The 43946-nt window shown below is 37.5% G+C and carries 36 protein-coding genes and 1 pseudogene (1 of these 37 cut by a window edge); 12 read left to right on the top strand and 25 right to left on the bottom strand.

Going from position 1 to position 43946, the window contains the following annotated elements; genetic code table 11:
• The 5 genes from ligA to CDA10_RS02425 all read right to left on the bottom strand — a co-directional run.
• A protein-coding gene (gene ligA, locus CDA10_RS02405) for an NAD-dependent DNA ligase LigA (RefSeq protein ID WP_089603917.1) crosses the window boundary here: on the bottom strand, positions 1 to 1211 show its 5' portion. It extends 820 nt beyond the left edge of the window; the window shows 1211 of its 2031 coding nt (coding positions 1–1211); it begins with the start codon at positions 1209 to 1211; its stop codon lies off the left edge, out of view.
• Positions 1212 to 1585: 374 nt separating this feature from the next.
• The gene (locus CDA10_RS02410; protein ID WP_089603918.1) at positions 1586 to 2632 is read right to left on the bottom strand and encodes a cell division protein ZipA C-terminal FtsZ-binding domain-containing protein; all 1047 of its coding nucleotides are present in this window, start codon (positions 2630 to 2632) and stop codon (positions 1586 to 1588) included.
• A 1-nt stretch (position 2633) separates the two neighbouring features.
• Complete coding sequence (gene smc, locus CDA10_RS02415; protein WP_089603919.1) at positions 2634 to 6086, bottom strand: chromosome segregation protein SMC; 3453 nt, start codon at positions 6084 to 6086, stop codon at positions 2634 to 2636.
• Between the two features lie 27 nt (positions 6087 to 6113).
• Positions 6114 to 6809, bottom strand: coding sequence for a GntR family transcriptional regulator (locus tag CDA10_RS02420; RefSeq protein WP_089603920.1), 696 nt, complete (start codon positions 6807 to 6809; stop codon positions 6114 to 6116).
• Between the two features lie 158 nt (positions 6810 to 6967).
• The gene (locus CDA10_RS02425) at positions 6968 to 7771 is read right to left on the bottom strand and encodes a sulfite exporter TauE/SafE family protein (protein ID WP_089603921.1); all 804 of its coding nucleotides are present in this window, start codon (positions 7769 to 7771) and stop codon (positions 6968 to 6970) included.
• A 30-nt stretch (positions 7772 to 7801) separates the two neighbouring features.
• On the opposite strand from CDA10_RS02425, the gene CDA10_RS02430 reads away from it, so the two are divergent.
• Together CDA10_RS02430 and CDA10_RS02435 are read left to right on the top strand one after the other, a co-directional pair.
• Complete coding sequence (locus CDA10_RS02430; RefSeq protein WP_089603922.1) at positions 7802 to 8557, top strand: biotin--[acetyl-CoA-carboxylase] ligase; 756 nt, start codon at positions 7802 to 7804, stop codon at positions 8555 to 8557.
• A 433-nt stretch (positions 8558 to 8990) separates the two neighbouring features.
• Positions 8991 to 9728, top strand: coding sequence for a type III pantothenate kinase (locus CDA10_RS02435; protein ID WP_089603923.1), 738 nt, complete (start codon positions 8991 to 8993; stop codon positions 9726 to 9728).
• A gap of 46 nt (positions 9729 to 9774) precedes the next feature.
• Here CDA10_RS02435 and CDA10_RS02440 read toward each other — a convergent pair whose 3' ends face one another.
• Together CDA10_RS02440 and ffh are read right to left on the bottom strand one after the other, a co-directional pair.
• Positions 9775 to 10374 carry an alpha/beta hydrolase gene (locus tag CDA10_RS02440; RefSeq protein ID WP_157909338.1) on the bottom strand — a complete coding sequence of 200 codons (600 nt, stop codon included), beginning with the start codon at positions 10372 to 10374 and terminating at the stop codon, positions 9775 to 9777.
• Positions 10375 to 10593: 219 nt separating this feature from the next.
• Complete coding sequence (gene ffh / locus CDA10_RS02445) at positions 10594 to 12000, bottom strand: signal recognition particle protein (protein ID WP_089603925.1); 1407 nt, start codon at positions 11998 to 12000, stop codon at positions 10594 to 10596.
• Positions 12001 to 12144: 144 nt separating this feature from the next.
• Here ffh and CDA10_RS02450 point away from each other — a divergent pair, with 144 nt between their 5' ends.
• Both CDA10_RS02450 and CDA10_RS02455 read left to right on the top strand, forming a co-directional pair.
• The gene (locus CDA10_RS02450) at positions 12145 to 12954 is read left to right on the top strand and encodes a cytochrome C assembly family protein (RefSeq protein WP_089603926.1); all 810 of its coding nucleotides are present in this window, start codon (positions 12145 to 12147) and stop codon (positions 12952 to 12954) included.
• Positions 12955 to 13376: 422 nt separating this feature from the next.
• A complete protein-coding gene (locus CDA10_RS02455; protein ID WP_089603927.1) occupies positions 13377 to 14831 on the top strand; it encodes an aldehyde dehydrogenase family protein in 1455 nt (484 codons plus the stop codon).
• A 244-nt stretch (positions 14832 to 15075) separates the two neighbouring features.
• Here the strand turns inward: CDA10_RS02455 and CDA10_RS02460 are convergent, their stop codons facing one another.
• Both CDA10_RS02460 and CDA10_RS02465 read right to left on the bottom strand, forming a co-directional pair.
• Positions 15076 to 15276, bottom strand: a complete 201-nt coding sequence (locus CDA10_RS02460) for a hypothetical protein (protein ID WP_089603928.1) — start codon at positions 15274 to 15276, stop codon at positions 15076 to 15078.
• 1 nt (position 15277) lies between these two features.
• The gene (locus CDA10_RS02465; RefSeq protein ID WP_089603929.1) at positions 15278 to 15979 is read right to left on the bottom strand and encodes a hypothetical protein; all 702 of its coding nucleotides are present in this window, start codon (positions 15977 to 15979) and stop codon (positions 15278 to 15280) included.
• Between the two features lie 292 nt (positions 15980 to 16271).
• Here CDA10_RS02465 and CDA10_RS02470 point away from each other — a divergent pair, with 292 nt between their 5' ends.
• On the top strand, positions 16272 to 17198 hold the full coding sequence (locus tag CDA10_RS02470; protein ID WP_213062843.1) for a tRNA dihydrouridine synthase: 927 nt from the start codon (positions 16272 to 16274) through the stop codon (positions 17196 to 17198).
• A gap of 8 nt (positions 17199 to 17206) precedes the next feature.
• On the opposite strand, the gene CDA10_RS02475 is transcribed toward CDA10_RS02470, so the two are convergent.
• The 5 genes and pseudogenes from CDA10_RS02475 to CDA10_RS02495 all read right to left on the bottom strand — a co-directional run bounded on the left by CDA10_RS02475 (position 17207) and on the right by CDA10_RS02495 (position 21104).
• Entirely contained in the window at positions 17207 to 17572 is a 366-nt protein-coding gene (locus tag CDA10_RS02475; protein WP_089603931.1) for an SseB family protein, read from the bottom strand.
• A gap of 190 nt (positions 17573 to 17762) precedes the next feature.
• Positions 17763 to 18419: pseudogene (locus tag CDA10_RS02480) on the bottom strand (HAD family hydrolase).
• 77 nt (positions 18420 to 18496) lie between these two features.
• A complete protein-coding gene (locus tag CDA10_RS02485; RefSeq protein WP_089603932.1) occupies positions 18497 to 19405 on the bottom strand; it encodes a pyridoxal-phosphate dependent enzyme in 909 nt (302 codons plus the stop codon).
• Positions 19406 to 19440: 35 nt separating this feature from the next.
• Entirely contained in the window at positions 19441 to 19863 is a 423-nt protein-coding gene (locus CDA10_RS02490) for a GNAT family N-acetyltransferase (RefSeq protein ID WP_089603960.1), read from the bottom strand.
• 11 nt (positions 19864 to 19874) lie between these two features.
• A complete protein-coding gene (locus CDA10_RS02495; protein ID WP_089603933.1) occupies positions 19875 to 21104 on the bottom strand; it encodes a class I SAM-dependent methyltransferase in 1230 nt (409 codons plus the stop codon).
• Between the two features lie 100 nt (positions 21105 to 21204).
• Here CDA10_RS02495 and trhA point away from each other — a divergent pair, with 100 nt between their 5' ends.
• Both trhA and CDA10_RS02505 read left to right on the top strand, forming a co-directional pair.
• Positions 21205 to 21849: a PAQR family membrane homeostasis protein TrhA gene (trhA, locus tag CDA10_RS02500; protein WP_089603934.1), complete on the top strand. Its 645-nt coding sequence runs from the start codon at positions 21205 to 21207 to the stop codon at positions 21847 to 21849.
• Positions 21850 to 21986: 137 nt separating this feature from the next.
• Entirely contained in the window at positions 21987 to 23300 is a 1314-nt protein-coding gene (locus CDA10_RS02505) for an MFS transporter (RefSeq protein ID WP_089603935.1), read from the top strand.
• An 87-nt stretch (positions 23301 to 23387) separates the two neighbouring features.
• Here the strand turns inward: CDA10_RS02505 and CDA10_RS02510 are convergent, their stop codons facing one another.
• The 8 genes from CDA10_RS02510 to CDA10_RS02545 form a co-directional block, all read right to left on the bottom strand.
• Complete coding sequence (locus CDA10_RS02510) at positions 23388 to 24053, bottom strand: RluA family pseudouridine synthase (RefSeq protein ID WP_089603936.1); 666 nt, start codon at positions 24051 to 24053, stop codon at positions 23388 to 23390.
• A gap of 143 nt (positions 24054 to 24196) precedes the next feature.
• On the bottom strand, positions 24197 to 24979 hold the full coding sequence (locus CDA10_RS02515) for an HAD-IIA family hydrolase (RefSeq protein WP_089603937.1): 783 nt from the start codon (positions 24977 to 24979) through the stop codon (positions 24197 to 24199).
• 190 nt (positions 24980 to 25169) lie between these two features.
• Positions 25170 to 27110 carry an acetyl/propionyl/methylcrotonyl-CoA carboxylase subunit alpha gene (locus tag CDA10_RS02520; RefSeq protein ID WP_089603938.1) on the bottom strand — a complete coding sequence of 647 codons (1941 nt, stop codon included), beginning with the start codon at positions 27108 to 27110 and terminating at the stop codon, positions 25170 to 25172.
• A gap of 78 nt (positions 27111 to 27188) precedes the next feature.
• Entirely contained in the window at positions 27189 to 28019 is an 831-nt protein-coding gene (locus tag CDA10_RS02525; RefSeq protein WP_089603939.1) for an enoyl-CoA hydratase/isomerase family protein, read from the bottom strand.
• Between the two features lie 13 nt (positions 28020 to 28032).
• A complete protein-coding gene (locus tag CDA10_RS02530) occupies positions 28033 to 29190 on the bottom strand; it encodes an acyl-CoA dehydrogenase family protein (protein WP_089603940.1) in 1158 nt (385 codons plus the stop codon).
• 121 nt (positions 29191 to 29311) lie between these two features.
• The gene (locus tag CDA10_RS02535) at positions 29312 to 30925 is read right to left on the bottom strand and encodes an acyl-CoA carboxylase subunit beta (protein ID WP_089603941.1); all 1614 of its coding nucleotides are present in this window, start codon (positions 30923 to 30925) and stop codon (positions 29312 to 29314) included.
• Positions 30922 to 31833, bottom strand: coding sequence for an SDR family oxidoreductase (locus CDA10_RS02540; protein WP_089603961.1), 912 nt, complete (start codon positions 31831 to 31833; stop codon positions 30922 to 30924). Before CDA10_RS02540 ends, CDA10_RS02535 begins: the two co-directional genes overlap by 4 nt.
• 135 nt (positions 31834 to 31968) lie before the next feature.
• The gene (locus tag CDA10_RS02545; RefSeq protein WP_089603942.1) at positions 31969 to 33756 is read right to left on the bottom strand and encodes an acyclic terpene utilization AtuA family protein; all 1788 of its coding nucleotides are present in this window, start codon (positions 33754 to 33756) and stop codon (positions 31969 to 31971) included.
• A 165-nt stretch (positions 33757 to 33921) separates the two neighbouring features.
• On the opposite strand from CDA10_RS02545, the gene CDA10_RS02550 reads away from it, so the two are divergent.
• The 4 genes from CDA10_RS02550 to CDA10_RS02565 all read left to right on the top strand — a co-directional run bounded on the left by CDA10_RS02550 (position 33922) and on the right by CDA10_RS02565 (position 36638).
• Complete coding sequence (locus CDA10_RS02550) at positions 33922 to 34521, top strand: TetR/AcrR family transcriptional regulator (RefSeq protein ID WP_089603943.1); 600 nt, start codon at positions 33922 to 33924, stop codon at positions 34519 to 34521.
• Positions 34518 to 35009 carry a GNAT family N-acetyltransferase gene (locus CDA10_RS02555; protein ID WP_089603962.1) on the top strand — a complete coding sequence of 164 codons (492 nt, stop codon included), beginning with the start codon at positions 34518 to 34520 and terminating at the stop codon, positions 35007 to 35009. Before CDA10_RS02550 ends, CDA10_RS02555 begins: the two co-directional genes overlap by 4 nt.
• Before the next feature lie 258 nt (positions 35010 to 35267).
• Entirely contained in the window at positions 35268 to 35885 is a 618-nt protein-coding gene (locus tag CDA10_RS02560) for a DUF6915 family protein (RefSeq protein ID WP_089603944.1), read from the top strand.
• Between the two features lie 15 nt (positions 35886 to 35900).
• The gene (locus CDA10_RS02565; RefSeq protein ID WP_089603945.1) at positions 35901 to 36638 is read left to right on the top strand and encodes a hypothetical protein; all 738 of its coding nucleotides are present in this window, start codon (positions 35901 to 35903) and stop codon (positions 36636 to 36638) included.
• 58 nt (positions 36639 to 36696) lie between these two features.
• Here the strand turns inward: CDA10_RS02565 and CDA10_RS02570 are convergent, their stop codons facing one another.
• Both CDA10_RS02570 and CDA10_RS02575 read right to left on the bottom strand, forming a co-directional pair.
• Positions 36697 to 37866 (bottom strand): acyl-CoA dehydrogenase family protein, encoded by a 1170-nt coding sequence (locus CDA10_RS02570; RefSeq protein ID WP_089603946.1) that lies wholly within the window; start codon positions 37864 to 37866, stop codon positions 36697 to 36699.
• A 79-nt stretch (positions 37867 to 37945) separates the two neighbouring features.
• Positions 37946 to 39109 carry an acyl-CoA dehydrogenase family protein gene (locus CDA10_RS02575; RefSeq protein ID WP_089603947.1) on the bottom strand — a complete coding sequence of 388 codons (1164 nt, stop codon included), beginning with the start codon at positions 39107 to 39109 and terminating at the stop codon, positions 37946 to 37948.
• A 194-nt stretch (positions 39110 to 39303) separates the two neighbouring features.
• On the opposite strand from CDA10_RS02575, the gene CDA10_RS02580 reads away from it, so the two are divergent.
• Positions 39304 to 42714: a DEAD/DEAH box helicase gene (locus CDA10_RS02580; RefSeq protein WP_089603948.1), complete on the top strand. Its 3411-nt coding sequence runs from the start codon at positions 39304 to 39306 to the stop codon at positions 42712 to 42714.
• 73 nt (positions 42715 to 42787) lie between these two features.
• Here the strand turns inward: CDA10_RS02580 and CDA10_RS02585 are convergent, their stop codons facing one another.
• A complete protein-coding gene (locus tag CDA10_RS02585) occupies positions 42788 to 43738 on the bottom strand; it encodes a GGDEF domain-containing protein (protein ID WP_089603949.1) in 951 nt (316 codons plus the stop codon).
• Positions 43739 to 43946 lie beyond the last annotated feature (208 nt).

The following is a 43946-nucleotide window of genomic DNA, read 5'->3' on the forward strand; positions in this document are numbered from 1 at the left end:
TCAACAACATCTGTTGGACGGAATTCTAGCCAAACCTTTTCGACCTTTGGAATCACGTCGCCACTACGATAGACACTCACTGTATCGCCAATACGGACGTCTAAACGGTGAATTTCCCCAATATTGTGTAAAGTCACATTCGAAACAGTTACGCCACCAACAGCCACTGGATTTAAACGTGCTACTGGGGTTAAGGTTCCTGTGCGTCCAACTTGCCAATCGATATTTTCTACAGTCGTTAATGCTGCAACTGCTGGAAATTTATAAGCGGTTGCCCAACGTGGTTCACGACTTAGAAAGCCTAACTTTTGTTGTTGTTGTAGATCATCAACTTTAACCACCATGCCATCAATTTCAACAGCTAAGTCAGGACGTTCTTGATTGATTTGCTCATATTTTTCTTGAACATCTTGAATACTGTCGCAAATAAAATGACGCTCACCTACAGCAAAACCAAAATTGGTTAGCCACTCTAAACTTGCTGACATCGAAGTAATGCCATGATTTGGCTCACACTGCGCTATGCCGTAAGCATAGAACGCTAAAGGGCGTGAAGCTGCAATACTTGGGTCTAGTTGTCGTAAGCTACCTGCTGCGGCATTACGTGGATTTGCAAAGGTTTTTTCGCCTTTGGCTTCATTTTCAATGTTTAATTTTTCAAAGCCTGCTTTCGGCATCAACACTTCACCACGAACTTCCAATAAACGTGGTACTTGAATTTTGTCTGAAGATAAAACCTTGGGTAGGTTACGAATTGTCTTCACATTTTGAGTAATCACCTCACCTGTTTCACCATCACCACGGGTTACTCCACGAATCAATTCACCATTTTCATACCACAGTGAAATTGCTAAGCCATCAAATTTGAGCTCAACATCATATTCAATTTTTTGATTGGGTAAACGTTCTTCAATACGTCGTGCAAAAGCAAACAATTCCTCTTGATTGAATACATTACCTAAAGACAACATCGGCACAGTATGAGTAATGGTTTCAAATTTTGATAATGCTTTTCCACCGACTTTATTGGTTGGGCTATCGGCTTGTACTGAATCCGGATATTGTTGCTCTAAAGCTTTGAGTTGATGAAATAACTGATCATATTCACTGTCTTCAATCGTAGGCTGATCCATCACATAATAGGCATGATTGTGCTTTGCAATGAGTTGAATCAATTGACGCATTTGTGCCACGACAGCATTATTTTCCATAAATCATTTCACCATATAAAAGGGCGGAAATCCGCCCAAAATTCATCATCACAATTATAGTGCTTTCAGAAAATTTGTATCATCACTAAAAATAAAAAAATAGATAGCTTTCATTGAAGTCTTACATCTAAAATTTAGGGTTTAGCCTTCGGCTCGACCTACTTTTTTTCGGAAAAAGTAGGCAAAACCATTGTCATCCGCAAAACTCGACAACTACCAAATCTTAAACCATTTAATCGCAGAAACATTAATTCTCATAATGTAGTCTGTCTCAAACACGTTGCGGATGACGTTTCCGCGTATCCATTTACAAATCAAAACGAATACGCTTTTAATAATTGAAATTATAAGGCAAATACGCTTTGAGCTTAATGCTAAGCTTCTTGCCCTGAGCGATAATCAATCGCTGTATGACGCCAATGTTCTTTTAACTGTGGTGTAAATTCAAGATTATTTTCATCATAAACCGTACCATCAATTTCACGTGCAATAAGACCTGCGATACTCACCATCGTATCGAAACCTTTTTGCACATTTGGATGTGGTAAAGCCAAGAAGAACGCTAAACCTTGTACTTGTTCTGTCGATAATAATTCTAAATCAAAACCTTCTGGGCCATTATCTGTGACACGTAAGACTGAAAATAAAAGTGGACTTTCTTCTTCAGGATTTTCATAACGATGAAAACACATCAGCTCACCAAAACGTAATCCGTATTTTAAAAGCACTTTTAAAGTTTTATCACCAGATAAAGCTTTACGTGGATTTGGATAAACATTCAGTGCAATGATACTTTCTGCATTTGATAAAACACATTCATCATCATGCCGTTGTTGTTGATTTAAATGTACATCTAAAATACTACTTTCTTCATCAAATTCTTTGATTTCAGCAGTTTCTACATGTTCATTTAATTGAAATGCTTCAACTTTCTCAACTGGTTTACTTTCCTCAGCAACAACCGATGATTGCTCATTTTCAGAAGATTGAGTGTCAGAGTCCGTTAATAAATCCGTTGATAAAATAGTTGCATCCTGAATATTCTCAGTCGAAGTCTCTGCTGAGTCAGTTTGTACTTCTGCTTTGACTGGATTGGTTGAAGGTGAATGCTCAACCTCAAGTTTCACTTCTTCTTTATCTACAGCTTGAGCAGAAAGCTGTTGTGATTTTTCTTCCACCACTTCAACAGAATCAAGCGCATCTAAACTCGGTTCAACACGTGCTTTGTCTTCGGTCAATCGATCAGCCTGCAATTGATCACGTACATGACGTGGAATTACAGGTTGATTACATTCTTCATTGATATGTAATTCAGATTCTAACGATGGTGCAGCATCATTTGGTTTTCGTAGCACCATTCTTAAACCCACTAAGATGATGATTACTGCAACAACAATTCCAATAATTGTGGTGACTTCCATTCTACGACTCCGCGGCTAAACCGTATTCTCTTGCCTCTTCCAAATTCACAGTGACGAGTTTTGATGTTCCAGGTTCTGGCATCGTCACGCCCAGCAAATCGGTTGCCATCGTCATTGCAACTTTATTATGTGTAATGTAAATGAATTGAACCTGATCAGAAAGCTCTTTTACCAAATTACAAAACCGACCGACGTTTGCATCGTCTAAAGGTGCGTCAACTTCATCCAAAACGCAGAATGGTGCAGGATTTAAACGGAAGATTGCAAAAACCAATGCCAAAGCGGTCAGTGCTTTTTCACCACCTGACAATAACGCCAATGAGCTATTTTTCTTTCCTGGTGGGCGAGCCATCAGTTTAACACCAGACTGCCAATCATCTTCGAGGCTTAAACTTGCTTCACCACCATCAAAAACTTTAGGAAATAAGACTTTAAGCTCATTATTAACCCGATCAAAAGTTCCCATAAAGAGCTTTTTAGTTTCTTGGTCAATACTCTTCATGGCATCTTTGAGCTGCTCAACCGTATTTTCCAAATCCTGCATCTGATGGGTTAATTCATCAAAACGTTTAGACACTTCTTCATATTCTTCCGAAGCCGCCAAATTCACAGCACCTAGTTTTTCAAATTGGCGTTGTGCTTTTTCAAACTTTTCTTGATGTACAGGTAAATCAATAAGTACACCTTGCTTAATCGTCGCATTCATCTCTTTGAGTTGATCTGAATAATGTTGCAAATCAGATTTTGCTGATTGCCATGAAAGACGTTTTTCTTCTAACTTAGTCCGTAATTGCTCATCATTTTGCTGATGCAAATGACGCATTTCGGTCAGTTTTTGCTGCTTAGATTGAATATTATTCAATTCAACTTGCCATTCTTGCCAAGTTTTTTGCAACTTTTCAGTTTGCAGCGCTTGCTCAGAATATTGTGACTCTAAGCTTGGCAATTCCAATTGGATTGGATCTACAAATCTTTTAGCTTGTTCCATTTGCGCTAATATTTGTTGATATTGCGCTTTTGTAAATGTGACATCTTTTTCAAGCAATTCAATTTGTTGTTTATTTTGTTCAGCTAAACGACGTGTTGTTTCAAAATCTTGCTGTTTAAGTTGCAACTGTTGTTGTTGCTCTTCAACCTGCTCATTCAACTCATCCAATTTATATTGCAATGTTTTAAATTCTGGCAGATTTTGTTCAAGCTTGAGAATGACAGAATGCATGTCGATTTCGAGATCATCTTTTTGCATCGCATCTTCTTCAAGCTGCTCGTCTAACTGTTGTAACTGACTATTTAATTGAACTTTTTGGACTTCAAATGCCTGAGCAGCACTTTGTTGTTTGGCAATTTGCACATCAAACTGCTGTAACAATTTTTGCTGATTTTTTAAAGCCTCTTGATCTATTTGAATCTGTTTTTGTAAATCACTGATTTGCTGATTGAAACTTGGTAATAAAGCATCTGCTTCAATCACTTTGGGTTGTAAAACAGCAAGTTGTTGTTGAATTTCTTCTAAACGAATCCGATGACTGAGTGCGCCTTGTGCAGCTTGGCTAGATTCATCAAAGAACAGACCAATCACCCAATCTTGACCAAGATGATAGCCATCAAGTGTCAGAATACTTTGCCCATTGTTTAACTGATTTTGTAAAGTTAATGCATGACTCAGCGTTTCGGCGATCGCAACTTGATTCCACAATGAATATTGTGGTGAATCAATCCAGTCTGCCAAACATGGCAATTGATTGAATTGAATTTTATCCAAAGAAGAAGATACTTTAAGCTGACGTGCAATACTTTCCGTAAAGTCTGCATGCTCATCGATAAGTTGAGCAGAGAGCCATTTGGCTAAAAACTTTTCAACTAAATGTGCATGTGTTTTGCCAAACTCATTCAGTTTGAGTACTTGCATCAATTGAGTCGCATTATGATCTGTTTTTACAGCACTTTTCGCGACCAATTGATTTAAGTTTTTCTGCTCAGACTGCAATACTTGTAACTCAGATTTTAAATTTGAAATCTGAGTTTTTTGTAGATTCATCTGTTCTTGAACTTGTTCCAGTTCGGATTTTGATTCAATCAGTTTTTGTTCTAACTGAGCGATCACTTCTTGAGCTGAAGCTTTATTTTGCTCCAATTGCGTTAAATCTTCAGTTTGGAACTGATTTTGAATCTGTGTTGTCTGGGTCTTTAAGGTATCTTTTTGCTGTTCGATTCGTGCAACATTTTTTGCTAGTTGTTCAATCTGCGCTTGCATCTGTGCTTTTTGTTGCTGCTGCTTTTCAACTTGCACTTTAACTTGTTCATACTGTTGTTGTGCTTGGAGTTGTTGTGCTTTTAAATCGCTAAAAGCATGACCACGTTGTTGAGTATCTGCTTCTGAACGTTGTAGATTTTCAGACTGCTGTTCCAATTGTGTTTGCAATGTTTCCAATTGCAATTCCATCAATTGAATTTTCTCTTTATTCTGAATTTTTTGCTGTTCTAATTGTCCTAAAGCTTCTGAATTTTGTTGGAATAAAGTCTGCTTTTGTTCCAAAGTCATTTTTAATTCAGAAAGCTTTTTTTCAGCTTGTTGCCATTCATTTTGTAAAGGCGTCGATTGCTGAATCAAACGCTGAAACAATTCATTGGTCGATGTTAAGTCATGTTCCAATGTACTCATGTCTGAACGCACTAACTTGAAATGTTCTCCAAGTTGATCCATTTCAACCGTATATTCTTCTTGTAAACGGCTACTACGTTCACATTGGAAAGAGAGAATTTCAATTTTTAAAGTACGAATTTCAGTTTCTAAGGTTTTATATTGAACTGCTGTTTCAGACTGACGTTTTAAAGTTTTAAGCTGTGATTTTAATTCAGAAGCAATATCTTCAAGACGATCTAAATTTTGAGTCGTATGTTCGAGATATTGTAAGGTTTCACGACGACGCGCTTGGTAGCGTGATACACCCGCGGCTTCTTCAATAAATACACGCATTTCTTCAGGCTTTGCGTCAACCAAACGGTTAATCATCCCCTGTTCAATAATCGCGTATGAACGTGGCCCTAAACCTGTCCCAAGAAAAATGTCGGTAATATCTCGACGGCGACACTTGGTTCCATTCAGAAAGTATTCAGACTTTCCATCACGGTTGACCTGACGACGTACTGCGAGTTCAGCATAGGCGTTGTATGCTCCTCCCAATTTGCCATAGGTATTTTCAAAACGTAGTTCTACACTTGCCATTCCCACAGGTTTACGCTTTGCCGTTCCTGTAAAAATAACATCCTGCATACTGCCACCGCGTAACTGGCGAGCACTCGACTCTCCCATTACCCAACGAATGGCATCAATCACATTGGATTTACCACAACCATTCGGGCCAACGACAGCAGTGCGGTTATCTTTGAATTGTAATGTCGTACTATCGGCAAAAGATTTAAAGCCAGAAAGTTTTAAGCTGCTTAAACGCATAATGTCCTAGTTACTTATCAACGCCACTTAGCGACGCGATCTCCGCGCCCAAGCAAGTTCGATTTGTTTCATCCGTGTCAGAGATTCCAACACTAAGTTACGTAAGTGTCGACAAAAATCTTCCATAAATAAAGTAGCTTGTTGTGATTTTCGGATTAAAATTGCATCAATCACTAACTTTAACAATTCTAAAGCTTCTTGAAGCTCACGTCTTGAAGTATTTAAGGTTAAAAAATAACTTCTGCGTAATGATGGAAGCAGCTCTTTATAAAATTTCATCAAGTATGGATTGCCCACCATCGCTTGTTGTTCAGACAAAAATTGAAAGACACCATCATAAAATTTTTCAGTGTTACCTTGCTTCACCTGTTCAACCAAATGATTGAGTAACTGTTGAATCGCTTCAGCCTCATGGTTACGCCAAGTTTCACTCATACGCTGTACGATTTGTCCCAATAACAATGCACTGGTATCAAACAAAGCACGAACTTGTTGTGCCGACATTTCAGAAACAATTGCACCACGGCGAGGGAAAATTTCGATTAAATGGGTTCTTTCTAAAAGCAATAGTGCTTCGCGTACCGAGCCTCGACTGACATCCAGTTCTTTGGCGATACGTAGCTCTTGTATTCTTTCTCCTTCAACCAACTCACCGCTAATGATTTGTTCACTAATATGCTTCGCGATTTGTTCTGAAAGGCTTTCTACTTCTTCCAAAGGCATAGGATTCCTGTATTGGCTTTATTATTTTTTGGACAATGTCATTTGTCATTGTTTTCATTTTTAACTGATTTTCAAAGTTAAACTCTATGACATTGTCCGACAATTTTAACGTATTTTAAGTCAACTCAAGTTTAAGAAATAGTACCGTTGATCGGATACTATTTTGTAATTCCCTGATAAATAAAATAAAGGCCTACAACTGTAAGTAAACATGCAAAGCATTTTTTCAACATCGCTGGTGATAATGCATGTGCAACCTTTGCACCCACTTTGGCAGTGATAAAACTCATAATACTGATGCCAATAAATGCATAAATATGAACATAACCCACCGCATTTTTAATTTCAGTCTGTTCTTGTAAACCAAAAAACATAAAACCTAAAGCGCCCGCAATGGCGATGGGTAAACCGCAAGCAGCCGATGTCGCAACTGCTTTCTGCATCACCACCCCATTTTTATTTAAATAAGGCACGGTCAAACTTCCGCCGCCGATGCCAAAGATTGCTGAAGCAACCCCGATTCCGCCGCCTGCAAGCATTTGCTTAGATGCCGATGGTAATTGTTTAGACTGATCAACTTGTACATTGGCGCCTTTAAACATCTTAAATGCGACCCAAATTGCAAAAGCACCAATGATCAACTGTAAGTGCTGTCCTGATAAAATATCTGCAATACCCGCACCTAAAAATGAACCAATCACTAAACCTGGTGCTAAATTTTTAAATACATTCCAAAGCACTGCACCTTTTTTATGATGCGCTGACACTGAACTAATGGAAGTCACGATAATGGTCGCCAATGAGGTTCCCAATGCCATATGCATAATGACAGATGGGTCATAACCCATTTTTGTAAATACAACATATAAAATTGGTACAATTATTAACCCACCACCCACACCAAATAGGCCTGCGGTAAATCCTGCGATTGCACCAATACCTAAATATATGATTAACTCCATAAATGTTCCTCCATTTTTCTCAGATTCAACATGGATTTAGAGACTCGTCATATTAGACAGCTTCTTACACAAGCAAATCAGCTCCCTGAAGTGCTGCTTTTGAAACAGACTACAGCATCGACCAATGATGATGTGCGAGAAATTGCGCTCAGCGGAATAAAGACAGTTTTGGTCTGTAGTGAAACACAGACTCAAGGACGAGGTCAGCATCAAAGGGAATGGGTATCCCCTAGCGGTAACATTTATTTAAGCACATTGCTTGAGACACGAACACCCTTAGATGGTCGTTTAGCGCTTGAAATTGCTCTAAATATCTTACAAATGCCAACTTTTAAAAACTTAGCCAATTTGCAAATTAAATGGCCGAATGATTTATACAGCAATCAAGGCAAGTGGGGAGGAATCTTAGTTGAGCCTATTTCCTCAAATCAAGCCATTATTGGTGTTGGAATTAATCTTCTACCTATTCCAAAAGAACAAATTAGCCAACAAGCAACTTCCGTAGTTCAGCTTGGTGTTGAATATCCCAATCGGATTCAAATGATCAGCGAATTATATTTGGCCATTCAACAAGCGGGTCAATGGTTCAATCATGGTTGTTATAATCTTGCAGCACGCTTTAATCATTATGCAGCCTTTATGGATCAAAACGTTCATTTTGAGCAAATCAATGATTCGGTTGAAGGTATTTTCAAAGGCATACATGATGATGGTTCTGTGAAATTATTTACACCCCAAGGCTTTATAAATGTCTATCAAGGGCGTTTACGTTTAGTAGTTGAGTAACTAATATTGCACAATGATAGTTCAAGAAATATTTTTCAGTTTGCTTTACAACAATTCATCGATACGCGGAAAAGTCATTCGCTATTGTTTGAGGCAGAACAATATTTGAATGAGAACATTTCTGCGATGAATACGATAAATAGAAAGTATTAAACGAGTTCAGCGATGAGGAGTAATGCTCCGTAAGGTGGTTTTCTTGCAAAGCTTCGCTTTTCATTTTCCCGAAAGAAAAGTAGGTCGAGCCGAAGGCCAAACCCTAAATCTAAACTTTACATGTAAGACTCTGCTGAGTACTTNAAACCCTAAATCTAAACTTTACATGTAAGACTCTGCTGAGTACTTTATTGTTGTAAACATTTAGGCCATGCACAACATTTTAAATACGTAACATTAGTAAATAAATGAGACAGCACAAATAAAATTAGGCAAGACAATGAAAGCACTTTGGTTAGATATTGGAAATACTCGTCTTAAATATTGGATCACTCAAGATGATCAAATCATCGAACAAGCGGCAGAGTTACATCTGCAATCCCCTTCCGATCTTTTACTCGGCTTAATCCAACACTTTCGTGGTTTAGGATTGAATAAAGTTGGGATTTCATCTGTTCAAGATAAAACCAATAATGAACGCATTGTTAAAATACTTAAAATGCTTGATGTTCCAGTGAGTTTTGCCAAAGTTCATGCTGAATATGCAGGTTTACGCTGTGGTTATGACCACATTGAACAATTGGGAATAGACCGTTGGTTACAAGTTTTAGCTGTTGCAAACGCAGAACAAGACTTGTGTGTAGTGAGTTGCGGTACAGCACTCACGATTGATTTAACTCAGGGTTTACAACATCTTGGTGGTTATATTCTACCAAATTTGTACCTACAACGTGACTCACTCATTCAAAAAACCAAAGGCATTAAAATTCCTGATGCCGCATTTTCAGAATTAACACCCGGACGAAATACCATTGACGCTGTACATCATGGCATTCTACTTGGATTACTCAGTACCATCCGTCAAGTGATGCAACAATCCCCTCGGAAATTAATGCTAACAGGTGGTGATGCACCATTATTCGCGCAATTTCTTGAGGAATTTGATCCTATTATTTGTCCTGATTTACTTTTACAAGGGTTACAAATTTATTTAGATCAAGAAAAAGCATCATCATGAATTGATCAATAATGAATGCATTACCAATAGCCTCATCTAGGAATCATTAAAATAAAGAAGAAGCCTGCACAAATTTCGCCCGTGTAGGCTTTAACAAAACTTTTACTTTTTCCCATAATTGTGGAAACTCGTTAAATCCATCTTGTCCTCGAAATTGCCCCGCTTGTTTGACCTCAAACATTTGCGCATTCAATAAATGCCCCAATTGAATACTGACTGGTGCTGGAATATCCGAATCATTACTGGATAAAAACAAAAATCGTTGCTCAATATTACTCCTTATAATTTCATCAACAATATCAATTTGTTGAATAAATTGATGGTACTCAGGTTTAGCATTTAACATTTTATTAAAAGCAGAAATAACAAAAAGAGCTTTAACTTGCTGCCCTTGTTGTAAATGTGTTGAAAGTAGATCAAGTGTTGATAAAACACCGAACTCATGTGCAATGAAAATACTGTCTTGATTATATTGGATTTGATGATCCATCAAAGTTTGTTTGCATTGCAGATAATCAGGATTTTCAGGATTGGGTAAAGGAACGTGAATACATTCAAATCCATTGCTCATGATTTGATCTGCTAACCACGTATACCAATGACTTTGGGATGACGATGATTTTCCATAAATGATGTAAACTTTCATTATTTTCTTCTTATCAATATAAATATAAAAAATTAGATTCATCAGTTAATGATGTTTATTAAGTTAGATTAAATACATATAACCAATATTTGCAAATAAATTAACATTTATTGAACAATATATCCTAAAAATCACAATTTTTTATTCTATTTACCAATTAAAACTACACAAAAAAAAGATGCCGAAGCATCTTTTTTATTTATAAATCATACTGATCTATTATTTTTTATCATTGTTTCCAAATAATGGTCCCATACCGCCACCACCACCGAATTGTTTTTGCATGCCGCCCAATGAACGCATCATTTTCGCCATACCTGATGGATTCGCAAACTTCTTCATCATTTTCGCCATTTGCGCATGTTGTTTGATGAGCTTATTCACTTCTACAACATCCATACCACAACCCGCTGCAATACGTTTTTTACGGCTTGGATTCATCAAGTCTGGGTTACGGCGTTCTTTAATGGTCATCGATTGGATAATCGCTTCCATTTTTTTCACTTGCTTTTCAGGATTCGCTTGTGCAATTGCATCTTGAATACCTGAATTACTCATGCCAGGCAACTTATCCAAGAAGCCCATCATACCGCCCATCTTATTCATTTGTTCAAATTGCATCAGCATGTCTTCAAAGTTGAAGCTTCCGCCTTTTTGCAATTTTTTCGCCATTTTTTCGGCTTTTTCTTTGTCGATCTTACGTTCAACTTCTTCGACTAAAGAAAGTACGTCACCCATACCCAAAATACGTTGTGCAACACGCTCAGGATGGAATGGCTCTAAGGCATCGAGCTTTTCGCCCATACCTAAGAATTTGATTGGTTTACCTGTGATTGCACGTACAGAAAGTGCCGCACCACCACGTGCATCACCATCAGTTTTGGTGAGAATCACACCTGTCAGCGGCAATGCATCATTGAATGCTTTTGCAGTATTTGCAGCATCCTGACCTGTCATCGCATCGACAACAAATAAAGTTTCTGTCGGATTAATCGCAGCATGTAATGCTTTGATTTCGTCCATCATGTCATCATCGACATGCAAACGACCTGCTGTATCGACAATCAAGACATCATTGAAGTTGATTTTCGCTTGACCAATCGCACGTTGTGCAATTTTGATCGGGTCTTCTGACGCATCAGATTCAATAAAATCAACACCAACTTCTGCTGCAACTGTTTGTAGCTGTTTGATCGCTGCTGGACGATAAACGTCGGCAGAAACCATAGCGACTTTTTTCTTTTGACGCTCTTTTAAAAAGCGAGCAAGTTTTGCAGCAGTTGTGGTTTTACCCGCACCTTGCAAACCTGCTAAAAGGATAACAACTGGAGGTTTTGCAGCCAAATCAAGACTTTCATTCGCCGCACCCATCATCTTTGTGAGTTCGTCATAGACGATTTTCACGAAAGCCTGACCAGGTGATAGCTGTGTCATCACTTCTTGACCTAATGCCTCTTCCTTAACTTTCGCAATAAACTCACGAGTTACAGGTAAGGCAACATCTGCTTCAAGAAGTGCCATACGTACTTCACGTAACGTATCTTTAATATTGTCTTCTGTTAGCTGTCCTGAGCCAGTAACGTTTCTTAAACTCTGCGTGAGTCGTTCTGTTAAGGTATCAAACATTGCAAAATCCGCTTAAAATAGCTAGTAGCAAAAAAATCTTTCTTAAAATAGAAAATTTATGCCCAAGATGCTATAGGATACTGTAGTTCACATGGAATTTATATCTTATAACATGAATATTCATCATCCTGAAAAAGGTTTGACATGATTAGCCTACCCTTGGTTTATACGATTTTAGCATTAATTGCCTATACCTCTTCATTTTGGTATCTGTTTATGCACTTAATGTCAAAACGTCCTGCAAATCCATGGTTTATTGGTGTCATGTCAGGTTTAGGACTGATCTTACATGCAAGTGTACTGTATAACGATGTGGTTACACCACAAGGGATTAATTATGACGTTTTTAATTTGATGTCATTTACTGCTGGTTTAATGTTACTCCTCAGTATGCTGTACAGCACTTATCGCCCTGTATTGTCTCTAAATTTAATTGGAATTCCTGTCGCTGCATTTGGTCTGATTTTAGGTTTTTGTTTTAGTAAACCAAATCAATTTATGGAGCAGCATTCTTTTGGTTTAGATATTCATATCATTTTATCACTGTCAGCCTATGCCGTTTTACTCATGGCAACCATACAAGCAGTATTGATATGGTTTCAAAACCGTGAACTGAAAAAGAAACAAAAAAAACGTATTTGGGTCAATTTCTTACCTGCTTATCAAGCCATGGAATCATTATTGTTTGATATGTTAATTACTGGTTTTTTACTACTTACTGTCGCTTTAAGTTTTGGTTTCTTCACGATTGATAACTTCTTTGCACAACACTTAGCACATAAAACAGCATTCAGTATCGTATCTTGGTTTGTGTATGGTGCTCTGCTGATTGGTCATTATAAATTTGGTTGGCGTGGTCAAAAAGCCATTCGCTTTACCATTATTGGATTCTTCTTATTAGCAATTGGATTTATTGGTTCTAAATTTGTATTGGAAATGATACTGCATCGCTAATACTCAAACAGTGCTTAGCTTTTAAGCCAATTAAAGCAATCTATTCAATGAATTAATGTATCGGAAAAACATTGCAGGTAAATGCATCACAAAAGATGTGAATCATTCAATAGCCTGAATTAATTTTAATACTGCCTTAGAAGAGAATTCTTTAAGGCATCAAATACTCTCCCAAACAAATAATCTATATTCTGATTTTTCTTGAACTCAACACAGAGAATAATCTCTATCCTATTCATAAACAAAATAAAATTCACTTATCAATATTTAAAATCGATTTCATCCTATAAGAAATTGCTTCTATTTTTCTAATGATTTTAAATTTGAATAAAATCACACCATTTTATAGTTTTGCAAATTTTCGCTTGAAAAAATTCATTTAGAGTATATTTTAGAGCAATTACTCTAAAACTGAAAATTCTATGAACGAACAACAATCACTTCAAACAAAGTCCTTTGATAATCAATATTTTGCTGAGTTATTTGCGCAACAATTACCTGTTTCTTTGGCTTTAAGGCAGAGTAATGTTCAACAACGTATTGAAAAATTAAAGAAATTTCAAAAAGAATTATTAAAACGTAGATCACAATTTTATAACGCATTTCAATCTGACTTTCATAAACCCAATATCGAGGTAGAGCTAACTGAACTTTTAACTGTGATTGATGAAATTCGTCATGCGATCCAACATTTAAATGAATGGGTGGCACCAGTCAAAGTTGCGACTACGATTTCCACTTTAGGTTCATCCAGTCATGTGCAGTATCAACCCAAAGGCCGTTGTCTCATTTTAGGACCTTGGAACTATCCATTAAATACCGTATTGTGTCCGCTTGTTTCTGCTGTAGCAGCAGGAAATACCGTCATCATTAAACCGTCGGAATTTGTACCAGCAGTCAATAAAGTCATGATTGATCTGATTGAAGCTGTCTTCAATCCAAATGAAGTTGCTGTTGTAACCGGCGATCAACACGTTGCAACAACTTTACTTGCTTTACCTTTTAATCATATCTTTTTTACAGGTTCACCGACGATTGGCAAAGTTGTCATGCGTGCTGCGGCTGAGAACCTAAGTTCTATAACACTTGAGCTTGGAGGAAAGTCTCCAGTAATCATTGATGAAAGTGCCAATATTTCAGATGCGGCTTCTACGATTTGGTGGGGTAAGTTGATCAATGCGGGACAATCCTGTATTGCTCCAGACTATTGTTTTGTGCATAAAAATGTCTATTCATCTTTTATCGAAAAAAGTAAAGAGATCATTACCAAACGTTTTGGAGAGCAACCTGAAAGTCGTAGAACCAGCCAAGACTTGGCACGTATTATTTCAGAGCGACACTTTAATCGTATTGAAGACCTGATTAATGATGCTGTAGATAAAGGTGCTAAAACAGTGATCGGGGGAACAGGTGATCGTGCAGAGCATTTTATTGATCCGACAATTCTAAGCGACCTCCCTATAGACGCCACCATTCTCAAAGAGGAAATTTTTGGACCTGTTTTACCTGTATTGGTTTATGAACATATTGATGAAGTCATTCACTACATCAATCAACGTGACAAACCTTTAGCAATGTATGTATGGAGTCGCCAACAGTCGCAGATTGAACATATTTTGTTGAATACAAGCTCGGGCAGTGTTTGTGTGAATGATTGTATGACGCAATATGCGCAAAACAATTTACCTTTTGGAGGAGTCAATAACTCTGGTCTTGGTAATTCGCATGGCTTTTTCGGTTTTAAGGCTTTTTCACATGAACGTGCTGTGCTTACAGGGCAGATTCAGTTGAAACGTCCTTTTGTTGTCCCGCCTTATAACTTCGTAAAACTTAAAGCAGCACAGCTATTATCCACTAGCTTAGCAAAAACAAGCTAATACACTGAAATTAAATATTTTATATAGGATAAATATAGTTTTAACTCATATATTTATCCTTTTTCATTTTGTATGAAAATTAGCAATAAGGCAGATAGCATCAAAGAAGCCTCTACAGATTCCTTTGACTTACTATTTAGATTAAAAACTACATGTAATAAATATTAATAATACTTCAATCTATTAAATACCAACATATAAAATAAACCTTACTTTCTTAAATTAAAAAAGTAAGGTTTTATAGTTATGGAACCATTATTTTAACATCATCACGATTTTCAGTAAAAATTATTCCTTCTTCTGTTTTCAAAGTAACCTCAGCAGTATCCCACTCCTCTAAAACTGCAACAACTAAATAGGTATCCTTAATACGCCAATATAAAAATGTTTTAGGTGGTGTATTTAAATATACTAGATCGTCGTCAAATAATTCTTTTGCTTTCATTTTATTCACCCTCAGTTTTTTGATTAATTTTTTGTTTCAAATTGACTCTACACGCGACTGCCTTCTCCTTATTACTACCAGCATTTGTTAAACACTCATGATATGTCGTGGCTAACCCATATATATACATACCTGATAGTGCTGTTTGGTTATTCTGAATAATTTCAGGTCTTAAAATTAGAGCCTGTGCAGCAAGCTGATTCGTTTCTGCTACCTTTTGCTCTTTTTCTGCAACCACCGTAACAATCCCAAAGATTTTTTCAAATAGAGGAGCTTGGGTTTCATATGTTCCATTTGCTGTACTCAAACACATTTGGTACATCAAATCACGAGCCAATAATACAGCTGAAGAACGACCATTAAGTTGTAAAACACTGGTAGCTGAATTTACGCCACCTTCCAACTTAGATTCTTCTTTTAATACGCCATTTTGATCTAACGTAAACCCTGCTTTACCACTTGACCCGAAAATATCCGCTCTTGCAACATCAGGCATAGGTTGATCACAAATATATATTTTTCCATTTCCTCCTTTAATATTATGTGACAACCGTAAATCTATCGGAATGCTTGTTTTTTTATCATTCAAACTATTTGGATCATTAACTACTAAAGCTCTTTTTTGAGTAACCAAATTAGTTGTACAAGCACTTAAAAACAAAATACAACAAGTACAAATAAAATTTTTTATTATCTTTCTCATTTAAAACTCCTTTTTAAAATATTATTAAAATAAATTATTCTCCTTATAAGTTATCTAATTTTTATTTTAATCCTAAATTTTAATTAAAAAATATTTCAATTCTTAGGTTTTATTTACAAAATGTTTCTAAATAATTTCACTATTATAATATTTTCTTATTCATTTAAATTTTAAAAAAATAATTATTAGAAAATTTTACAACAACTTAAAATTAAGTGCTTTTATGGATTTACTAGACATATAACTAAAAAAAACGTATAACACCGTTTTTCAATTTGACTGGTAACACACATTGAAACTCATCCTTGCACCCATGGAAGGCTTAACCGATCCCATCATGCGTGATGTACTCACGTCTGTAGGAAGCTTTGACTGGTGTGTGACTGAGTTTATTCGTGTGACCGATTCAGTCTTGCCCGATCATGTCTATCACAACTATTGCCCCGAATTAAATACCGATGGCAAAACTGCTGCGGGAACGCCAGTGCATGTGCAGTTTTTGGGAAATAATCCTGACATGCTTGCTGCCAATGCTGTTCGAGCTGTCGAACTTGGTGCCCCTGCAATTGATATGAACTTTGGTTGTCCTGCAAAAACGGTCAATCGTCATCGTGGCGGTTCAGTGCTTTTAGATGAACCCGAAGTTGTTTATGAATTGGTGAAGGCTGTCCGTGATGCTGTGCCTACGCATATTCCTGTTTCAGCCAAAATGCGCTTAGGCTATATGGATCGAAACTTCACCATGGAAAATGCACTTGCGATTGAAGATGCAGGCGCAGCTTGGGTCACTGTACATGCACGTACCAAAGCAGATGGTTATACGCCTCCTGCTTTTTGGGATACCTTACAACCGATTCGAGAAAGGTTGAAAATCAATGTGATCGCCAATGGTGAAATCTGGACCAATGCTGATGCAAAACAATGCCAATTGGAATCGGGTTGCGAAGATTTGATGATTGGTCGTGGTGCAGTCACTACACCCGATTTAACCCAATGCATTCGACAAAATACCGACCAAGCACTCATCACTTGGAGTGAGTTATTAGGCTTACAAATCCGTTTCCTCAACGGGACTTATAAAAAAGAAATGAATATGGTCGGGCGTTATAAGCAATGGCTTGGAATGATGTCAAAACATTATCCTGAAGCTAAAGCTTTATGGGATGAAGTCAAACGTCTTAAAAAAATTGATGAAGTGCTTGAAAAATTAAAAGCATAAAATCATCTTTAATTCGATTCCTCTGAAGCGATTTCAAGAATTGCTTTAATTTCTTCAGATTGAAACTCTTTAGACAATTCAGAAGTTGGATTCAACACGAGCGTTGCTCCTTGGGTCATTTCAAAGAATTGTCTAGTGTTTACAATCAAATATTCTGCATCTTCACCAATATCATTTCGAATGGATTCTCGTGATAAAAAGAAAGGAATTGCTTGATCACCCTCAGGTGTTTCTAAAACTCTAAATTGAAATTTATGATCAGCACTTTGCGTACCTAAACAATAAACATCTGATATTAAAAGCTGCTCTATAAATTTTGGTATAAATTCATAATTTTCTTGGGTTTGAGTAAATAGTTGTTGCAAATTAGTCATATTATTATCTTCTATTGATTGTTAAATTTGTACAGCGAGATTATATCTTTAGATATGTGTTACTTAAATAGATACTTTAATTTAAATAATGATTGTTATTAACCATGCATATCAATGATCGCAATTAAACACCGTGTTTAACAAAAATGAAATTTCTAATTAAAATTTTAAAATATTATTATTCAAAACATTACCTTTCAATTATAGCCAAAATATCCTCAAAATTCTGCACTCGATGATCAGCTTGAGTAGAACGCATTTTTTGATCAGGATCAAAAAGTATCGTTTGCATACCAATATTCTTTGCACCTTGAATATCCGCAATTTCATTATCCCCAACCATCACACATTGCTCAGGTCGTACATTCATTTGCTGACATGCCAATTGAAAAATTTCAGCTTGAGGTTTCCGTAGCCCAACAGCTTCTGAAATAATCACACTCGAAAAATATTGGTTTAATCCTAAAGCTTGGAAATTATGTTCCTAAAAAGGTGTTTTACCATTCGAAATCAGCCCAAGTGAATAGCCTGCTTTAAATAACTTTTGAATGACAGTATCTACCCCCCTAAAAGCGACACAAAATTGATGAAAATCTTGAATATAACTGGTTAATAATTGCTGCTCAGTAAATTCTGAAATTTTAAATTTTTGAATAAGTTGGCGATAAACCACATCTTTCCACACTGTACCATTGGCATCGAGTTCAATAAAACTTTCAATAAACGACTGTTTTTCTGAATTCTCAACCAATGGCAGAGCATTCACCTGCCAACTTAGAAAACGTTTTAAGGACGCTGTTCGATCCAAAAGTGTTTGATCAAGATCGAATAACACAGCTTGAATCATGCCACTATCCTCTCAATTGAAAAATGCGTTCTCATCGTTCAATGCATCATGAAACTTTATTAAACACCCAGTCTATTTTATTGATTGAATGCTTGTAACGCTTCTAAAGTAATCCCAGCACCACCACAAACAATCACCAAGACCTGATCAGAGGGTTTAAATTGGACTTGTTGGTCATAAAGTACGGACAAAGTTGCACCACATGCTGGCTCAACTAAAACACGATGATCATCTACAAACTTCAAACATGCATTTACAGTATCTTGATCTGAAACGACGATGCTATTCAGCTGAAATTGTTGACTAATTTCAAACGCATTTTGGCAGACTTTTTTTGCAGCGAGTGTTGTCGCTATCCCACTCACTTGATCTAGTTCAACATGCTGTTTGGCAATAATCGAGGCATGTAAAGAAGCTGTCCCTTGAGTTTCAACGGCATAAATTGGAATGTGAGCTAAATCGTACTTCTTTAATCCTGCTGCGATGCCTGAAAGTAAGCTCCCTCCTCCAACAGATAAAACCACAGCATTTGGGATAACACCTTCTGCAATAACTTCATCAATCATCGGGATAATGCCTTCCCACAACAATGCATGATCAAAAGGATGAATAAATACATCATGATGTGTTAATAATGACTGCGCTAAAGCATTGGCTTCAGTCCAAGAAGCACCATGAACAATAACTTCTGCACCTTGCTGAGCGATCAATTCTCTCGCACGTTGTGCTGTTGTTTCAGGAACAACGACTGTCACAGGAACATTAAGTTGTCGTCCTGTGTAAGCGACAGCTAAACCAGCATTTCCACCAGATGAACTGATAAAACGTTGTGCACCTTGCTCAAAATGTTTTTGACAAGCATGACTAATGCTTCTTTGTTTAAATGATGCAGAGGGTTGTAAGGCTTCCATTTTCAACCACACCTGACACTGGTTCAGTTGACTTAAAACTAAAGATTGAATTAACGGCGTTTTTATACTGAGCATTGGCAAATCTATTCTCTTGATGTATTTCAATAATTTTATAAACTCAACCACATATCTATATGTGGAATGCCACAATCTAGATATTCCTCTCCTTTAACCTCAAATCCTAAATTTTCATAAAAACCAATCACATAAGATTGTGCAGAAAGTTTTAAATATTCACGTTTTTGTTCAGAAGCAACTTGAATAATGTGTTGCATCAATAATTGACCGATACTTTTACCACGATATTGTTTAAGTACAGCGACCCGACCAATACTATGGTTTTCCAATAATCGGGCTGTCGCAATCGCTTGATTCTGATCATAAACCACGAAATGCAGAGAAATCGCATCCTGATCATCCCATTCATCATTTTCAGAGATATTTTGTTCTTGAACAAAAACACTACGGCGAATGAGTTGAGCATCATGTTGTAATTCGTGCCAATTCCCTGATTGAATTTGAAAATCTAACATTTGCTTTTCCATTAACATTTAGAACCAATATCTTGTTGATCCCATTGATTATTTAATAATAATTCTAAAGATTGCTTTTGAATACCATACATTTCTTTTAAAGCTTTAATTTGATCCAAAACAACTTGATCAGGCTGATCAAAATCTTTGCGTTTTGTTGCCAAAATCATTTTATTTTTGCTGGTATGTTCTAAAGCTACAAACTCGAATACCTTGGTTTCATAACCATAGGCTTTGAGCAATAAAGCACGAAGTGTGTCTGTCAGCATTTCTGCTTGTTGCCCTGCATGAATACCGAATTGCAACATTGGTTGTAATACTTGAGGGCTTTGCATTTGTGGACGTAATTCTTTATGACAACACGGCGCGCACATGATCATTTGCGCATTTAGACGAATCCCCGTATGAATCGCAAAATCAGTCGCAACATCACAAGCATGCAATGCAATCATGACATCTAAATGATCAGGATGGTAAGTTCTGACGTCACCTTGAAAAAAATCCAATTGACTAAACTCAGAACGTGCAGCAACATCTTGGCAAAACTTCACCATATTTTCATTGAGCTCTACCCCAGTAACATCAGGCGTTTGCAAATGCTTTGCTACATAATCATACAATGCAAAAGTGAGATAGCCTTTGCCCGAGCCAAAATCAACCACTTTTAAAGCATGATTTTTGTCTTGTTGTTGAATATGCGTTAAAGCACCTGAAAATATTTCAATAAATTTATTAATCTGCTTCCACTTGCGTGCCATGCTTGGAATTATTTTTGCATTTGCATCGGTAATGCCAAGCGCTTGTAAAAAATAACTTTCTTGATCTACAAAACGATGCTTAGTTCGATCATGTCCGTTTTGCTCATTTTTCTGAGTTTTGACATTCATCTTATTTTTACTCATCGTCAATATGGCTTTCTTTTTATTTTTCTTGAGCTGAGTTTCAGCTTCATCTGTAAATAAATTAGCTTGTTTACAGTGTTCAGCTTGTTCCTGAATTGTTGATAATGCTTCATTTAAGGGATAATTTTTCGTTACATCCTTGGTTTTATAATGATATAAACAGCTCAAAACAGTTTCGTTTTGTAGTTGAATGACTCTAAAGGTCATCTTCTCTAAATCTGCTAATTCACCTTTATATTGACTTAAAATCAGACGATCTAAGTTTTGATTATCAATAGCTTGCTGTACACTATCGAAAAATTGTTGTTCCTGCTCAGTTAAGGAAACTACTGCTAACATAATCAAAACTCATATTCATTAAGTTGCCTAGTTTAAAACGTCTTACTTTAAAGGTAAAACTGCATTACTATACAAATGTATTTTTAAGAAGTTGAAGCCAATGTCAACCAATCAATTGATTCATGTTTACCCGCCACTGGAAGAACGAATTAATGCATTAAGTCATGCATTTGGTGCTATTTTGGCTGCAATTGCAACTATTTTCATGCTGATCAAAGGCAGTTATCTCAATGACTGGCAATTTTTTGGACTCGCCATTTACGGCCTAAGCATGATTTTATTATTTGCAAGTTCAGCGGTTTATCACTTTTCAGTCGATGAAAAAAAACGTCAATGGTATAAAAAACTCGATCATACTGCTATTTACTATCTAATCGCTGGCACATATACCCCTTTTTTAGCGATTGCGATTCCAACGACAAAAGCACACTACTTGCTTATTGCCCTTTGGATCATTGCAGCAATTGGAACGCTATTCAAGTTAATATTCATTCATCGTTTTGAAAAAATATCGCTCATTGCATATTTGGTTATGGGATGGCTTGCTGTCCTTGTGATGGATGATATGCAACGCTTTTTACAGCCAGACGCTTTAAAATTATTGATCATTGGTGGTTTGGCTTATACGATTGGCGCATTGTTTTATGCATTAAAAAGAGTAAGATACACGCATGCAATTTGGCATATTTTTGTTTTGATAGGGGCAGGATCACATTTCCTTGCAATTTATCTTTACGTCATTTAATCCATTGATACTCGAATTTCGGTGACCCTGAATGAGTGAATTTGGATTGATCTCGTTGTTTTTTTAAGAAATTACGCCTTTTTTAAAAAGATTACGCTTTAGAGATTCGTTTTACTTTTAAAAGTGTAAGGTTCATTATGGCGTCATCATCTACTACAGCTACATCCGAAGTTCAGACAAACTCTAAGACTCGTGTACTTTTTGCGAGCCTTGTCGGAACAACAATCGAATTTTTTGATTTTTATATCTACGCGACAGCTGCTGTTCTTATTTTTCCACATTTGTTCTTTCCTGCAAGTACAGATCCAACTACAGCAATTATCCAGTCTTTAGCAACATTTGCGATTGCCTTTATTGCACGTCCAATTGGTGCAGCAATCTTTGGTCACTTAGGTGATCGTATCGGACGGAAAGCAACCCTCGTTGCTGCATTGTTAACCATGGGTGTTTCAACAGTCTGTATTGGTTTTCTTCCAACATATGCACAAATTGGTATCGTAGCACCATTGCTTCTAGCACTTTGTCGTTTAGGGCAAGGTTTAGGACTTGGCGGTGAATGGTCTGGTGCAGTATTACTTGCTACAGAAAACGCACCTGAAGGTAAGCGTGCTTGGTATGGTATGTTCCCTCAACTGGGTGCGCCGATTGGCTTTATTTTAGCAACAGGTTCATTTTTAACACTTGGCGCATTTATGTCTGAACAAGACTTTATGCAATGGGGTTGGCGTATTCCATTCCTAGCAAGTGCGGCATTAGTGATTGTGGGTCTATGGATTCGTTTAAAACTCCATGAAACACCAGCATTCCAAAAAGTTTTAGATAAACAAAAAGAAGTGAATTTTCCTTTTAAAGAAGTGGTAACTAAACACTATAAAATGTTGTTTTTAGGCACAATTGCAGCGGTATGTACATTCGTAGTGTTCTATCTGACCACCGTATTTGCACTCAATTGGGGTACGACTAAACTCGGTTATAGTCGTGCAGAATTCCTTGAAATGCAGCTTGTCGCTACACTTTGTTTTGCTGCTTTTATTCCGCTTTCTGCTGTATTAGCAGAGAAATTTGGACGCAGAACAACATCAATTGGTGTATGTATTGCATCTGCACTTTTCGGTCTAGTCTTTGCAAGTATGCTTGAATCAGGTAGCACAATCATTGTCTTCTTATTTTTGTGTTTAGGTTTGGGCCTAATGGGAATGACTTATGGGCCAATTGGCACGGTATTGTCTGAAATATTCCCAACATCTGTGCGTTATACAGGCTCAGCATTGACCTTTAACTTGGCTGGTATTTTAGGCGCATCATTTGCACCATTGATTGCAACTAAACTTGCAACAGCTTATGGCCTACAAGCTGTCGGTTATTATCTAACAGCGGCATCTATTCTTTCACTGCTTGCTTTTTTAGCCATTCGTGAAACAAAAAATGATGATGTAAATAACCAAGTTTAATCCTCTACCTCACCCTAAAGTAGATGATCGAAAGCCTGCAAGATTGCAGGCTTTTTATATGCTTCAATCTATTTCAAAACTAAAAATTTAAAATGTAGGCTCACTGACAATTTCAATCAGTTGATTGCTAAAAGGCTGTGTAAAAGATAAATAACTCGCATGCAATGCCATCCGCGTTAAATCAGTTTTAAACGGTTCAGGGTGGTAAAGCTTATCTCGGAGAATGGGATGCCCAATATATTGCATGTGTACACGTAGTTGATGTGACCGCCCTGTTATTGGCGTGAGTAAAACTCGGCTCATATCCTTTGTTGCATCATAACTTAAGCATTCAAATAAAGTCTGAGCTGGCTTACCCAAATCAAAATGTACAATCTGTCGTGGGCGATTTTCCCAATCAGTAATTAATGGAACATCGACCTGACCATTGACTGCAATCTGACCTTGTACCAAAGCAATATAATTTTTCTTAATCGTACGTGCCTGAAACATTTTACTCGCAGCGACTTCAGCTTCACGATGTTTTGCGAATAATAAAATACCTGACGTCGCCATATCCAAACGATGGGTAATCTTGGCATTTGGATAAAGTGCCAATACACGAAAATAAGCACTGTCATGGTGTTCAGCTAAACGCCCCGGAACTGAAAGCAAACCCGCAGGTTTATTGATAGCAATAAAATCATCATCTTCAAAAATAATATCTAAGGGTTCTAAAGGTGGCTGATATACAAAACCATCATCTATCGGCATATGAGTCGTGCTATGAGAAGAATTGCCGAAAAATAACAACTGACTGAAATGCTGTCAAGCTGATAGATAATATTAATTTTAAAATCAGTTACTTAATAAGACACACCTCTACTAAAAGTAGTGATCTAATCTTTTATTCAGGTTCAGAGACCACAAATATTCACAATATTTTCTATGCTTTTAATATGCTGCCCCTTCTTAATTTGATATGCATCCAAGTGTTCAGGTTTAAATTTCCCTGTTTCTACCAAGTACCAGTCTAAACTTGCATTCTTTGCACCTTGAATATCACTTGTTACATCATCACCGACGACAATCACTTCATTCCTATTCAAACCCATTGAAGCAACAGCACTCTCAAACATTTCAGGCGCTGGCTTTCCAGTTACTATAGCTTTCTGCCCACTCGCATATTCTAAAGCGATCGTAAATGCACCACTGTCTAGCCAAGTTTGTCTATCTCTAAAGAAATATGGATTACGATGAAAAGTAATTAACTGAGCACCACCCTTTATATAATTAAAAACTCGATTCAATACCTCATAATCAAATTCTTCATCTAAATCACCTAAGACAACAAAAGCTGGATTAACTCGCGTCTGTTTTACCTCTAAAAACTGAGACTGTAGATTATAAGGAATCGCTAAAAAGCCAGCATGATCATGGTAAGTTTGTTGAATAAAACGCAAACATGCTGTTACCGAGGTAATAATCTCATGGCTTTTTATATCAAAACCTAATTCATTGAGTTTAGAGCTAAGTTGCTCGGAAGTTCTTCCCGTCGTATTGGTCACAAAACGCAATACAACACCTGCATTACGTAAAATAGAAATTGTGTTAACTGCTCCTGAAATTGCTTGATCATTGAGAATCAATGTTCCATCAATATCAAAAATGATGCCTTTTATCTTACTATTTCCATTCATAGAGCAAAGCTCCTATTGATAAATATAAATGCCATGTAAATACTTCTTTAAATTCATTTCATGCACTATAAGTTGATAATTATCAATACAAATATTTATTGTTATTTAAAAATACTAAGAAATTAAAAACTCCAATCCCCTAAAGCATTGAAGTTTTTATACTTGATTAATTTGATTTTTAATCAAATAGCTAAGCCTGAATATTCAGTACCAATTGACGCTTTTTCACCTGCTGTCCCACTTGCCCAATGATCTCATCAACTACACCATCCACATCCGACTTAATTTGTTGTTGAATCTTCATTGCTTCTAGAATCAGTAAAGTTTGCCCCTTAGTCACTGTATCACCTGCATTGACAAGAATATTGATAATCGCACCATCCATCGGTGCGCGAATCTTCCCATCACCTGCAACATCAGCAGTTTCAGGTGCTGCATAGGTTGTATTTTCAATGCTTAGATTACCATTCATCGCATCCAAATATAGACGATTACCATCCAACGCATAATGAATAGAACGGCGTATTCCATTCATTTCATAAACCAATTGGTCTGCCGTATTTTGCAAAATAGTGAGCTGTTGAGCCTGCCCACAAACTTCAACAGTAACAATTTGCTCAGCTCGTTTAGCCGCAATTTGAATGTGTTGATCATCTATTTTTAGTTTTAAAGGTAATGATAATGCGATACCTGTATTCCAACTACTATTACTCGATGCATTGGTGAATAAAGCTGCTGCAACCGCAAGATATTCTAAACTGGCGGCTTGTTTATGCAGACTCGGATCTGTTTGAAAATGCTCTTGAATAAATGCAGTATTGGTATCCCCTGCAACGATAATTGGATGCTTGAGTAAATTCACCAAGAATTGCTTATTACTATTTAGTCCCAATAAAACACAATCATCTACAGCACGAGCCAATAGACGAATTGCATCCTGACGAGTCTTGCCGTAGGCAATCACTTTAGCCACCATAGGGTCGTAAAAAGGACTAATTTCATCCTGTGCTAATAAACCATGATCTATACGAACATGCTCTAGCTCAACAGCTTGCCATTGTAAAACCTTACCTGTTTGTGGCAAAAAGTCTTGACGAGGATCTTCTGCATACAAACGCACTTCTATTGCATGACCATTCAAAGTGAGTTCCGATTGTTTTAAGGGTAATACTTCACCATTGGCAACTCTTAACTGCCATTCAACCAGATCTAATCCAGTAATTAACTCGGTTACAGGGTGTTCAACTTGCAAACGAGTATTCATTTCCAAGAAATAAAACTCACCTGATTGGTCTAATAAGAATTCAACTGTTCCTGCCCCGACATAGGCACAAGATTTTGCTGCAGCAACTGCAGCTTCACCCATCTGTTGACGTAGACTTTCCGTCATCACAGGACACGGTGCTTCTTCAACGACTTTTTGATGACGGCGTTGAATCGAACAATCACGCTCAAATAGATAAACGTAATTGCCATGCGTATCGCCAAAAACTTGGATTTCGACATGACGTGGTGCAATCACCGCTTTTTCTAAAATCAGTTCACCTGAACCAAATGCATTTTCAGCTTCAGAACGTGCTGTTTTTAATGACTCAACAATTTCAGTAGCTTGATGAACTAGACGCATACCGCGTCCACCGCCACCTGCGGAAGCTTTCACCATTAAGGGATAACCAATTTTATCCGCTTGCTGTGCCAAGTAATCTATGTCTTGTTGCTCACCTTCATAACCGGGTATGCAAGGCACACCTGCCTGAATCATGGCAATTTTAGATAAGCGCTTACTGCCCATTAACTCGATGGCTAATGCAGGTGGGCCAATAAAGGTTATGGCATTTTCAGCACAAGCTGCTGCAAAATCGGTATTTTCAGAAAGGAAGCCATAACCGGGATGGACAGCATCCGCCCCTGTTTTTTTACATGCTTCAATAATATTCTGAATCGATAAATAAGACTCCGATACTTTTGAAGCTCCGATATATACTGCTTCATCTGCAACTTGCACATGACGTGCATGACGGTCTGCATCTGAATAAACAGCAACTGTTTGGTAGCCCATTGCTTTTGCTGTTTTCATCACACGAACAGCAATTTCACCACGGTTTGCAACTAAAACTTTTGAGAATTTCATGTTTTTCCCTATTTTAAAATTCCCTTAAATCCCCTTTGTTATGGGGGCATTTCTTCTTTCAGTGAAGGATTTAGGGGATTAATTATTCCAACTTGGTAAACGTTTCTGAATAAAGGCTGTTGTCCCTTCTACGCCTTCCTCACTACCGACTGCATTGGCAAACTGCTGTGCTGCATCATCCAAAAGGCTATTTAAAGGTTCATTTAAAGTTCTGTGTAATAAGGCTTTTGTGACACGCGAAGCATGCGGTGCAGCTCGTTTGATCTGTTGAATGGTATCTTCCAATAACGTATTCAGCGCGTCTTGATCATCAACAACTTCATGTACTACACCCATTTTAAGTGCGGTCTCTCCTTCAAAACGACTTCCCAATAGTGCCAAACGACGAGCTTGAGTCAAACCAATACGTTTCACGACAAAGGGGGCAATTTGCGCAGGAATCACACCTAAGCCCGTTTCAGGTAAACCAAATTTTGCATCTGCACGACTTATTGCAATATCCGATACACAAGCCAAGCCAAAACCACCACCCAATACAGCACCTTCAAGAATGGCAACCACAGTTTGAGGTGCTTGATCGACTTGTTCAATCATGTAGCCAAACTGACGATTAAAATCAACATAGGGTTGATTTGTGCCAACACTCAATGCCTCACCACGCAACTGCGCCATGTCTTTGATATCCCCACCTGCACAGAAATGCCCACCTTTGCCACGTAGGATCACCCCACGAATCGACATGTCATTTTCAATACTTTTGAATACCTGCCGAATCGCTTTGACCATATTCAAACTCATCGCATTTCGGCTTTCAGGTCGATTCAACCAAAGCGTTAAAATGCTACCTTGCTGTTCAAGCTCAATACTGTCGTCAAATTGTTGAGTCGTCAGTGATTGTGAAAGTGTCATATTCAAACTCCACTTAATTGCGCTTTGATGGAAGGATATCCATCAACTTGCAAATAATGCCCAACATGATTTCGTCAGCACCACCACCAATTGAGCCTAAACGACCATCACGATAAAGCTGAGAAGCAGGGTTATCCCACATAAAACCATTACCGCCCCAATACTGAAGACAACTGTCTGCAACTTCACGGGTTAAACGCCCTGCTTTGAGTTTTGCCATTGAAGCGAGTTCAGTCGCATTACCACCTTCAAGATGAATTTCACATGCGCTATAAGTCAAAGCACGTAAAGCTTCTACTTCTGTCATCAACTCAGCAAAGCGGAAATGTACATATTGATTATTGATGAGCGGTTGCCCAAAAGTTGTCCGCTCTTTAGTGTATTGAATAGTTTTTTGAATCACATTTTCCAAACCACCAATAGCATTGGCTGCAGCCCACATACGTTCTTCTTGGAATTGCATCATTTGCATCATAAAACCCATGCCTTCTGCACCAACCAAATTACGCTGTGGCACACGAACATTATCAAAATAAACCTCAGCCGTGATCGTCGAACGCATACCTAACTTATTTAAAGGTTCTGAAAATGAAATACCTTTGGTTTTTGCAGGAACAATAATCATGGATTTATTGACATGTGGCTTATCATCAGAAGTATTTGCCAATAAGCAAAAAAAGTCAGCTTGTAATGAATTGGTGATCCACATCTTACTACCGTTAATCACATAATCATCGCCATCTTTTTTAGCTGTGGTTTTGATTGCAGCAACATCTGAACCTGCATGAACTTCTGAAACAGCAATTGACGCTACATATTCCCCTGCAATTGCAGGTGTTAAAAACTCATCACGTAATTCTTTACTACCAAAACGAGCCAATGCAGGGGTTGCCATATCCGTTTGCACACCAATTGCCAAAGGCACACCACCACATGCAGCACGTCCTAACTCTTCTGCAACCACAAGATTGTAGGAATAATCTAAAGCCAAACCGCCATTTTCTTCAGGTTTACAAATGCCGAGCAATCCTAAATCTGCCATCTTTTTAAATACTTCATGGATCGGAAATCGTCCTGCTGCTTCCCATTCAGGAATAAAAGGATCTAATTCTGTTGTAACAAACTGGCGAGTGGTGCGGCGTAATGCTTCATGTTCTGATGTAAATTTCATTGTTTTTTCCTTAAAATTTTAATTGATCCCCCCTCACCCATCCCTCTCCCCAAGGAGAGGGTATTTCTTCTACCTTTTCAAAGACTGGGTGAACTGTGGCTAACAGTGCAAGGGAGTTTTCTTAAAGCCTCGACACCCCAAATCGAATTGGATTAAGCTCACGATGTTCTGCTTCATAAATTGTTTCTAGCAAGAAAATCAGAACTTTACGTGTATCACGTGGATCTATAATTCCATCATCATGTAACATCGCCGTATTAAATAAAGCTGTAGAATGTTGCTCTAATTTTGCAGTGGTGCTTTGTTCTAAGAAATCAAGCATCTGCTCATTCGGTTCCATACCCGAAGCTTTTTGTTTTCCTTCAGCAACGATACGTAAAACTTTACCTGCCTGAGCTGAGCCCATTACTGCCACATGCGAATTTGGCCATGCAAAAATAAACTGTGGTGATAATGGACGCCCACACATGGCGTAGTTGCCTGCACCATAAGAACCTGCGACTACAATCGATATTTTAGGAACGGTGGTATTGGCAACGGCTTGAATGAGTTTTGAACCATGTTTGATAATGCCGTTTTGTTCAGCATCTGTTCCAACCATAAAACCTGTGGTGTTATGTAGGAATAATAAAGGACGCTGAGTCTGCTCACACAGATGAATAAACTGTGCAGCTTTGGTCGCACCTTGCGGTGTGATCGGCCCATTGTTGGTAATAATTCCAATATGTAAGCCACCAATCTTTGCCCAACCACACACGGTTAATGCATCATATTCTTGCTTGACTTCAAAAAAATCAGAATCATCCACTATACGTGCAATGACTTCTTTCATATCAAAAGGTTGCTTAGGGCTTTCAGGAATAACACCTAATAACTCTTCGGCAGAATAACGTGGTTCTTTATAGGTTAAATTTGATTGCTGAGTCTGTTCTTTCCAATTCAGATGCTCAAAAACGTCACGTGCGATACGAATACCATCTGCATCATTTTCCGCTAAAAATTCTGCTGTGCCCGCAACTTGAGCATGCATTTCTGCACCACCTAACTCTTCTGCAGTCGCCACTTCACCTGTTGCCGCTAAAAGTAAAGGTGGCCCTGCCAGCAACATTTCTGTTTGCTTACGCACAGCAATCACATAATCCGATAAACCCGGTTGATATGCCCCACCCGCTGTTGCATTACCATGGACCACAGACACTTGAGGTAATCCTGTTGCTGACATTCGTGCCTGATTGGCGAAGGTCATACCGCCATAAGTAAACACTTCAGCAGCATAATTTAAATTTGCCCCACCACTTTCAGTGAGCGTCAGCATAGGTAATTTTTGTTCAAAAGCAATTTTTTGTAAGCGTAAAGTTTTCTGTACGCCCATCGGTGACATCGTTCCACCTTTGATAGCACTATTACTTGCCGAAACTATGCAGCGCACACCACTGACAAAACCCATTCCAGCGATGATTCCACCGCCTGCATCTGAGCCATCTTTATCGTCATGCATCGCATAACCGACTAAACCGCAAAGCTCGACAAAAGGTGAATCGGCATCTAAAGCCAAACGTACGCGTTCATGCGGTAAAATTTTGCCTTTCTTGTCAAATTTAGGTTTCGCTGCATAAGACTTTTCAATATTTTTATTTTGAACTGCTCTCACTTCTGCAATTTGTGCCAGTAAAGCATCGCGATTCTGTTGATATTGCTCACTTCCTACTGCAATTTCGGACTGGAGAATAGTCATGCGTTTTCTCCTGCATTTTGGTTATTCATTTGATTGTTCAATTGTTGTTTGAGTACATCTGGAATAAAAGCTCGGTGGAATCCATTAAATGACTCGCTATTATTTGCATCAGCCAATGGATACATACGTGTCCCTAGAGAGGCTGCGCCATCAATACGAATGGTCATTCCTGAAATAAATCCTGCTGCTTCGGACAGTAAATAACAAATCGCTGATGAAATTTCAGACTCCGTTCCCATACGCTTTAGTGGCACATTCCCTGCCAAGCTCGGAATGATGAATTTTGCAAAATCACCTGTGTAATTATCCATACCCGATGAAATTACCCATCCCGGCGCAACACAATTTACTCGAACACCTGAACGCCCCCATTCCACCGCAGCTGTTTTGGTTAAATTATCCACACCTGAACGTGCCGCACCTGAATGTCCCATACCCGGCATTCCTCCCCACATGTCAGCAGCCATATTGACAATACTGCCACCATGTTTTGCCATCCATTGGTTATAAGCCTCTTTCATCAAATAGAAAGTAGAATGCAAGTTATTTCGCACCACTGCATCAAAGCCGTTGGCAGAAATTCCTTCTAAATTAGATGGAAATTGCCCGCCAGCATTGTTAACCAAACCATCCAAACGACCAAACTTTGTAATGACTTCAGCAATCATGTCTTGAACTTGTTGTTCTTCACGGTTATCACAGACAATGAAATGAACTTTGCCATGATCTTCTGTAATTTCTCTGCTGACATTTTCTAATTTTTCAATTTTACGTCCTGTAATCACCACTTGTGCGCCCAACGCTGCCAGCTCATGAGCGGTACAACGTCCGATCCCTGAGCCTCCACCTGTCACGATGATGACTTTATCTTTAAAAGCATCTGGTCTAAATATTGAGTGATATTGCATTTTTATTTCCAAATTGTTTTCTTTAATTTCCATAGTTCCCTCTCCTTCAAGGAGAGGGTTAAGGGAGGTTCATTTCATAAATACTTTTAATAAATTCCCTCATCCCCCACCCTTTCCCAAAGGAAGAAAATGCCTTTATTTCACCAAACCCGTTGGTACTTTCACAGGCATATCCAACAGTTGCTGTGCAAAAGCTTTACCCTGTGGATCAATTCGTAAACTGGCAATACCACCTCCCCCTAACGCATTTTCCAACAAGAAATTCAACGCATTAAAACCTTCTATTTCATATCGAATTACTTGGCTGGTTTCAGGGTTCAAGAGATGTTGCATATATTTTGCGACATTTTGCTCTGTCAAATTGGCACGAATCCACGGTAAATATTCAGCTTTACGTGCAATCACACCGATATTGCTATGGTTGCCTTTATCACCGCTTCGAGCATGGGCTATTTCAATCAATGGAACTTCGATTTCTTGACCTGTAAATTGAGCAACCTCACCTGTCGTATGTTGATGCAAGGATTGATCTGAAGAACCTTGCGGAATTGCAACTTTTCGACGTTGACCGTTAATGTCTATTTCCACATCAAGTTTTGATTTATCAACCAAGAAAGAGAACAATTTAACGACTGGCGAAGCTTTAGGACGGCCTCCAACTATACCTGCCAACGCAGGTGCCATGCCTGTTGAAGCTTGTGCAATTTCAGAAGCAAAAAACATACATGCTTCTTTAAGCACATGCTTTACGGCAATTTTGACTACAACTTCACGACTTTGTGTATGAATTGCATTTGCACCATAAGTACTTTCAATACCGAGAATTTCTACAGATTTTTCTGAAAATGCTGGAACTGATCGTAATGCTAAAACACGTTCACATTTGGTTAAAATCGCATCGGCAATCACTTGTCCTTTTTCAGGTGCTTCACGTCCAGCAATTAAAAAACTGACTAGAACACGATAACCATCTGGATAAGTGGCGCTGACTTTGTATTGCTGTGTCGGTGCACGCCCTTTTGCACCTGTCACGAGAACTCGATCTTCTGTAATCTGTTGTAGTTTGACTTGACTAAAATCAGCGGTCACATCGGGCAATAGATACGTTTGAGGATCACCAATTTCATATACGATCTGCTCTGCAATCGTAGCTGTAGATACCAGACCTCCCGTAGCTTGTGGTTTTGTGACAATAAATGAAGCATCTGCTTTCACTTCTACAATCGGGAAGCCCATATTGTCAAAGCCTTGAACCAATCTCCAATCGGTAAAATTTCCACCCGTACATTGCGCACCACATTCAATGATATGTCCTGCTAAAGAACCTTGAGCCAATTTATCGTAGTCATCAATAGCCCATTGATATTCATGCAGTAATGGTGCAAGTACTACAGCTGAATCAACCACACGACCTGTAATCACAATATCTGCCCCTTGGTCTAAGGCATCACGAATCGGAATCGCACCAAGATAGGCATTGCAACTGGCTAGATGTGTTGGAAAATCTTCACCACTAAACATTTCTTTGATGTTTTGCTTTTGTAATTCAGCTTGTTGGGTTAATAAATCGTCGCCCAAGACCACCGCGATTTTTAAATCTAAACCTTGTGCCTCAATGACTTTTTGTAATGCATCACGGCATGCCAATGGATTTACCCCACCTGCATTACTAATCACTTTAATTTTTTTATCACTGATCTTTTTGAGTAATGGCGTCATCACACGACTGACAAAATCCAAGGCATAACCATGATTTGGATCAGTCATCATGGCTTTGGCCATAATCGACATGGTGATTTCTGAAAGATAATCAAAAACTAAATAGTCAATATCAGATAAATGTACCAACTGAAATGCGGCCGTATTGGTGTCCCCCCAAAAACCCGAGGCACATCCAATTTTAACTATTCGCTGATCTTCCATTTTCGCACCTATCTTCTTTTCATTGTTCTGAATAAAATTTATACTTTAATCTACCAAGCAAGCGCTTGGTTTGTAAAGTGCAAAATGTTATGCTGAATTGGCAAATGTGTTAAATCTAATTTCAAACAAAAAATAAATGATGAGTTTTATGGAAAACCCTACGCTATGATTGCTCGTTCAATTGATGATATCCAAGCCATTGCCTGTTTCGATGACAGCCCGAAAGGACGTTTGTTATTGGGTGCGGCTTATCTGTTTCATAAGCAAGGTTATGCCAAAACCACCGTCCGTGAATTAGCAAATTTTATTGGAATTCAATCAGGTAGCCTATTTCATCATTTTAAAAGTAAAGATGACATTCTCGCCAATGTCATGGAACAAACTATTATTTATAACCATGCTCGCCTACTCGATGCGATTCAAAAGTCAGATGATCCTGAACAACAGTTAAAACATTTAATCAAAGCTGAATTGATTTCAATTAGTGGTGATACAGGTTCTGCCATGGCTGTTTTAGTCCATGAATGGTTTGCACTTTCCACAGAAAAACAAGAAGAGCTGTTAAAGCTGCGCAATGATTATGAAAACATTTGGTTGGCTGTGATTCAAAAGTTGTGTGATGTTAAAAAGATTCAGCATGATGCTTTTATCTGGCGACGTTTATTGGGTGGTTCAATTTCATGGACAGTCACATGGTATAAACCCAATGGCAAAGTCAGTGTTGATGAACTTACCGATATGATATGGGAAATGGCTTTGAAATGAGCATTGTCTACTTACGAAAACCTCAAGATTCTGACCTTATCGAAGTTGAAAGCGCTTATAAAAATAGTGAATCTTTACATCAACCTTGGACTTATCCACCGTATAATTTTCAAAATTATTTACAGCAAGAAGGACGCTATTTTCTTTGCTTTACAGCAACACATCAAATCATTGGCACGTTTAATATTTCCAATATTGTCAGAGGACATTTTCATTCCGCATATTTAGGCTATGAGGTTTTCTCTCCTTATCAAGCACATGGTTATATGCGTTTGGGTCTAAATCTACTATTACATGAAGCATTTCATGTTCTAAATTTACATCGTCTTGAAGCGAATATTCAGCCTGAAAATCTTGCATCTATTCGCTTGATTGCGGGAGCCGATTTCGTGAAGGAAGGTTTTTCTAAACAATACTTAAATATAGGTGGTGAATGGAAAGATCATGAACGTTGGGCGATTATTAATGAGGATTGGCGTGTACTTTGATAGCAATTTTTATATTTCAAATCTCTGTATATATTCATAAGCAGGTATATTTCGATCATTTTATTTCATGAAATAAAAAAATTAAAGCTGATAGAATAATTCACAATAAAAAATTTATATTCTTTTAAATACATGCACATAAAAATCTTCAAAATAGCGTTCAACTTGCGACACAGCTTAACGCTCACCCTCCTATTTATATTTTCCTTTAAATCAAAAACTGCTAATCTCTTGTAACGCAAATAATTCTAAATAAATATGAACCCAGTACAACATGCCCATATTTCAGTCAAACGCCGAGGTGGCGAACTTGAAGACTATATTGACATCCATGCTTTAATCGACAGTACCAAGATGCTTTGTACTGATAATCGTCACCGTATTCTGCATACTTTTTGGGGTGTTCAGGAAGTTATTATTCCTATTTTTGGACATTATTTTGAAAATAGCGCTGGTCAAAGTATCGAGGTCAAAGACCTGTGTGAAAAAGATCATTTACTGGTCGATTTTCACCATCGCTTTATTCCGACCTTAGGCGATTTTGTAGCAGCGATGCAAGATATTCCTACAGATGGGTTAGCAAAAAGATTAGAAAAATTCCACTGCGATGTTATTGATGACCCTAAAATATCTGCAACCCTGCTTTCACCATTAGCCGTGACAGGACAATTAAAATCATTATTGATTACTCATAACAGTTGGTTTATCAATACCATTTTGCCCATGATGGGCAAAAGTGAAGCTAAATTTATCGACTTTGATATTAGCCCCGATTTTTTCTTTAATCCAATGCGTTTCGAACTTTGGATGGACAATGGTATGGCTGTGCCACCGAGTGCAGCTAAATTACAAGACTTAAAAATTAAAATTGCTTAATTCAAGGGGAATATTATGAGCAATATCCAATACGTTCTTCGTCAAAATGACTTTGCTTACAATGATGAATGGCATCTTACCAACCATGTTTCAACTGGCGCAATCAAGGAAATATACACAGACAAGACCGAAGCTGAAAAGGCATACAAAGCATTGGTCGTTAAAGGCCTATATTATGATGAACTCTGCAATTATGATATTGGTAATGGTGAAGCAGATGACGAAGTCTATGAAAAGCTTGAGGCTTTTATTTTAGAAAAAACTGGAGAAACTTTTAACATAGACGATGGAGAAATTCCCAAACTTAACGAAGATGATGCCTTCAAATTTGCCAAACTTTCAGGGATCGTGTGGTATCAGTTACTCGAAGTTGATGCAAGTCAACCCTGTTATGTTCTTTGGGTTCACTCAGAAGAAAGCTATTTCACTGGATACGAAACTGGCAGCATCATTTCTAGTCAAGATGAGAACTTTAACGATGTTTCATGGGAATCCAATATCTATGCTATGGATGATGAGTTCGAAGCACTGATGAATAAATCACTTTCCGAGTTAAGTGATAGCCCTCGTTTACTTAAAGAGTTTATCGAACAAACACCTGATATTCGTTACGATGTTGAACAAGATAGTATTGTAGGAATCGCTTTAGATAGTATAGAATTTATTCAATTAAAAGCATTAAATGCCTTTTTGAAACAACCTATTTTTGAAGTTCGTCAAATCTCTTTGGAAGAATTGGCTGAACTAGAATAAACCACAAAATAATAAAAAGTGCGGGGGCGAACTGCACTTTTTATTATTCATCAGACAGTTAATACCCCAACTGCTTACTAATTAAATCCTTCATGATTTCTTCAGCACCACCACCAATCATATTGACTTTGACTTCACGATAAATACGCTCAGACTTGGTGCCGCGCATAAAACCCATACCACCTAAAGTCTGTACAGCCGCATCGGCACAGAACTGCATGGTCTGTGTAGCAACATTCTTAGCCATACAAATTTGCGCAATTAAATCACTACCTTGTAATTCAGCTTGCCCCATTCGATAAGCTGTATCTTCCAACAATGCACGTGTTGAAGTCAGACGAGTCGCCATATCTACTAATTTATGCCGTACTACCTGATGATCAACTAAGCGTTTTCCAAATGTTTTACGCTCTTTCGACCATTCTAAAGCCTCTTGATAACAGACCAATGCATAACCATAAGCCATGGACGCTAACCAAAAGCGCTCCATATTAAAATTTTTCATGATGACTTTAAAACCAGAGTTTTCTTCACCTAGCAGATTTTCTACAGGGACTTTTACGTGGTCAAAATGCAGATGCGCTGTGTCCGATGCCCACCATCCCATCTTTTTCAAAGAAGATTTAGTAATCCCCTCGCTATGTGCATCGACCAATAACATCGAAATACCATTTGCACCTCTAATTTCGGGATTAGTACGCACTGCAACCGTGTAATAATCCGCCCGCATTCCTGAAGTAATAAAAGTTTTTTCACCACTTACTAAATAGTAATCACCATCTCGGATGGCTTTCGTCTGCAAGGCAGCAACGTCAGAACCACCACTCGGTTCAGTAATGGCTAACGCTGAAATTTTTTCTCCTGAAATAATTTGCGGCATCACTTGGTCTCGAATGTGTGGTTGAGCAAAATGATGAATGGGTGGCGTCCCAATCGTATGAATCATCAATGAAATATGTACACCGCCTGAGCCTGCTTTTGCAGTCTCTACAGCAGCTAAAAACACATGAAAAGCATCGGCATCTGAAATGCCACCATGTTCATCATCAAAACCTAAACCCAGTAACCCAATATCCGCCGCTTTTCGATACAGTTCTCGTGGAAATGTTCCAGCCTCATCCCATTCATTCACAAAGGGAGAAATTTCTTTTTCAACAAACTTCTTCACACTATCCGCAAATGCACGATGCTCCGCAGTGTAGTAAATCGGGTTATTTAAATGATCCATATTTTGTTATTCCCTATTTTTCCTATCGTTTGTTCTTTAAAAATCTAGCTTTTATTCACAGTGACGCTGAATTAAAACATTAATAGCCCAATTGACGACTTGCAAGATCTTTCATAATTTCTTCTGCACCACCACCGATCATATTGACTTTAACATCTCGATAAATCCGTTCAGACTTGGTTCCACGCATAAAGCCCATACCACCTAAAGTCTGCACTGCAGCATCTGCACAAAATTGCATGGTTTGTGTTGCGACATTTTTCAACATACAGATTTGTGCAATCATTTCATTGCCTTGCATTTCAGGTTTGCCTAGACGATAAGCAGTGTCTTCCAGTAATGCCCTTGTCGTAGTTAAGCGTGTTGCCATCTCTACTAATTTATGTCGCACGACTTGATGATCGACTAAACGTTTCCCAAAAGTTTTTCGCTCTTTTGCCCATTCCAAAGCTTCTTCATAACACGTTAATGCAAAGCCATAACTACTCGCAGCTAAGAAAAAGCGCTCCATATTGAAATTATTCATAATCACAAGAAAGCCCATATTCTCTGCACCCAACAGATTTTTTGCAGGAACACGTACTTCATCAAAATGTAAATGTGCCGTATCCGAAGCCCACCAGCCCATCTTGTCCAATTTACTTTTTGTGATCCCTTGACTATGTGCATCGACCAATAGCATGGAAATACCATTCGGGCCTTTCGCATCAGGATCTGTACGGACAGCAACGGTGTAATAATCTGCACGCATACCAGATGTGATAAAGGTCTTTTCTCCACTGATAATGTAGTCATCGCCATCACGTATCGCTTTAGTTTTTAATGCTGCAACATCTGAACCACCACTCGGTTCAGTGATTGCCAAGGCAGAAATTTTGTCACCTGCTAAAATTTGGCTCAATACCATTTCTTTAATTTCAGGTGATGCGAAGTGATTAATGGGGGGTGCGCCAATAGAATGCGAAAGTAATGAAGCGCATAAACCACCTGATCCAGTTTTCGCCAATTCGATTGAAGATAAAAGTATATGGAATGCGTCCGTGTCAGCAATACCACCATAATTTTCATCAAAACCAATACCTAATAACCCAATTTCAGCTGCCTTTTTATATAATTCTTTTGGAAAAGTTTCTGCTTCTTCCCATTCATTCACATATGGCATTAATTCTTTTTGAACAAATTTTCGTATTGAATCAGCAAATGCAATATGTTGATCTGTATAATAAATTGGGTTAGGTATCATTTATATTTGTATTCCTGCTTTATTTTTCAAAGCTTATACTGACAGATTTTAAGTATTTTCAAGTTGCAAAAATGATCAATTTACATTGAAAATCATGACACTTTCCGCCAAATACAGCTTGATAAAATTTTAATAGTTTACTTAAAATCAGTTACAATCAGCGCTTATTTGATCTAAATTTTATTTTCTAAATGATGGCCAACCTAACTCAATTTTTATCACGTTTTAACGCAGCAACGATTCAACGTAGTATGAGTTATGTCAAAAAAATTGATTTAACAACTTTAGAAATTCACCTCAAAAGTGACTATCTTTTTATCAGTGCAGAAATTGAAGGCACTGATTTTTACGAAACAGTCATTCAATTTCACCTTTCAAAAAATAAAATTACAGATACTGAATGTAGTTGCCCTGTGGGCTATAACTGCAAACATGCTGCCGCACTGGCTCGATATTTTTATGATCATCAACATGAAAAGCCATTTAGACAGTACTTAAATCTTAATCAAACGACAACAAACAGTACTCAACAATTAGATTCCATCACCACAATATCTTCAACACCTCAATTTTCTACAACGTCAAGCAGTCCAACGCATCACACGGCTAAAACTTGGCTCAATCAATTTCGACAACAGCTTGCGCAAATTAAATCATCAAATACGATATCCAATCATCAATTGATCTATCTTTTTCAGCCTAAAAAAAATTCAGCTAAATTACAACTCAGTGTATATAAGGTTCGTCGTAATAAAGATGGACAAATTCGTGATACCACACCATATACCAGTTATGACAATGTGTTGAATGGTCGTTTAAAAGTAAGTAATGAAGAAAAGAAAATCTTTAATCATTTGTACTTTTTTGCCAAATTAAATTTTAACAATCCTCATTATTATCCTTCTGCATGGGACATTTCAGGAATTTATCAAGAGCAATTAAAAACAGCGATTGCCAGTGGGGATTGTTATAGTTTAAATGTTTCACAATCTGCTTTGTCATGGTCAGATGAAAACTATCGAATTGAATTTAATTGGCAAATGCGCCCGGAACAACAAACTGAAAAATTAAAAGCTCAATTTTTTGATCAATATAATCAAAAGCTTGATGCTGAACATTCTAAGCAAATTTATATTATTCATTCTCATCCACTGAGCTATTTAGATACCTTAAGAAATCAGATTGGCGTACTGGAATCTTCCTATTCTAGTGAAATGATTGAAGAATTGTTGAATATGCCACAAATGCCTGTTGAGCTTCTGGCTGAATTTGAGCAAGTCATTCAACCTTATTCAATTTTTGAAGATTTACCTCAAGCTCAATCTGCCCAAAATATAGAAATAATCAAGGGGCAACCTTTAGCCATTTTGCATTTTGGTACATTTCCACAATATGATCGTCTAGGTCAAATGCATCACTATGCGATGGCTGAAATAGAGTTTGAATACCCAACAGGACGTATAAAAGCTGGATTTCCAGATGAAAATTTTATCACCTTTTTTAATAAGCAAACTGTCAGACAGCAACGCGATTTAAATGCAGAAAAAGCTCAAATTGAGCACTTAAAGAATGCAGTTCCATCATTACAATGGATCAAACAAATTAACAAAAACAAACGTCCTGCATTTGATGATATCACTGAAAATTCAGTCGTTTGTGCAAATCCAACAGATTGGATTAACCAACTCCTCCCAGACAATCAAATAGAAAAAATAGGGTGGAAAGTTGAACATACTTCCAACAGTTTGTTTAATTTAACAGTTGCTCAAAATCTTGAATTTTCATTGTTTGAATCAGATGAAAAACCAGACTGGTTTAATGTCGGTGCAACCATTCAAGATATGCAGGGTCAGACCTATAATTTAATTGAACTCTTAGGCAATCTTGTTGCCCGTATGCCGATCATTTTAGAACCTGAATTCCTTGAACAATTAGATGAAAATGGTTATTTCACAGTAGATTTAGGTCTCAACCATCCACAACTTGCGTTAAAAGTTCAAGATATCAAACCTATTTTTATCTACTTAAAAGAAATCTTACAACATCCTGAAACTGCTGGATTTGATCGTTATGATGCTGTGCAGTTTTTCGACTTACAACATCATTTAGGTATGCCATGGCAAAGCAATGATCGCCTCAAACAATTTGCTGAAAAATTACAACAAGGTTATCAAAATCAAATTCCAACACCACAGGGCTTCCAAGGTGAGCTGCGCCCATATCAACAACAAGGCTTAGCATGGTTACAATTTTTACGTGAAACTGAGCATGGTGGGATTCTCGCCGATGATATGGGACTAGGTAAAACAGCTCAAACATTGGCACATCTACTTATTGAAAAACAAGCAGGACGTTTAGAACAATGTCCTGCCTTGATTATTGCGCCAACATCACTTATGCAAAATTGGCGTAAAGAAGCAGAGAAATTTACTCCAGAATTAAACGTTTTGGTTTTACAAGGCCATGATCGATTAGAACATTTTCAAGAGATTAAAAATGCCGATGTTATTCTCAGCACTTACCCACTGTTAGGTCGTGACGAAAAGTACTTACTTGCTTATGAATATCATTTACTTATTTTGGATGAAGCGCAGAATATTAAAAATCCAAATGCCAAAGCATCACAAGTAGCACGTCAAATAAAGGCAAAACATCGATTATGTTTAACAGGTACACCAATGGAAAACCATCTAGGTGAACTGTGGTCTCTATTTCATTTCTTAATGCCCGGATTTCTGTATAGTCAGGAAACTTTTAATAAGAAATATCGTAATCCGATTGAAAAACATGCCAATATTACTTTAAAAAACAAACTCATTTCTCGAATTAAACCCTTTATGTTACGTCGTTTAAAAACAGAAGTTGCCAAAGAACTTCCTGAGAAAACAACGATTGAAGTCAATATCGATATGAACGCTCAACAGTCTAAACTCTATGAAGCTGTACGAGCAACGATGCAAAAGAATATTCGTGAAATTATTGCAGCTAAAGGTTTTCACCGCAGTCAAATTCAAATTTTGAGTGCTTTACTTAAACTGCGTCAGGTATGTTGTCATCCAAGCCTTTTACAACTTGAACATACCAAAAACCAAAATATTGAATCAGCAAAATTAGATTATTTATTGGAAATGATACAAGATATGGTTGAAGAAGGTCGTAAGATTTTGATTTTTTCACAATTTACGACCATGTTACAACTGATTGAAGATCATTTAAAAACACTAAAAATTAAACATGTTAAGTTGACTGGACAAACTAGAAAACGTGATGAGGTCATTACTGCTTTTCAAACTGGTGATATTCCTGTTTTCTTAATCAGCCTAAAAGCAGGTGGTGTAGGTCTAAACCTTACTGCTGCTGATACAGTGATTCATTACGATCCATGGTGGAATCCTGCCGCTGAGGATCAAGCCTCTGATCGAGCTTGGCGAATTGGTCAAGACAAACCAGTATTTGTGTATAAATTAATTACTAATCAAAGTATTGAAGAAAAAATCTTAGTTCTGCAAAAAAATAAGGCTAATCTAGCAAAATCGATACTCAGTATTGACCATGAAAATGAAGTAAAACTTTCTGAAGATGATGTAATGAGTTTATTGGATTAAACTCAAATGGGCAAAGACAACCATGTGATTTTAGTTTAACTCCTTTTTTATCAATTAATTACAATAAATTAATTTAACATCCGAGTTCGATGACTTTATTTCGCCCTTCTTCTTTAGCTCTATAAAGTTGCTTATCAATGATTTCAATAAAATACTCAGAATTATCACCTAGTTTGGGGAGAACAGATCCGACACCCAAACTAGCCGTTAAAAAAGTAGATGAAGCATCATGCTTAATTGAGGTTGTAGCAATACGCAAACGTATACGTTCAGCAATCACCTTTGCATCTATCTGAGAAGTTGCAGGTAATATAATAATAAATTCTTCACCGCCTAATCGTGCCACTAAATCTCTAGAACGTACTTCAGATTTTAATATTTGTGCAATTTTCCTTAATGCAACATCGCCTGCATTATGACCATAGCTATCGTTATATTTTTTAAAAAAATCAATATCAACCAAAATTGCAGAAATTTGAGTTTGATTGCGAATGGCAATATCCCACTCAGATTCTAGAAAAACATTGTATGAGCGTCTGTTTGCAATTTCTGTCAATGTATCTTGATAAGATAAGGCTTCTAATTCTTTTTGTAACCTCAATAATTCTTCTTCATTTTTCTTACGTTCGTTGATATCAAACATAAAACCAACTAACGTTTCTGTCACACCATTATCATCACGAATGACATGTACGACATCACGTATCCAAACATAATGACCATCCATCGTTAAAGCTCGATAATCCATTTCATGATCAACACCATCCTTTGATTGTGAAATACAGAAACCTACAACCTTTTCCCTATCATCTGGATGGATACGCTCAGCCCAATCATTTGCACTCGTCCAACTATCAGTAGACCAACCCAATAACGCTTGGATTTGTGGGCCAATATAGGTAAATTGCATTGTCGCCCAATCAATTCGCCAAGGAATTGCTTTTGTTGATTCTAAAAGTGTTTTATAAAATGTATCATTAATTTTTAATGTACTTTTTAAAGCATCCTGCTTTCGATCACTCATGTTTATCCCTTTGGACTTTTGATATATAGCTAGCTAGGTTAATCAAAATTTAGATATGCAAAATTATTAAACTTTTCAATAAAACTATTTAATTAGATTAAATAACTAGACAATCAAGGCAATATATAAAATTGTATTTAACAAGTAAAGATAAACTAGAGAATGAAATAAACAAACGAGCATAAAAAACACCCTCTGCTATTGCAGA

The organism is Acinetobacter piscicola (genome assembly GCF_002233755.1).
GTDB lineage: Bacteria > Pseudomonadota > Gammaproteobacteria > Pseudomonadales > Moraxellaceae > Acinetobacter > Acinetobacter piscicola.

What these genes read in the sequence shown, in the direction of transcription:
- trhA (WP_089603934.1), top strand. Translation starts at nt 21,205, where the DNA reads ATGTCAACCAATCAATTGATTCATGTTTACCCGCCACTGGAAGAACGA.
- CDA10_RS02530 (WP_089603940.1), bottom strand. Translation starts at nt 29,190, where the DNA reads ATGAAATTTACATCAGAACATGAAGCATTACGCCGCACCACTCGCCAG.
- CDA10_RS02525 (WP_089603939.1), bottom strand. Translation starts at nt 28,019, where the DNA reads ATGACACTTTCACAATCACTGACGACTCAACAATTTGACGACAGTATT.
- CDA10_RS02425 (WP_089603921.1), bottom strand. Translation starts at nt 7,771, where the DNA reads ATGGAGTTAATCATATATTTAGGTATTGGTGCAATCGCAGGATTTACC.
- CDA10_RS02420 (WP_089603920.1), bottom strand. Translation starts at nt 6,809, where the DNA reads ATGCCTTTGGAAGAAGTAGAAAGCCTTTCAGAACAAATCGCGAAGCAT.
- CDA10_RS02565 (WP_089603945.1), top strand. Translation starts at nt 35,901, where the DNA reads ATGAGCAATATCCAATACGTTCTTCGTCAAAATGACTTTGCTTACAAT.
- CDA10_RS02495 (WP_089603933.1), bottom strand. Translation starts at nt 21,104, where the DNA reads ATGTTAGCAGTAGTTTCCTTAACTGAGCAGGAACAACAATTTTTCGAT.
- CDA10_RS02510 (WP_089603936.1), bottom strand. Translation starts at nt 24,053, where the DNA reads ATGCCGATAGATGATGGTTTTGTATATCAGCCACCTTTAGAACCCTTA.
- CDA10_RS02450 (WP_089603926.1), top strand. Translation starts at nt 12,145, where the DNA reads ATGATTAGCCTACCCTTGGTTTATACGATTTTAGCATTAATTGCCTAT.
- CDA10_RS02505 (WP_089603935.1), top strand. Translation starts at nt 21,987, where the DNA reads ATGGCGTCATCATCTACTACAGCTACATCCGAAGTTCAGACAAACTCT.
- CDA10_RS02520 (WP_089603938.1), bottom strand. Translation starts at nt 27,110, where the DNA reads ATGAAATTCTCAAAAGTTTTAGTTGCAAACCGTGGTGAAATTGCTGTT.
- CDA10_RS02545 (WP_089603942.1), bottom strand. Translation starts at nt 33,756, where the DNA reads ATGGAAGATCAGCGAATAGTTAAAATTGGATGTGCCTCGGGTTTTTGG.
- CDA10_RS02550 (WP_089603943.1), top strand. Translation starts at nt 33,922, where the DNA reads ATGATTGCTCGTTCAATTGATGATATCCAAGCCATTGCCTGTTTCGAT.
- CDA10_RS02455 (WP_089603927.1), top strand. Translation starts at nt 13,377, where the DNA reads ATGAACGAACAACAATCACTTCAAACAAAGTCCTTTGATAATCAATAT.
- CDA10_RS02460 (WP_089603928.1), bottom strand. Translation starts at nt 15,276, where the DNA reads ATGAAAGCAAAAGAATTATTTGACGACGATCTAGTATATTTAAATACA.
- CDA10_RS02560 (WP_089603944.1), top strand. Translation starts at nt 35,268, where the DNA reads ATGAACCCAGTACAACATGCCCATATTTCAGTCAAACGCCGAGGTGGC.
- CDA10_RS02490 (WP_089603960.1), bottom strand. Translation starts at nt 19,863, where the DNA reads ATGTTAGATTTTCAAATTCAATCAGGGAATTGGCACGAATTACAACAT.
- CDA10_RS02440 (WP_157909338.1), bottom strand. Translation starts at nt 10,374, where the DNA reads ATGAAAGTTTACATCATTTATGGAAAATCATCGTCATCCCAAAGTCAT.
- CDA10_RS02580 (WP_089603948.1), top strand. Translation starts at nt 39,304, where the DNA reads ATGGCCAACCTAACTCAATTTTTATCACGTTTTAACGCAGCAACGATT.
- CDA10_RS02575 (WP_089603947.1), bottom strand. Translation starts at nt 39,109, where the DNA reads ATGATACCTAACCCAATTTATTATACAGATCAACATATTGCATTTGCT.
- CDA10_RS02435 (WP_089603923.1), top strand. Translation starts at nt 8,991, where the DNA reads ATGAAAGCACTTTGGTTAGATATTGGAAATACTCGTCTTAAATATTGG.
- CDA10_RS02475 (WP_089603931.1), bottom strand. Translation starts at nt 17,572, where the DNA reads ATGACTAATTTGCAACAACTATTTACTCAAACCCAAGAAAATTATGAA.
- CDA10_RS02570 (WP_089603946.1), bottom strand. Translation starts at nt 37,866, where the DNA reads ATGGATCATTTAAATAACCCGATTTACTACACTGCGGAGCATCGTGCA.
- CDA10_RS02515 (WP_089603937.1), bottom strand. Translation starts at nt 24,979, where the DNA reads ATGAATGGAAATAGTAAGATAAAAGGCATCATTTTTGATATTGATGGA.
- CDA10_RS02535 (WP_089603941.1), bottom strand. Translation starts at nt 30,925, where the DNA reads ATGACTATTCTCCAGTCCGAAATTGCAGTAGGAAGTGAGCAATATCAA.
- CDA10_RS02485 (WP_089603932.1), bottom strand. Translation starts at nt 19,405, where the DNA reads ATGCTCAGTATAAAAACGCCGTTAATTCAATCTTTAGTTTTAAGTCAA.
- CDA10_RS02410 (WP_089603918.1), bottom strand. Translation starts at nt 2,632, where the DNA reads ATGGAAGTCACCACAATTATTGGAATTGTTGTTGCAGTAATCATCATC.
- CDA10_RS02465 (WP_089603929.1), bottom strand. Translation starts at nt 15,979, where the DNA reads ATGAGAAAGATAATAAAAAATTTTATTTGTACTTGTTGTATTTTGTTT.
- CDA10_RS02540 (WP_089603961.1), bottom strand. Translation starts at nt 31,833, where the DNA reads ATGCAATATCACTCAATATTTAGACCAGATGCTTTTAAAGATAAAGTC.
- CDA10_RS02430 (WP_089603922.1), top strand. Translation starts at nt 7,802, where the DNA reads ATGGATTTAGAGACTCGTCATATTAGACAGCTTCTTACACAAGCAAAT.
- CDA10_RS02555 (WP_089603962.1), top strand. Translation starts at nt 34,518, where the DNA reads ATGAGCATTGTCTACTTACGAAAACCTCAAGATTCTGACCTTATCGAA.
- smc (WP_089603919.1), bottom strand. Translation starts at nt 6,086, where the DNA reads ATGCGTTTAAGCAGCTTAAAACTTTCTGGCTTTAAATCTTTTGCCGAT.
- ffh (WP_089603925.1), bottom strand. Translation starts at nt 12,000, where the DNA reads ATGTTTGATACCTTAACAGAACGACTCACGCAGAGTTTAAGAAACGTT.
- CDA10_RS02585 (WP_089603949.1), bottom strand. Translation starts at nt 43,738, where the DNA reads ATGAGTGATCGAAAGCAGGATGCTTTAAAAAGTACATTAAAAATTAAT.